This is a genomic window from Flindersiella endophytica (assembly GCF_054779015.1).
In genome coordinates this window covers 58107-115777 of record NZ_BAAGYY010000041.1, presented here as the reverse complement: position 1 = coordinate 115777, position 57671 = coordinate 58107, and the positions used below count along the sequence as shown (strand labels likewise).

Annotated in this window: 45 protein-coding genes and 2 pseudogenes (2 of these 47 cut by a window edge); 17 read left to right on the top strand and 30 right to left on the bottom strand. The window is 66.1% G+C overall.

Going from position 1 to position 57671, the window contains the following annotated elements:
- Positions 1-338: the final stretch of a sulfotransferase gene (locus ACYVF6_RS41415; RefSeq protein WP_460531337.1), read on the top strand. It extends 385 nt beyond the left edge of the window; 338 of the gene's 723 nt are visible here — the last part of the coding sequence; the start codon falls outside the window, past its left edge; it ends in the stop codon at positions 336-338.
- Here ACYVF6_RS41415 and ACYVF6_RS41410 read toward each other — a convergent pair.
- Positions 257-4087, bottom strand: coding sequence for an ABC transporter ATP-binding protein (locus ACYVF6_RS41410; RefSeq protein ID WP_460530815.1), 3831 nt, complete (start codon positions 4085-4087; stop codon positions 257-259). The genes ACYVF6_RS41415 and ACYVF6_RS41410 overlap by 82 nt on opposite strands.
- A gap of 131 nt (positions 4088-4218) precedes the next feature.
- Here ACYVF6_RS41410 and ACYVF6_RS41405 point away from each other — a divergent pair, with 131 nt between their 5' ends.
- Entirely contained in the window at positions 4219-4917 is a 699-nt protein-coding gene (locus tag ACYVF6_RS41405; RefSeq protein ID WP_460530812.1) for a sulfotransferase family protein, read from the top strand.
- A 12-nt stretch (positions 4918-4929) separates the two neighbouring features.
- Here the strand turns inward: ACYVF6_RS41405 and ACYVF6_RS41400 are convergent, their stop codons facing one another.
- From ACYVF6_RS41400 to ACYVF6_RS41370, 7 genes are all read right to left on the bottom strand, one after another.
- Positions 4930-5133 carry a phosphopantetheine-binding protein gene (locus ACYVF6_RS41400; RefSeq protein ID WP_460530809.1) on the bottom strand — a complete coding sequence of 68 codons (204 nt, stop codon included), beginning with the start codon at positions 5131-5133 and terminating at the stop codon, positions 4930-4932.
- 58 nt (positions 5134-5191) lie between these two features.
- Positions 5192-6838: a (2,3-dihydroxybenzoyl)adenylate synthase gene (locus tag ACYVF6_RS41395; RefSeq protein ID WP_460530806.1), complete on the bottom strand. Its 1647-nt coding sequence runs from the start codon at positions 6836-6838 to the stop codon at positions 5192-5194.
- Between the two features lie 43 nt (positions 6839-6881).
- The gene (locus tag ACYVF6_RS41390; protein WP_460530802.1) at positions 6882-8261 is read right to left on the bottom strand and encodes a salicylate synthase; all 1380 of its coding nucleotides are present in this window, start codon (positions 8259-8261) and stop codon (positions 6882-6884) included.
- A gap of 24 nt (positions 8262-8285) precedes the next feature.
- Complete coding sequence (locus ACYVF6_RS41385) at positions 8286-9902, bottom strand: MFS transporter (protein WP_460530799.1); 1617 nt, start codon at positions 9900-9902, stop codon at positions 8286-8288.
- A 122-nt stretch (positions 9903-10024) separates the two neighbouring features.
- Positions 10025-11344, bottom strand: coding sequence for an NAD(P)/FAD-dependent oxidoreductase (locus ACYVF6_RS41380; protein ID WP_460530796.1), 1320 nt, complete (start codon positions 11342-11344; stop codon positions 10025-10027).
- A 15-nt stretch (positions 11345-11359) separates the two neighbouring features.
- Positions 11360-12397, bottom strand: a complete 1038-nt coding sequence (locus ACYVF6_RS41375; protein ID WP_460530793.1) for a ketoacyl-ACP synthase III family protein — start codon at positions 12395-12397, stop codon at positions 11360-11362.
- Positions 12398-12601: 204 nt separating this feature from the next.
- Positions 12602-13684, bottom strand: a complete 1083-nt coding sequence (locus ACYVF6_RS41370; RefSeq protein WP_460530790.1) for a hypothetical protein — start codon at positions 13682-13684, stop codon at positions 12602-12604.
- Between the two features lie 343 nt (positions 13685-14027).
- On the opposite strand from ACYVF6_RS41370, the gene ACYVF6_RS41365 reads away from it, so the two are divergent.
- The 6 genes from ACYVF6_RS41365 (at position 14028) to ACYVF6_RS41340 (ending at position 18754) form a co-directional block, all read left to right on the top strand.
- Entirely contained in the window at positions 14028-14150 is a 123-nt protein-coding gene (locus ACYVF6_RS41365) for a hypothetical protein (RefSeq protein ID WP_460530787.1), read from the top strand.
- Between the two features lie 108 nt (positions 14151-14258).
- Complete coding sequence (locus ACYVF6_RS41360; RefSeq protein ID WP_460530784.1) at positions 14259-14660, top strand: DUF362 domain-containing protein; 402 nt, start codon at positions 14259-14261, stop codon at positions 14658-14660.
- Positions 14657-16573, top strand: coding sequence for a hypothetical protein (locus ACYVF6_RS41355; RefSeq protein WP_460530781.1), 1917 nt, complete (start codon positions 14657-14659; stop codon positions 16571-16573). The genes ACYVF6_RS41360 and ACYVF6_RS41355 overlap by 4 nt, the downstream gene beginning before the upstream one ends.
- Positions 16574-16576: 3 nt before the next feature.
- Positions 16577-17752: a 3-deoxy-7-phosphoheptulonate synthase class II gene (locus ACYVF6_RS41350; RefSeq protein ID WP_460530778.1), complete on the top strand. Its 1176-nt coding sequence runs from the start codon at positions 16577-16579 to the stop codon at positions 17750-17752.
- A gap of 119 nt (positions 17753-17871) precedes the next feature.
- A complete protein-coding gene (gene fdxA, locus ACYVF6_RS41345; RefSeq protein WP_460530775.1) occupies positions 17872-18198 on the top strand; it encodes a 4Fe-4S dicluster domain-containing protein in 327 nt (108 codons plus the stop codon).
- A gap of 169 nt (positions 18199-18367) precedes the next feature.
- Complete coding sequence (locus ACYVF6_RS41340) at positions 18368-18754, top strand: four-helix bundle copper-binding protein (protein ID WP_460530772.1); 387 nt, start codon at positions 18368-18370, stop codon at positions 18752-18754.
- A gap of 90 nt (positions 18755-18844) precedes the next feature.
- Here ACYVF6_RS41340 and ACYVF6_RS41335 read toward each other — a convergent pair whose 3' ends face one another.
- The 9 genes from ACYVF6_RS41335 to ACYVF6_RS41295 form a co-directional block, all read right to left on the bottom strand.
- Positions 18845-19063 (bottom strand): hypothetical protein, encoded by a 219-nt coding sequence (locus tag ACYVF6_RS41335; RefSeq protein ID WP_460530768.1) that lies wholly within the window; start codon positions 19061-19063, stop codon positions 18845-18847.
- Between the two features lie 69 nt (positions 19064-19132).
- Positions 19133-20419 (bottom strand): APC family permease, encoded by a 1287-nt coding sequence (locus ACYVF6_RS41330; protein WP_460530765.1) that lies wholly within the window; start codon positions 20417-20419, stop codon positions 19133-19135.
- 269 nt (positions 20420-20688) lie between these two features.
- Positions 20689-21054, bottom strand: a complete 366-nt coding sequence (locus ACYVF6_RS41325) for a nuclear transport factor 2 family protein (RefSeq protein ID WP_460530761.1) — start codon at positions 21052-21054, stop codon at positions 20689-20691.
- Positions 21041-21358, bottom strand: a complete 318-nt coding sequence (locus tag ACYVF6_RS41320; RefSeq protein WP_460530758.1) for a DUF3224 domain-containing protein — start codon at positions 21356-21358, stop codon at positions 21041-21043. The genes ACYVF6_RS41325 and ACYVF6_RS41320 overlap by 14 nt, the downstream gene beginning before the upstream one ends.
- On the bottom strand, positions 21355-22998 hold the full coding sequence (locus ACYVF6_RS41315; protein ID WP_460530755.1) for an MFS transporter: 1644 nt from the start codon (positions 22996-22998) through the stop codon (positions 21355-21357). The genes ACYVF6_RS41320 and ACYVF6_RS41315 overlap by 4 nt, the downstream gene beginning before the upstream one ends.
- The gene (locus tag ACYVF6_RS41310; RefSeq protein ID WP_460530752.1) at positions 22995-23744 is read right to left on the bottom strand and encodes a type 1 glutamine amidotransferase domain-containing protein; all 750 of its coding nucleotides are present in this window, start codon (positions 23742-23744) and stop codon (positions 22995-22997) included. Before ACYVF6_RS41310 ends, ACYVF6_RS41315 begins: the two co-directional genes overlap by 4 nt.
- Before the next feature lie 102 nt (positions 23745-23846).
- Entirely contained in the window at positions 23847-24713 is an 867-nt protein-coding gene (locus tag ACYVF6_RS41305; RefSeq protein WP_460530749.1) for a helix-turn-helix transcriptional regulator, read from the bottom strand.
- 268 nt (positions 24714-24981) lie between these two features.
- On the bottom strand, positions 24982-26169 hold the full coding sequence (locus ACYVF6_RS41300) for a M20 metallopeptidase family protein (RefSeq protein WP_460530746.1): 1188 nt from the start codon (positions 26167-26169) through the stop codon (positions 24982-24984).
- Between the two features lie 86 nt (positions 26170-26255).
- On the bottom strand, positions 26256-27299 hold the full coding sequence (locus tag ACYVF6_RS41295) for a hypothetical protein (RefSeq protein WP_460530743.1): 1044 nt from the start codon (positions 27297-27299) through the stop codon (positions 26256-26258).
- Between the two features lie 51 nt (positions 27300-27350).
- Here ACYVF6_RS41295 and ACYVF6_RS41290 point away from each other — a divergent pair, with 51 nt between their 5' ends.
- Positions 27351-28034: a TetR/AcrR family transcriptional regulator gene (locus ACYVF6_RS41290; RefSeq protein ID WP_460530740.1), complete on the top strand. Its 684-nt coding sequence runs from the start codon at positions 27351-27353 to the stop codon at positions 28032-28034.
- A gap of 394 nt (positions 28035-28428) precedes the next feature.
- Here the strand turns inward: ACYVF6_RS41290 and ACYVF6_RS41285 are convergent, their stop codons facing one another.
- The 3 genes and pseudogenes from ACYVF6_RS41285 to ACYVF6_RS41275 all read right to left on the bottom strand — a co-directional run bounded on the left by ACYVF6_RS41285 (position 28429) and on the right by ACYVF6_RS41275 (position 31294).
- On the bottom strand, positions 28429-28860 hold the full coding sequence (locus tag ACYVF6_RS41285; protein WP_460530737.1) for a hypothetical protein: 432 nt from the start codon (positions 28858-28860) through the stop codon (positions 28429-28431).
- 850 nt (positions 28861-29710) lie between these two features.
- A pseudogene (locus ACYVF6_RS41280) lies at positions 29711-30016 on the bottom strand (RICIN domain-containing protein); the annotation flags it as partial.
- Between the two features lie 426 nt (positions 30017-30442).
- Positions 30443-31294, bottom strand: coding sequence for an SDR family oxidoreductase (locus tag ACYVF6_RS41275; RefSeq protein WP_460530734.1), 852 nt, complete (start codon positions 31292-31294; stop codon positions 30443-30445).
- A gap of 423 nt (positions 31295-31717) precedes the next feature.
- Here ACYVF6_RS41275 and ACYVF6_RS41270 point away from each other — a divergent pair, with 423 nt between their 5' ends.
- A complete protein-coding gene (locus ACYVF6_RS41270) occupies positions 31718-32209 on the top strand; it encodes an anthrone oxygenase family protein (protein WP_460530731.1) in 492 nt (163 codons plus the stop codon).
- Positions 32210-32358: 149 nt separating this feature from the next.
- The gene (locus ACYVF6_RS41265) at positions 32359-35556 is read left to right on the top strand and encodes an AfsR/SARP family transcriptional regulator (RefSeq protein ID WP_460530728.1); all 3198 of its coding nucleotides are present in this window, start codon (positions 32359-32361) and stop codon (positions 35554-35556) included.
- A gap of 18 nt (positions 35557-35574) precedes the next feature.
- Here the strand turns inward: ACYVF6_RS41265 and ACYVF6_RS41260 are convergent, their stop codons facing one another.
- On the bottom strand, positions 35575-36801 hold the full coding sequence (locus ACYVF6_RS41260) for an MFS transporter (RefSeq protein ID WP_460530725.1): 1227 nt from the start codon (positions 36799-36801) through the stop codon (positions 35575-35577).
- Between the two features lie 304 nt (positions 36802-37105).
- On the opposite strand from ACYVF6_RS41260, the gene ACYVF6_RS41255 reads away from it, so the two are divergent.
- The 5 genes and pseudogenes from ACYVF6_RS41255 to ACYVF6_RS41235 all read left to right on the top strand — a co-directional run bounded on the left by ACYVF6_RS41255 (position 37106) and on the right by ACYVF6_RS41235 (position 39018).
- Complete coding sequence (locus tag ACYVF6_RS41255) at positions 37106-37627, top strand: hypothetical protein (RefSeq protein ID WP_460530722.1); 522 nt, start codon at positions 37106-37108, stop codon at positions 37625-37627.
- 175 nt (positions 37628-37802) lie between these two features.
- Positions 37803-37931: pseudogene (locus tag ACYVF6_RS41250) on the top strand (hypothetical protein); the annotation flags it as partial.
- A gap of 31 nt (positions 37932-37962) precedes the next feature.
- Entirely contained in the window at positions 37963-38139 is a 177-nt protein-coding gene (locus tag ACYVF6_RS41245) for a hypothetical protein (protein WP_460531349.1), read from the top strand.
- 134 nt (positions 38140-38273) lie between these two features.
- Positions 38274-38720 carry a hypothetical protein gene (locus tag ACYVF6_RS41240; protein WP_460530719.1) on the top strand — a complete coding sequence of 149 codons (447 nt, stop codon included), beginning with the start codon at positions 38274-38276 and terminating at the stop codon, positions 38718-38720.
- Between the two features lie 13 nt (positions 38721-38733).
- Positions 38734-39018: an anthrone oxygenase family protein gene (locus tag ACYVF6_RS41235; protein ID WP_460530715.1), complete on the top strand. Its 285-nt coding sequence runs from the start codon at positions 38734-38736 to the stop codon at positions 39016-39018.
- A gap of 32 nt (positions 39019-39050) precedes the next feature.
- On the opposite strand, the gene ACYVF6_RS41230 is transcribed toward ACYVF6_RS41235, so the two are convergent.
- From ACYVF6_RS41230 to ACYVF6_RS41205, 6 genes are all read right to left on the bottom strand, one after another.
- Entirely contained in the window at positions 39051-40211 is a 1161-nt protein-coding gene (locus tag ACYVF6_RS41230; RefSeq protein WP_460530712.1) for a glycosyltransferase, read from the bottom strand.
- 92 nt (positions 40212-40303) lie between these two features.
- Entirely contained in the window at positions 40304-41161 is an 858-nt protein-coding gene (locus tag ACYVF6_RS41225) for a hypothetical protein (protein ID WP_460530709.1), read from the bottom strand.
- A 16-nt stretch (positions 41162-41177) separates the two neighbouring features.
- Complete coding sequence (locus ACYVF6_RS41220; RefSeq protein ID WP_460530706.1) at positions 41178-41648, bottom strand: hypothetical protein; 471 nt, start codon at positions 41646-41648, stop codon at positions 41178-41180.
- Between the two features lie 79 nt (positions 41649-41727).
- Positions 41728-42495: a hypothetical protein gene (locus ACYVF6_RS41215; RefSeq protein ID WP_460530703.1), complete on the bottom strand. Its 768-nt coding sequence runs from the start codon at positions 42493-42495 to the stop codon at positions 41728-41730.
- Between the two features lie 699 nt (positions 42496-43194).
- Positions 43195-46758, bottom strand: a complete 3564-nt coding sequence (locus ACYVF6_RS41210; protein WP_460530700.1) for an AfsR/SARP family transcriptional regulator — start codon at positions 46756-46758, stop codon at positions 43195-43197.
- An 88-nt stretch (positions 46759-46846) separates the two neighbouring features.
- Positions 46847-46999, bottom strand: a complete 153-nt coding sequence (locus ACYVF6_RS41205; RefSeq protein WP_460530697.1) for a hypothetical protein — start codon at positions 46997-46999, stop codon at positions 46847-46849.
- Between the two features lie 668 nt (positions 47000-47667).
- Between ACYVF6_RS41205 and ACYVF6_RS41200 the strand changes: the two genes are divergently transcribed.
- A complete protein-coding gene (locus ACYVF6_RS41200) occupies positions 47668-49521 on the top strand; it encodes a beta-L-arabinofuranosidase domain-containing protein (protein WP_460530694.1) in 1854 nt (617 codons plus the stop codon).
- A gap of 309 nt (positions 49522-49830) precedes the next feature.
- On the opposite strand, the gene ACYVF6_RS41195 is transcribed toward ACYVF6_RS41200, so the two are convergent.
- The 3 genes from ACYVF6_RS41195 to ACYVF6_RS41185 all read right to left on the bottom strand — a co-directional run.
- Positions 49831-51450, bottom strand: coding sequence for an FG-GAP repeat protein (locus ACYVF6_RS41195; protein WP_460530690.1), 1620 nt, complete (start codon positions 51448-51450; stop codon positions 49831-49833).
- A 27-nt stretch (positions 51451-51477) separates the two neighbouring features.
- Positions 51478-57387, bottom strand: coding sequence for an RHS repeat-associated core domain-containing protein (locus ACYVF6_RS41190; RefSeq protein ID WP_460530687.1), 5910 nt, complete (start codon positions 57385-57387; stop codon positions 51478-51480).
- 278 nt (positions 57388-57665) lie between these two features.
- A protein-coding gene (locus tag ACYVF6_RS41185; protein WP_460530684.1) for a tetratricopeptide repeat protein crosses the window boundary here: on the bottom strand, positions 57666-57671 show its 3' end. It continues 2367 nt past the right edge of the window; 6 of the gene's 2373 nt are visible here — the last part of the coding sequence; its start codon lies beyond the right edge, outside the window — the gene reads right to left on this strand; its stop codon occupies positions 57666-57668.

Sequence of the window (57671 nt, the reverse complement as noted above, 5' to 3'; positions counted from 1 at the left end):
TGACATCGGACGCCGTCTGGGGTGGCATGTACGCCGTCCAGTTGGAAACCTGGGCCAAGGCCATTGGCAGCGAACGTATCCTTGTGCTGCAGTACGAAGCTGTGTGCGCCGATCCCCAGGCGCACGCCGATCTGGTGTGGCGACGGCTCGGCCTCGTCTCCGTGTCCCTCGAACGCACCGGCCAGGCATCGGGAACCACGTCCGGCAAGGCATCCTGGCAGTGGCCCGACGGCCTGCAGGACCTGCTGGTCCACGCCTACGAGGCTGACATCCGGAGGCTGCCGGCCTGGGGTGTCGACCTCTCCCGCTGGCCGTCGTTCGGGGGCCTTGCGGTATAGGCCGCCCACAGGTTCGCGTACTTGCCACCCGCTTCGACCAGTTCGGCGTGTGTACCGTCCTCGACGACCATGCCGTGCTCCAGTACAACCACCCGGTCGGCCCTGGCCGCAGTGGTGAGCCGGTGCGCGATCAGCAGCGTGGTCCGACGCCTGACCAGAGCTTCCGTCGCTCGCATCACCAGCGCCTCGGTTGCCGGGTCGAGTGCGGCGGTGGCTTCGTCGAGTAGCAGGATGTCCGGGTTGGTCAGGTACGCGCGCGCCAGCGCAAGCAGTTGCCGCTGCCCGGCTGAGAGGTTGCCACCGCGTTCGCCGACTCTGTGAAAGTACCCGTGCCGCATCCGCGCGACCATGTCGTGCGCGCCGACCGCACGGGCGGCGGCTTCCACGGCGGCGTCGCTCGCCTCCGGTCGGCCGTAGGCGATCGCGTCTCGTACGGTGCCGGGGAAGAGAAACGGCTCTTGTGGAACGTATCCAAGGCGGTGGCGGTAGCCGGCCAGGTCGACAGTGCGAAGGTCGAGCCCGTCCACCCGGACGACTCCACTGGTGGGATCGTAGAAACGCGCCGCCAGCTTGGCGAGGGTCGTCTTCCCGGCGCCGGTTTCGCCAACCAGGGCGACGGTTTCGCCGGGCCGCAGTTGCAGGGTGATGCCGCTGAGGGCATCGGTGACCGCTCCATCGTAGCGGAACCGGACGCCGTCGAAGCTGAGCTCTCCGGACAGTTCGCGGACCCGTGTCGGGCTCTTCGCCTGCGGTGTCGTGGTCGGCGTGCGTAGCAGATCACCGATCCGGTGGAGTCCTACCCTGGCCTGCTGATAGCCGTCGAATATCTGGGACAACTGCTGGACAGGTGAGAAGAGCAGGTCGAGGTAGAGCAGGTAGGCGATCAACGCACCAGGGCTCAGAGCTCCCGTCCGCACCAGCCCGGATCCGGCGCCGAACACGACCGCTACCGCGACCAGGTTGAGAAGTTGGATGAACGGGAAGTAGATCGCGATGTACCGTTGCGCCCGGAGCCGGCTGGCTCGGTAGGCGTCGCTCTTTTCGGCGAACCGGTTCGCGTTGTGTTCCTCGCGGCCGAACGCCTGAGCGACCCGCATGCCTGCGACGTTCTCCTGAAAGTCGGCATTGACCGCGCTGATCCGTTCCCGAGCGTCCTGATAGGCCACTGACGACTTCGCCCGGAAGACCAGCGTGGCTATCACAAGTACGGGCACGACCACGAGCACGGCGAAGGCGAGCTGCCAGTTGATCCAGAAGAGCACCACCAGGACACCGGCGAACTGGACAAGCGAGACCACTGCCGTGAGCAGTGAGGTCTGCAATAACGTCGACAACGCGTCGATGTCGGTGGTCATGCGGGTCATGATGCGGCCGGTCATCTCGCGCTCGTAGTAGTCGAGCCCGAGCCGTTGCAGGTGCGCGAACAGCTTTATCCGCAGGAGATACAGGACCCGCTCCCCCGCACGTCCGGCCACTCGGACCTGCGCGACGTTGGCCGACCAAACGCAGATCACGAGGCCGAGCGCGGCCAGCGTGCACAGCACGACGGCGGAATATGCTCGCTGTTGTACGCCCGCGTCAATGCCCTGCCGGACGAGCGACGGCAAGCTGAGCGTAGCCAGTGCGTCCAGCCCGACGAACAGCAACGCCAGCAGCAGCGGCGCCGCGAACGGCCGGAGCGTACGTACCAGACCGAACTCCGGATCCGGTTGCTCGGCCAACTCGGCGCTGACGTCCGGAACGTCCTTGGCCGGCGGAAGCATTTCCACCTGCGCGACCAGTTCCGGTGTCGGAGGCGCACCGCCGACACCGCCCCGGCCGCTGCCGACACCGCTCCGGCCGAAGCTGCCGCCGGCGCCGGTCGGTGTTCGCACCCGCGTCAGGTGGACGGGCACCTGGTCACTCGGTCGTCTCCACAGGTCCGGGGTAACGCCGTCGATCCGCCCGTTCGGCTCGCCGCCTGTCCCCGCGACTACGGAGTCCGGTGCGCCGGCGTCGATGCCTTCGACGTCATCGCCTGGCCCTCCGAGCAACAGCCGGTAGAGCGGACAACGATCGGACAGTTCTCTGTGCGTGCCGATATCGACGACCTGTCCTGCGTCGAGCACAGCGATCCGGTCCGCGAGCTGTAGCGTGGACTGCCGGTGAGCGACGATGAGTGTCGTCCTGCCTGCCATGACATGCCGAAGGGTGGCGTGGATTTCCGCCTCGGTGCGCGGATCCACCGCGGAAGTGGCGTCGTCCAGGACGAGCAGGCTGGGGTCGGTGAGCAGGGCACGCGCCAACGCGATCCGCTGGCGTTGGCCACCTGACAAGGTGAGACCACGTTCACCGACCACGGTGTCGTAGCCATCCGGCAACTCCAGGATGAAGCGGTCCGCCTCGGCCAGCCGCGCTGCTGCCCGGATCTGCTCCTCGGTGGCGTCCGGCCTGCCGTAGGCGATGTTGTGCCGGATCGACTCCGAGAACAGGAAACTGTCCTCGAACACCAATCCGATTCGCGACCGTAGCGAGTCGAGTCTGACGTCCCGGATGTCGTGCCCGTCCACCAGAATGGCACCCGAGCCGACATCGTAGAAGCGCGGCAGCAACTGCGAGATCGTGGACTTGCCCGAGCCGGCCCGGCCCACCAGAGCGAGGGTTTCACCTGCCAGGACGTCAAACGACACGTCGCGTAGCACCGGCTCCGACGCGAGATATCCAAACGACACCTCGCGAAACTCGACCGTGCCCGAAGCCGGAGGCAGTTCCCGCGCGTCCGGCGCCTCTTCTATCACAGGCATGGCGTCGATGACCTCGTACACCCGGAGCACGCTGGCCTTGGCCTGCTGTCCTGCAACGAGGAAGTTGGACAGCATCCTGACCGGAGCGATCAGCTGGACGAGATAGGCGGAGAAGGCCAGGAACGTGCCGAGCGAGATGGACCCGCGGATGACAAGCCACCCACCAAGCGCGAGGATGCCGACCTGACCGAGCAGCGGAACAGCCTGCAGAGCGGGGCTGTAGCGGCTGGCCAGCCGGATCGCACGCAGCCGTGCCGCGAACAGCTGCCGAGCCTGCGCCCCCAGCCGCTCGAGCTCACGCCGCTCCTGACCGAATCCCTTGACGATACGTACGCCGGTCACGGCTGCATCGACAATCCCGGCAACCTCGGCGGCCTGCTGCTGGGCGTCCCAGGTAGCCGGGAACAGCCGGCTGCGACTGCGGTAGCCGATGAGCAGCAGGGCGGGAGCAACCCCGAGCATGACGAGGGTGAGCAACGGCGACAGCGTCAGCATGAGACCGAGCGAGATAACGAACAAGAGCATGCTGCCGGCCACCGTCGGGAGCATCTGGAGCAACCCCTGCACCCGCATGATGTCACTGATGGAGCGGCTCACGACCTGGCCCGTGTGCAGCTCGTCCTGCCGCACTCCATCCAATCGGGACAGTGAGCCGAACAGATCGCGACGGATGGCGTGCTGGACGTCGAGTGCCAGCTTGGAGCCCAGATAACGGCGCAGGAGTCCGACGACGAAGCTGACCGTTCCGAGGGCGAGCAGGATGACAATCCACGGTGGCATCGGCACGCGCCCAGCGATGATCACCTGATCGACAATCTGCCGCTCCACCAAGGGTACGAGAGCGCCCGCGCCCATTCCAGCGACCGCGCCACCGAAGCTGGCGAACACCAGCGCTTTGGAACGCCAGCAGTACCTCGCCAACCGCCCGATCCAACGATCCGGGGACATTCGCGCAGTCGCGGTCATGTGGGATGTGTACCTCCGTGCTCAGAAGGCCAAGTATCCAACGGTGTCCGACCCGGCAGCAATTGTTGATGTCTTCTCCAGGATCGACATAGGCTGACGCTGTCGAGCTGGAGTACCGAAAGGTGGGCGAAATGCTGAAGGTCATCGGAGCGGGACTCCCGCGCACCGGAACCGCCTCGATCAAGGCGGCGCTGGACAGGCTGGGATTCGGGCCCTGCTACCACGGTGCCCACGACCTGCGGGCGCATCCAGAGCATATCGACCGCTGGCTGTACGCCGACACCGACGATGCCCCGGACTGGGATCGGGTGTTCGACGGCTACCAGTCCGCACAGGACTGGCCGGCCGGCCTGTTCTGGCGGGAGTTGGCGCGCTTCTACCCGGACGCGAAGGTTCTCCTCAGCGTTCGTGATCCGCACGCCTGGTACCAAAGCTTCCGAACACTGATGACGCGGCCACGCAAGGCACAGGGAGAGGCACTGCGTGCCGCCGGTATGACCATGCGACGCATCGCGCCGCTGATGACCAAGCGAGGCAGAGCCATTCTCGGGCCGGACTGGAAGTTCGGACCGGAGATGCCGGAGGATGAAGCCGGCCTGGTGGCGGCCTTTCATCGGCACACAGCCACGGTCAAGGCGGAGTTGCCCGCAGACCGGCTGCTGGTGTTCGACGTCCGCCAAGGTTGGGAGCCCTTGTGTGACTTCCTCGGCGTCGAGCCGCCAGCCGAACCCTTCCCACATCTCAACTCCGCCGAGTCGCAGCAACAGATCTGGGAGGCCAGGACCGAAGGCCGTCTCGTCTCTCCGTTCGACGCTGAGGTACGGAAATAGGCGACGGCTGTCTCACTCCGCCTTGGAGTCCAGGAACCGCTGCCAGGCGGCAAGTGTGGGATCAGCGGCCAGTTCGCGAAACGGCACTCGGATGCCGGCGCGCCGCCACCGGTTGGCCAGTCGCATCATTCCCAGCGAGTCCACGCCGAGATGAACGAGGTTCGCATCCATCGCGATGTCGCCCGGCTCAGCTCCGATCATCTCGGCGACAGCCATGCGCAGTTCATCGATAGTAGGCGGCATACCCGCGGAGTTGTTTGCCATTGGTTTCCCATCATCCTTGTGCGGGGACTTCGGCGGCCGCCTTCATGGCGGCGTCGTTCACCAAGACCTTCTTGTCGACCTTGCCAAGTCCGGTGAGCGGGAGCTCGGTGACGATCTCCAGCCGATCGGGCAACTTGTAGTCGGCGATGCCTCGGTCGTGCAGTGCCATCCGCAACTCGCGCAACGTCGGTGGTGGCCCTCCTGCCGGCCGGACATAAGCACAGATGCCCTCACCCAGGTACGGATCGGGAATCGGCACGATCGCTACCTGTTCCACGGCGGGATGAGTCAGCAGGTGACCCTCCACCTCCGCGGCCGAGATCTTGTTGCCACCTCGGATGATGACATCCTTGATGCGCCCCTCGACGACCAGCTCTCCGTTCGGGGTGAGCCGGGCGAGATCACCCGTGCGGTAGAAGCCGTCTCTGGTGAACGCTCGCGCGTTGTGCTCTGGTGCACGGTAGTAGCCCCGCAACGTGTAAGGGCCACGAGTGAGCAGCTCCCCCGTCTCTCCCTGCGAAAGATCCACCCCTGACTCGGAGACTATGCGGATCTCGTCGTGGACCGACAGGGGGTGCCCTTGCGTCGTGAGTATTGTGTCCGGCGGATCGGTGAGCCGGGTGAGGCTGAGCAGACCTTCGGCCATGCCGAACACCTGTTGCAGAACGCAGCCGAAGACCGGCCCGATCCGCTCGGCGACTCCGTGGTGCAAGGGCGCGCCGCCGATCTGCATCAGCCGCAGGCTCGAGAGATCGAACGGCGCGCTGTCGGTCGCTTCCAGCCACAGTTGGGCGATGGCCGGCACGACGGAGGTGAAGGTGACCTGTTCCCTTTCGATCGCCGCGAAGCAGTCGTCGGGATCCGGGTCCTCGGCGAGCACGACACTACCGCCCGAACACAAGGTGCCGACAACGCCGGGGCAACCCCACGCGAAGTTGAACTCCACCGGCAACGCGGCCAGGTAGACATCGGACTCTGACAAGCCGATCAGTTCCGCCGTCGCCCTGGCCTGGAAGGCGTAGTCGTTGTGTGTTCGTGGAATGAGCTTGGGCAAGGCCGTCGTACCGCCGGACAGCAAGAAGAAGGCTACGTCGGAAGGGTCGCCCTCCACCGGCGGACCAGGCTCTGCGTCCACCGCCGTGAGCGGGACGAACGCATCACGGTCGTATGCGCCGATCTCGCCATCCGCGACGAATACTCGTCGCAAGGAGGGCGACTCCGCCATCACCTCGGCAGCCAGCGCCGAGTGGTCGAACCCCCGGAACATGCCAGGCACTACGTAGCCGGCGGCTTCCGAAAGAGCGCACAGGTGCCGTATCTCGTTGCCTCGATGAGCGAGCAGCGAGAAGACCGGCTTGGCGTCGATGCGGAACAGAGCAAAGCACACGACGACGAACTCTGGGATGTTCGGCAGCTGCACGACGACCCGATCCCCAGGGTTGATTCCGTGCCGCCGCAGACCGGCGGCAGTGCGGCTGATCCGATGCTCGAGATCGGCATAGCTCACGCGATCCTTGGCGTGTACAAGCGCGGTGCGGGAGCCGTACTGACGGGCCCACGCTCGGGGCAGGTCCGCGAGGCTCTCACTCCGCCAGTACCCCAACTCGCGATAGCGGTCCGCGAACTCCGCCGGCCAGGTTGTGCATCCGTCGAGCATGTGACTTCTCCTCCGATCGGCTCAGGCCATACTCACAGGAAGCTCAAGCGAAGTAGGCGCGGCTGATGGCCTGGTGCGCGGCCGCGAGCGCTTCCTGGCTCGGCACCAGATAACGGGCAACGCTGTCGAGCTTTTCGCAGGTCTCCTCGAACTCCCGCTCCGGCCGGGACTGCCCGACGATCCCAGCACCGGCCTGCAACCACGTCGCGCCTCTCTGCCGATAGACCGACCGGAGCACAAGAGCTGCGTCCATGGCACCTGCCTGGTCGACGGTGAGCACCGCGCCGCTGTACAGCCCACGTGGCTTCCCTTCCTGCGTGCGGATGCTGTCGTAGACAGCGTTCTTGGGCACACCCGATGCGGTCACCGCTGGGAAGACCGCACGGAACGCGTCCCACGAGTGGCGGCCGGCGGCCAACTGGCCCGCAACCTGCGAGCCCAGGTGTTGGACGGAACCACGCTCCTTCACCGACATGAAGTCGTTGACGGTAAGCGAGCCGGGAACGCACACTTCCTTGAGTTCGTCATAGGCGACCTTGACGGAGATCGCGTGCTCGTAGATCTCCTTCGAGTCCGAAAGCAGATCGGTCCGCAGCCGCTCGTTCTCGGCGAAGTCCTTGGTAAGGACACGGGTCCCCGCCAACGGCTGACTCACGACGTGTCCCGAACCATCCACCTGTACGACAATCTCCGGGCTGAAACCGGCAGCCTCGATCCCACCCAGCCGGAGCAGGAACGAGCGGGCCGGGCTGTTGCCACGTCGCCCGGAGACGTAGGTTGCCACGAAGTCGATGTCATGCTCGACTGGAACGACCCGCGAGAAGATCACCTTCTGATATTTGCCCGTCTTGATATCCTGGACCGCGGCTTCCACGGCCCGCTGGTAGTCGACGGCGCCGGATCGGCGCACATCAAGGGGCTCCGACTCTCGGACGAGTCCCATGGTGCCTTCGGTAAGTGTGGCCGTGACCTCATCGAGCGTCTCCGCCTCAACCGAACGTAGCCGGGCCAGACCTCCACCGACCCGCACCTCGGTCCGCGGCACCAGCAGATGCAGCAATCGATCGCCGCCAACCTTGCTGACGTCACCGTCCTTGGCATAGGCCAGCTCGAACGTCGCCCACCCATAGGCCCGCCACTCTCGGATGGGGATGCTGTCCAACAGTCCCTGAACCTGCCGCAACGGCGACCCGTCCCACGGCAGCAAGGTCTCGTCACCGTTGTGCCGCAACCGGGCACCAGAGAGGTCCACAGAGAGCTCGGCGAGCGCGCCGCCGGCGTACGACCAGCGGCCACCATTCTCGTAGACGACATAGTCCTCATGGAGTCCGGACGCGGCAAGCCGCGAGACCACGGTCAGCGGGTCCTCTCCAGCGAGCGGGACTTCCCGCTCGACGTAACGCTGAGGAGCTCCTGCGGTCATTTCGCAATCCCTTCCCGCCAAGGCCTAGGCGGCTTCCGCCGACTCGCGGTGTAGCTCCTCGGCCGTGATTCGTTCGAGCTGTTTGCGCTGTGTCTCCGGTCCGAACACGACAATGGCGATGACCGCCAGAGCCATCGGGATGACGCCGAGAGCAGCGGTCATACGTACCGACGGCGCGGCCACGGCGGCCACGACCAGGGACAGGATGAGCACGCCTCCGGCTTTGGTCGCGCCGGCCGACAACCCGCTGCCACGAGCACGTACGACTGTCGGGTACACCTCCGCTGTGTAGGCGGCGAGGACTGAGTTCAGGATGCTGATTCCCCACGCCGGTATGACCAGAAGTACGTACAGCAGCGGGCGGTTGTCGGCCACCTGATCACCCAGCGCCGCGAATGCGATCAGGGAGACGCCCATCAGCGCGGTGATGGACAGGACAGTCTTCTTGCTGCTCCAGAAGCCATACAGCAATGCGACCGGGAGACTGAACGGGAAACCGATGATGGCGGCGTTACGGAGGATCTGGCTCGCGTTTACCTCGGAGAAGCCCAGCTTCTGCAAGTTGGACGGCATCCATTGCTGGAAGCCGTACTGCGTCATGCCGATGCTCAGGGCGAGCAGCACGATCGCCGCCGACAGGCCGAGGAACCGTCCAGTCAACAGCTGCCGGAAACCGCGAGTGAGACCCTGCTCGACCTGGAGCTCGGACTCCTTCTCCACGATCGCCGCGCCGTACCTGCGCATCACCGCTCTGGCCTCCTGATCGCGGCCCTGCTTGAGCAGGAACCGCGGCGACTCAGGTATCCATCGATTGAGCAGCAGCAGAAGAAGTCCGGTGGGCAGCCCGATCAGCCAGAGCATGCGCCAGCCGAACTGTCCTGGCGAAGCCAACGTGGAAGACAGCCAACTCACGATGATGTAGGCGCCGGCGATGTCACTGCCGATAAGGACGATCACCCATCCACGGTGCTTCCTCGGCACGGTCTCCGACAGCAGTGAGAACGTGATCGGCAGCATGCCGCCCACGCCAAGGCCCATGGTGAAGCACGTAACGAGGTTCATCCAGTACTGCGGCATCGTGCCGCATGTCGACGTCGCGATGAAGATGATCGCGGACAGCAGGATCGATGCCCGCCGCCCGATCCGGTCACCCAGCCAACCCCAGATGAACGAGCCGATCATCGTGCCGGTGATCCCGGCCAGCGGATACAGCCCAATTGGCAGTGCGTCGGCCTGCGGGTTCAGCGGTCCCCGCAACCCATACTCTGCGGCGGCACCGGGAGCGATGAACGCTAGTGACACAGTCTTCATCACATCGATCGTGATCGCCGCGGCCATCACCAGCAGCAGCCCGACGTGCGCCGGTCGGATCCGTACGTCGTCCAACGGCGCGATACTGACCCGGCTCAGCTCCGGCCGCTCCATCGTCGTCGTGGGAAACAGGCTGTAGACGGTGATGCCGACGCCGATGAACATGAGCGCCATACCGACTGTCATCTCGGGGGTGACCGGCATGCCCGCGAGGTGATAGCGCATGTCGTGAGCCGCGAAGTAGCTCGGCCACTGCAGCAGCACGCCAACTGTCGTGCTCGAGACCCCGAGCCAGAACGCCAGCGGGTGTTCGTAGGAGATACCGTTCAAGCGTTTACGGAGCACCGGCCGGCGACCGGCTCCGCCGGGTCCAGGAGCGGCTTGGTCAGATCTCAAGAGAAGGCTTCCTTTCAGCGAGCGGCCGTAGGCCCGGCGGTTCGGACATCTCGAGATCAGGTGCCGCTCGCGGAAACGACGCGAGTGGGTCCTTCCTTCCCATAGACAGGACAGCCGTACATGGGCTCGAAGTCCTCGAAGAGGCGGTACTCCTCTTCCTTTCTCAGCCGAAGAACGAAGGGGTTACTGTCGGTCCACAGGTCGCCGTTGAGTGCGAGCACTCGCTCCCGCTCTCCAACGCCTTCGCCCATCAGAAGCTTCTGGACATACGTCCCCATCGGGCCAATGCGGCGGTCGTAAACCGCCCGGATCAGCCGATAGTACGTCTCGTAACCGGTCTTGTAGAAGGCCTGATAGCGTTCGATCATCTCGGCCTCGGACAGCTCCCCGTCGGCGTATCTGATGGTCTCCTCGGCGGCCCTTCTGCCGGTCGCGAGCGCGAGATACACCCCAGCCGAGAAGATCGGGTCCGAGAAGCAGCCCGCATCCCCCACCAGAAAGTAGCCAGGCCCGGCAACCGTGTCGGCGTGATACTCGAAGTTGTTCTCGCCGCGGAGGCCTCGCCACACCTTCGTCCCCTTGATGCGCTGGACGATCCGGGGGACCCGACGAAGGTGTTCTTCGAATATCTGGTCAGGATTCGAGGCACGCAAGATCTCGGCCGGGGCCATCGCACCGATGCTGATGATGTCGTCGCGGATCGGTATCGCCCAGATCCAGCCGTCCTGGTGGACCCCGATCTGGGTGTCGCCGTAGCGTCCCGGGTTGTTGCTCTCATCTACTCCGCTGAAGTGCTTGAAGACAGCGGCCATCCTGAGTTGACGATCCGTCCTCCGCAACTTCAGCCCGCGAGCGACAACGCCCGCCCGGCCACTCGCATCCACGACGAACCTTGCCGTGGCGCTGTGTTGCCGGTCGCCATGGGTGTATCGGACTCCGGTGATCCGATCGCCAGAGCAGACCAACTCGGTGACGCGGGCGTCCTCCAGGACGGTGACACCGGCCTCCTCTGACGTGGCGCCGAGCAGGATCTTGTCGAATCGGGACCGTTCGACCTGGTAGGCCCAGTTTCGATAGCCCTCGTCCGCGGTCACATCGAGATCAACCAGCCGGAACCCCCCGTCGGGACGGATGATCTCCAGGCCCTTCTTGACGACGAATCCCTCGCCACTGAACCGTTGCAGGATGCCGAGCTGCTCCAGAACGTCTTGAACGTACGGCAGGAACGCCTCGCCAATGTGGAATCTCGGGAACCTCTCCCGCTCCAGAACAAGGACCGAGCGCCTGCTCCGAGCCAGCGTGATGCCATAGGCGCAGCCACTGGGACCACCGCCAATGACGACAGCGTCGTAGGCGTTGTCGAGTGCCTCAGCCATCGGACGTACGCTCCCTTACCTGGTCTCTGCCGGGGTCTCGGTGATCTCGACTACGGCTGCGGCCGCTTCCATCCCTGGCGCTCCGCTGAACAGCAGCACCTTGTCTCCAACCTCGACCTGGCCGCTCCGCCAGAGGTGTTCCAGGCCACGGATCTGATCGAGCGGACCGGCGTGGCCGAGCCGGCGGGTGAACTCCCAGATCCCGCGTTCTTCCTCGACGCCGATCGGGTCCAGGAAGAGATCGTGCAGCGCCCAGTGCGTAAAGCCGTCGTGAACGACCTTCACGATGTCGTCCAGCGAGACACCCGCCTCCTTCAAGGTGGTCTCCACAGCTTCGATCATGACCGATCCGAAGTCGCTCTCAGGCGTGAGCGTCCCTTCTTCCACCTCCCGCTGGAAGCGGCCCATGCGTTCCTCGAAGTTGAGCGTGCCACCCACGGTGAGACTCGGCGGGAACAGGCTTTCACCGGCGCGATGCCGCTCCTCCAGCTCCGGCGCCGAAACCGACCCGATGGCCAGCACGCGCGCGAGTCCACCGTTCCTGGACAGCACGACAGCTCCTCCACCGTCCGCGAGTACGAACAGGCTGGACGCTTGCCAGCGGTTGACCGCGGGGGTGCCGAAATTGTCGGCACACGTCAACAACGCCGCCGGCCTTTCCGGCATCGCGTTCAAATAGCAGGCGGCGAGCTGCAGGTTCGAGAAGAAGCCGATACACCCATTGCGAATCTCGACCGACGTTACCGGCTGATTGACCGTCCTACGGTTGATGTAATGCTGTGCCGACCAGCCGTCGGGACCCTGGGGATGCACACTGGTGTGGAACAGTGCGCCGATATCCTCAGCGCCGTGCTCTGCCTGCTCCAGCGCACGTTCGCACGCCTCGACGGCAAGATCCGGTGCAGGGGTGGCGCCGGCGATCGAGATGGACAGCAGTCCGCTCCGTTCACGTTGTTCGGCGTCATACCATCCCTGCTTCACGGCCTCCGCTGTATCCATGCACTCGGGAGTAGAAGTGCCGATACCGGCGATATAGATCTCGTTGACCTTCATTTGACCTCGCTCAGGTCGCGCGCTACTGAAATTCCTTTGGACACGAACGGATACGTAGCCTTCGATCCGAAAGCCGCTGAAGTAGTTCGGCCAAGCCGATCACTACCAGGGGAACGATACGTGATTCTCCCGGGCTTGTCGCCGAGCCTGGACGCCCCCATTGAACAAGACGCCCAGTCCGATCCGGCCTACCTCACGCCCTTGCTAGTCGGCTCTGCGCGACCTGGAATCGCCGTAGTCGTCAGCCTGCTGCTCAAGTTGTTCGGCCAGCTTCATCCAGACGTCGGCACAGGTTCGAGCCAGGTCCGCGACGACCGGGGCACAGTGCTCGGGCAGGTTGAGGCCGACGTCTTCCCAGCCGTCGCAACCATCCAGCTGCACAGCGTGCTGATGCAGCCAGCGCAAGGTTCTCCGGCCGGCATCGTTGAACCTCAAGGCGGGGTCGTTCCTCAACTTCTCCAGCAGCTTCTGCGGGCTGTCATGGCCACCGAACCGGGGCGGCTGGCCGCCTGTCCTGCGTGGCAGCCGCGACACCGGCGGCGGGTCAGCCTTCGCAACCGGCCGGTACCTCGGAGGCACCGGATCCTCATGCCGTTCAACGCGTTGCCGTACATCTCGTACCGTCGCCACGGAGAGGCCCGTCGCTCGAGAGATCTCACGCAGCCCAGCGTCTGGCTTCTCACTGATCAGCGCGGCGGCATGGCGTCGCTGCAACTCGCTGTTGATCGGGCGACGCCGTCCGTCTCGGCCGAGCCGGGTGTTCGACTGCGACGTTTCCGGTATCAAACTGTCGCGGATCCTCGCCACCGTCTTGTCGGACAGACCGGTTGACGCGGCCACCGCCCGATCCGACCAGTTCGGGTGAACCGCGATGAAGCGAGCCGCCGCCGCCCTCCGATCGGCCTGCGAAAGCGGAAGGCCGTGAGTGATATTGGCCGTCACAGCAAGGACGAACGCAACTTCCTCATCGCAATCGAGTAGACGGGCCTGGATCACGCTTTTGCCGTTCAACAGAGCGGCACGAACTCGATGCATTCCGTCAATCACCCGCATAGTCGGCCGATGAACCGTGATCGGCGGAAGCTCATCGTCCGATTCGGCGAGGAGGAGGCTGTGCTTGGGATCCTCTCCGGACAGCCTCGGCGAATGCCCAAAAACCAGCGAGCTGATTTGTACTGTGGTCACTTCACCACGTTCGGTCGAAGCAACCGGTAGCGGGTCCTCATCTGGACCGGTGGGGTTGGCGTGCGAGTAGACGTCGATCGGCAGGTTGGCCCGATTTAGCATGAAGCATCCCCCTCTGCATGCTTGGTAGGTCACCTCTTCCAGAGGGGTGGCTCCCCTCTGGCGGGAACAGCCTGTACCTGAACAAACAGCGCCTTCACGTTACAGGGATCCAGCCGGATCACGCGAGCAAAAAATGGTTAGGCCCCGCGCCCAATCTTCGGCCGAACGATAGCCTTAACTACTAGGTTGATTAGTAATCCTAAGACACTTAGTAATTCAGGCGCTCCGCCGCCACGGCACGTCGCCAGGATCTCAAGCTGCTGGGCCAGTAGACGTTCTCCGGAAGCAACACTAAGAATTGGGCTAGCTCTCAGTTGCGACCTAAAGGGAAAGCGGGAAGTGGATGCTCGATCCATTTGTGTACGTCGACAAACTACCCCGCCGAGTCCTGGTGGTTGGCGTCACCGCGGCCATCCTCACGTTACTTGCCGTCGGCGCGGTCTTCCTCTTTGGCATGGGCGACTAGGGCTGCCAGGCCAGGTGTTCAACTGCGGTAGCGCCGCGGTTATGACCCTTCCAACCGCGGCTGTCATTGTTCGGCTGCTTCGCCTGTGCAATTCTGGCGGACGCCGCCATGAATTCGTCCGTTCCCAACCGACCACGAGTCGTCGAGATCAGCAGCCAAGGGTGGGGAGTAAGCATGCCCTGGGGCAAGAACGCTCGGTCCGGAGCCACGGCCGTGCGTGCCGAGCGAATCGCAACACGGTCGCGCGACGAGATCTGGAAGCGGCCACCGCGCCGAATCGAGGCGTCGGAATGCATCACCTGTGACACGTGTGTCCGCAACTGCCCACCGGAGTTCGGTGCGATCGTGGATCGCGGACTCGATGTCTTCATCATTCCGGAGCTGTGCTCGGGTTGCCCGGTTTGCGTGATGGTATGTCCGGTCGACTGCATCTACGTCGACGAGGAGTGGTCACCGACCAACACCGATGTGTGGACCGACCTCGAACTTGCCGCAGGAGGTGCCTCATGACCATGCCTCTGGATCGAAACACCACGTCACGCCGAGCCGCCCTGGACAAGGCGCGACAAAGCCGGAGGCCGAGCCGCTTGGGGACGCCGGCCGGCGAGGCCGTCAAGCCGGACTACATCGTCGCGGAGGACGCCGGCTTTCCGGGACTGCTCGAACGCATCTGGCGGGAGGCCGTCGCCGCACCAGATCCGTCGTCGGCGGTGAGCACTCTCCTTACACTCGGCGGCCACGTTCCCGCTGACGTCCAGCTCCGTGCTTTGCGCCTCACCGAAGAGGCGGCGATGAAAGCCTTGTTCGGAATGACCTGGCGAGAGGAAGACCGGCCAAGCCAGCCAGTTGACGCTCCCGGTGTGCGGCCTGCCTTCCTCGGAGAACTTGGGCTCACGACGAGCGGCCGGATCGCTGTTCGCGTGCCGTCCCAGGGCCCGCTGGTGAGCGACCACAAGCTCGTAGACGGGGTCATTCGCCTGCCGTGGACGCCCCGCGCCTTGTCAGCCTATCGGGACGAGGTAAGCCACGCCTCAACACGTTTTTGGCGCTCGGTTGCCGAGTGCCGTCGATGGTTGGACGCGGCCGGACAATCTGGCCGCGATGGTCTGCTCGACCAGCTGAAGGAGGCCGCCCTACGCACCGCTCCGTTTGTCATCTACCAAGAAGGCAAGCAGTACACCAACTTCCGCGACCGGAACACGCTGACCGGCAAGACCCTCTGGCCGGGCCACCCGGACTGTGCCCTGAGCAGTCTGCAGGGCATCCCGTTGGAGCTGTGGTCGGACAATGATGCCGTCCTGGTTGTGTGCCTCGGGCTGCTGGTGCGGTCCGCGGGGTACGCCCGGATCGAGGAAGCCAACGGGACACAGTTGACGCTCGACCACGTGGCGCATTTGCTCGAGCGGACGCGACGAACGTACAACAGCGTCCCCGCTGGGCAAGACGTTCCACCGGCGACCTCCACGTCTGTGGAGGCGTTGAGCGACCTCGCTGGGGCACTTAGAGCACGCAGGCAAATGATCGGAAGCTCGGTCCGGCTCTACCGAGAAATCCACGGACCGCTGATGCACAAGATCGAGCGGCTCGCCGCACCGCACGGAGAACAGGCCCGCCGCAGGGAACAGTCGGTGTGCGCGCACTTGCGCAGGCAGCTACCGGTGGCGGGTGCCACTCTCACAGAACTCGCGGACAGCATCGCGGAGTCGCCTTCCTGGCTGTCCCGACCGCATGGTGGTTTCACGACAGGGCTGGAGTCCGCGGTGTACGAAACCGTCGCGGCCGCCACGAAGGCGTTCGACGCCGACTTCGCCATGAGCCGCGGTATCCGTTCGCTTCCCCAACTGATCCGGGCGCTGCGCGCGAACGACTGGGAGCAGATCACGCGGTGGGAGCTCCCTGACTACTTCTGCTGTGTGGTGCCGGCCGCCGGGGCGCGGAGGTACTTCGGTGACTCACCAGAGCAACTCGCCGATGTGACGTGGGCCATCTCCTCACGGATGCAGTACAACTCCTGGCACTTCATAGCCGGCAGCCTGCCCAAGGTGCCGGTCGTGTCCGCACGCGACTACTTCGTACCGCCCACTATTCCCGATCTCGCGTACTACTCAGACCAGCATCACCACGGGCATGTCGCCGCGAGAGTTCGGTTCAGCATCCGTAGCCCGCAGGCGGTCGACGTCCTGGACCGGACCTTCAACGGGTTCGTCGATCTCCGGCTGCTTCGATGCGAAGGACCACCCTTCGACGAGCAGGACCTCCTTGCCGCCGATCGTTGTTCGTCCTTCATCGCCAGGGCAACCACACTCGCGGCCGACCTGATCGCATGTGGCGAGACCATCGAGGTCGCGGCGTTCGACTCGCAATGGCACTGGACGACGATTGCCGCCTCAGAGACTGCTGGCACTCCAGGCCGAGGGGAATAAACTGTGCAACTGCTCGACGTCCGCGGATCCGTTCGCTTTCAGGGTCTGAACCACGTGCCCGCGGCACAGCAGCCGGCTTGGGACTACCACACGGAGCTGGGACCTGTGCGCGCGGAGCTGGCAGAGGTCCCCGCCCTGGTGGACGAACAGGAGATCTGGACCCTGCGGCAACTCCTGGCGGAGGTGGAATCGGGTAACGCGCATGTCCTCCACGTCGGCGAGTGCGCCGAACTGTTCACCATGGCCAACCCTCAACAGGTCGAGCGGCGAGTCGCCTTGTATGTCGAACTGGCTGACCACCTCGCATCGCGCACCGGGAGAAACGTCGTCCTGGTCGCACGCATGGCCGGACAGCACGCCAAACCCCGCAGCCAGTCGGTGGAAAGACTGATTGATGGAACGGTGCTGCCGGCCTATCGTGGCGATGCGGTCAACAGCCTCGATGTGTCCGCCGCGGGACGCCACGCCAACCCTCGACGGCTCCTCACGAGCTACCAGCGTTCGTACGACACCCTGCGATGCCTTCAGGATCGGCGCCACCAGAGTCATCCCGTCTTCGTCTCGCACGAGGCTCTGCTCAGAGACTATGAGGAGCCCTTGACGAGGGGCGGCCACCTGGCGTACGCCGGTAGCGCCCATCTGGTCTGGATTGGAGACCGCACACGCAGGCTCTGGAACTGGCACGTCCAGTGGGCGAGGTTGGTCAGCAACCCGGTCGGAGTAAAGATCGGGCCGACGACATCGCCAAGCGATCTCACCGATCTCATCCATGCGCTCAACCCACGCCGTGAACCAGGCCGACTCAGCCTGATCACCCGGATGGGCGCCACCGCGGCCGGCGAACGGGTCCGTGAGCTGATCCGGGCGGCAGCCAGCTGTCGCTCGCCGATTGTCTGGCAATGCGATCCGATGCACGGAAACACCCACAAGCTGGGCAACGCGAAGCTGCGCCTCCTGCCCGACCTGCGCGCCGAGGTCACCGCGTTCGTAGGAGCGATGCGTGCTGCCCGGTCTCATCCGGCGGGTCTCCATCTCGAAGTGACACCCGAAGCCGTGAACGAGTGCCGCGAGGACCTGCCAGCGGACGGTAAGCACCATGAGAGCCCACCGTGCGATCCACGACTGAATCCCCAGCAGGCACTGGAGATCGTCGACCACTTCGCCAACGAGTTGGGCTAGTTTCCCTCAATGTGATGCGGCCAAACGGCTAACCAACACTCCGCGATGTACGTTCACTGCGAGTTCGTTGCCCGCCAATGCGGAGCGCTCACGGACACCGCGACCGCCTGGAGAACATCATGACCTACGTTGTCGCCCTTCCCTGTATCGACGTGCTCGACAAGTCCTGCATCGACGAGTGTCCCGTGGACTGCATCTACGAAGGCGAGCGGATGGTGTACATCCATCCAGATGAGTGCGTGGACTGCGGCGCCTGCGAACCCGCGTGCCCAGTACAGGCCATCTACTACGAAGCCGACCTTCCCGAAGGATGGTTGTCCTACGCTGCGGCCAATGGCGGGTTCTTCCAGCAGCTTGGGTCTCCAGGGGGCGCGGCCAAGGTCGGCAGAACGAGTAACGACCCCCAGTGGATCAAGGATCTTGGTCCACAAAACCCACAAAACTGAAGTCAGCTAGGTTGCCCCGTCGCTCGTTCAATGGTGCTTTCAACTTGACGTAACCGCCCACTAGCTGACTGCGATACACTAGATATCGTTGCACTCACCTACTTGGTTTGACGTGATCGACAGGGCACCCATCAATCAGGATCCAGGCAGGATCAGGAGATATCCAGCCATGACCGATCAGTTACCAGATGAGCAGCTATGGGTCGGCATTCAACGGGTCTTCGAGTGCTACTGCAGTTGCTCAGAGACGATCACCTACTGCCTGGAACAGTCCGGCCCGCAGATGGCGGGCCACGCTCTACGATTGCTGATCGACTGCGCCGAGATCTGTCAAGTCGCGGCGGGACTCCTGCTTCGGCGCTCCTCCCTGCACCGGCTGGTGAGCATCAGTTGCGCCGAAGCGTGCGAGCGCTGTGCCCAATGTTGCGAACAGATCGACGATGAAGTGCTGCGGCAATGCGCTGAGCTGTGCCGCCGGTGCGCCGACGCGTGCCGCGAACTCACCTGGGAGCACACGGCGTGCCTGCCTCCGGTCGTCGCCGGTGGTCTCACCTAAGCAGCCAGCCAGTTCGAGCGTGAGCGCCGCGGCCCTGTGACGGGAACCAACGGTCATCTACGTGCGCGACAAGCGACGAAGCTCCCCAAATCACGTACGTCTCCGGATCCAGCGGATCGGTCGTTCCGGGTCGGGTGTGTAGCGGCAGGTGGATCCCGTGGTGATGGTTGCGGCGAGGAGTCGCCCGATCGCCGGCTCAGCCGCGGTGATCTCGTCGATGGCTCGCTTGATGGCTCGCTTGATGGCCTTGCGTACGGCGGTACGGGCGCGCTCCCCGGGGTCGGGGAAGCCTCTCGAGCGGCCGGCCATGCCGGTGGCGCGGCGCCAGGATCCCAGGCCGACAGTCCGACCGGCGTGACGCCTACCTCGGCCAACAGCTCACTGCGGCAGCGAATCCGCCCGACGCGCGTACAGCAGCGCTCCGGCCGAGATGCCGAGCGCCCACAGCATGTACCAGCCCGTCGTCGCGAACAGGGAGAGGACGCTGACGAAGGCCACGGCGGCGGCTCGCCGGGCCCAGCCGCCGGCCGGAAGTAGGCGGATCGCCGCGGCTGTGCTCAGCACGTAGACCAGGACGAACGAGCCCGTGGTCAGCAGCACCAGCTTCGTGAGATCCAGCCGGACAACGGTCGTGACGACCAGCGAGCCGAAGGCCAGGCCCGCGATCACGAACAGGCTGCGGCGTGGCACCTGCCCGGCGGCGCTGCCGTGCGCGAACCACGCTGGTAGCGCGCGGTCGCGGCCCAGTGCGGCGCCGAGCTTGGCGGCGCCGGCGAAGTAGGCGTTCATGGTGCCGAGGGTGAGAACGAGGGCGACAACCGCGGTGAGTGCCCGGGCCGGGTCGCCGAGTCCGACGGCGAGCAGATCGGCCAGCGGTGCGGGCGTCTGCCCGGCAGCCGGTCCCAGGACGAGGACGCTCGTGGCCGCCACCCCCAGGTAGAGCACGCCGATCACCACGACCGCGATCCCCGTCGCGAGCGGCAGGTCCCGGACCGGCCGACGGTACTCCCCGGCCAGCGATGTCACCGCCTCCCAGCCGGCGAAACCCCAGACCAGCAGTGCGGCAGCGGATACGACCGCGAACCAGCCGTGCGGGGCGAACGGCCGCAGATTCGCCAGCTGCGCGTGCGGCAACGCGGTCAGCGTCGCGGCGAGCAGTAGGGCACCGAGCAGGCCCGCCAGGACGAGCTGGACCCGGCCCGAGAGCCGGACCCCGCCGGCGTTCATCGCGGTCACGACCACGATCTCGGCGACGGCCGTGAGCACCGTGGTCCGCCGGCCGCCACCGAACGCGGCGGCAACGTAGGCCCCACCGAACATCGCCGCCGGTGGCGCCCCCACCGCGACCGCGAAGTAGAAGCACCACCCGACCACCGTGGCAGGACCCGCACCGAAAGCCGTACGGACATAGGTCGAGACACCGCCGGAGTCGGGGTAGCGCGCACCCAACGCGGCGAACGTGACGGCCAGCGGCACCGAGAGAGCCACCAGGATCGCCCACGCCAGCAGGGACGCGGGACCCGCGACCCGGGCGCCGAGAGCGGGCAGCGCTATCACCCCGGTGCCCAGGACAGCACCGATGGACAGCGCGGCGCCCTGCGCGACACCCAGCCCGTGGCTGGTTCCGCCCTCGGCCGGGCGGGTGAGTGGCTCGGGCACGGTCATCGGAACGAACCTACGATCGGCCGAAGCGCCGGAACAGGGCCAGACCGGAGCGAATCGACCGGGCCAGAGCGATCCGATCCATGCCCATCACGCCGTACTCGCTCGCCACGAGAACGTGGTCACACAAACGGATCGTGAAGTTCAGGAGGGTAGGCCCCATCGGCTCAGGCAGAACGGGTGACCGGCCGGATCGAGCAGGATCCGGAACAGGTCTGGATCCGGCTGCCAGTCGGCCACCCACAGCCGGCATCCGGCGTCCTGCACACCCACTACAGGGCTGTCTGCTGGTGGAAGACGATGCGCCAGCCGTCGCCCTCACGCGTGTAGACGCTCGTGGCGTACGACGGGAGCTCGACCTCCTTGCCCTGAACCTCCGCCACCACGTGTGCGTGATAGGTGAGGACGGCATTGTTCGCGTCCAGTTCGATCACACGATGCTCCGACAAGTCAGTCTTGACGTATGGGTTCCGGTTGGCCTGGATGACCGGAACGATCTGATCCTTGCCCATCACGCCGTACTTGCTCACCACGAGCGCATCGTCGCGCAAAGCCGTGGCGTAGAACGCGCCGTCACCTTCACGGTTCGCCCGCCACATGTCGTTCTCGAGCTCGATCAGAGTCTCAGCCAGCTTCATACGAATCCCCGCTCACGACCTCACCCTCCACAGTGCCCGAGTCCTGCAGCACGAACGTGCCCTGCCTGCCGCCCAGCCTTCCGGTCATTCGCTCGAGGCCGACGAAGCTGGCGGAGCCATCGGCCCGTGCGGCCTGCAGGAACGTTGCCACACCCTCACCTTCGATGTCTCCGCTGAAAGTCTCCTCGACGTGTACCTTCACGAGATTCATCCCACCGTCGCAGGAGTCGAGGTCCTCCGGCTCGTACAAGTGCACGGTAATGACGCCGCTTGCGTGCGCGGGCTGGTTCGCTGTAACGCTCAACGGGGTTGCCTTTCGCCTTGTGTCTTGTCTTGTGTGGAAGGGAACAGATGGAAGTGATGTCCGAGAAAGCGTGAACGGCGGGGCGGCTCATCGCCGGTGTGGAGCTCCTCGACTCGGGCGAGGATCGGGCCATCGGAGGCAATGCCTCGGCCGGCAAGGCGTTCGTACTCCGCCCAGGACGACAGCAGGTAGCTCTCGATATGCGTCCCCGGGTCGCTGAGGCTCTGGAAGATCCCCCAGTGCATCGCTCCGTCGCGCTCGCGGATCCGCCGCACCGCACGCATGGCGCCGCGGAACGCGGTCAGATCCCCCTCCGGTAGGAGGTACTCGACGGTGACGAAGACCGGACCATCGTCGGGGTCGATCCGCAGGTCGACGTACGGCGTCTCCGAGTGCAGCGGACCGGTGTCTACCGCGTCGGCGACTGACAGTCGCAGCCGGCGGGCGAGCACGATGTTGGCGAGCATGCCGACCGCGGCCGCGACCAGCGTCGTCCGCAGGCCGAACTTGCCGGCAAGGTATCCCCAGCCGGCGGCGCCCGCGGCCATGGCAACAGCGAACACCAGTTGGTAGATCGCCAGTCCGCGGCCACGAACCCAGTTCGGCAGTACGCCCTGGGCCGCGATGTTGAGCGTCGACATGGTTGTCATTCCGGCAAAGCCGGCGATCGCCAGCACGGGAAAGGCCGCCGCGAGTATGTGGAGTTGGGACAGCGCCAGCAGGACAAGGGCGTAGAGCCCCAGCGCGAGCATCACCAGGTGCTCGTGGTCGAAACGCTCCCGCAACCGCGGCAGCAGCAGTGAGCCTGCCAGGCCACCCACACCCAGGCTGCCCAGCAGCAGACCGTACTGCGCGGCATCGGCACCCAGCTGGTCCCGGCTGACCACCGCCAGCAGAGCCGGCACGACGGTAAAACACAAGCCATAGCTCGCGGTTCGGGCCAGTACGACGCCCAGTGCCGGCGCGTGCCGGACGTAGCGGATCCCGGCACGCATCGCTCCGAGGACGTGCTCGGCGGGCAGTTGCGCCAGTGGACGAGGGCGGCGCCAGGCCAGCGCGACCACCACGACACCCAGGAACGAGCACGCGTTGAACGCGAACGCCGCGCCCGGGCCAACGAACGCGACGAGCAGACCGCCCAGCGCCGGGCCGACGGCCTGGGACAGCGTGAACGACGTGGAGTTCAGCGCGACGGCCGGGGACAGGCTCGCCCGGTCGACCAGCTCGGGCGTCACCGCCAGGAGCACCGGCGAGCCCAGCGAGGCACCGACCGACAGCAGCAACGTGAGCAGGAGCAGCCATGAAGGTTTCGCGGATCCGGCCAAAGCGAGCCCTGCCAGCACGGCCGCAACCAGCGCTTGCATTGTTTGGGTTACGACGATCAGTCGCCGCCGGTCCACCACATCGGCCAGCGCTCCGGCAGGTAGTGCCAGCAGGAACGTCGGCACCGAGGCCGCCGTCAGCAGCAAGGCCACAGGAGCCGCCGATGTGGTCAGCGAGGTCATCAGCCACGCGGCGGCCACCAGATGGATCCACGAGCCCAGGTTCGAGAAGAGACCGGCGATCCAGAAGGCGCGGAACACCGGCGTACGAAGCGGTGAGGGTCCGCGCTGATCGGCCGCGGTTCGAACTCGTGTCACCGGCCGAGCGCCTCGATGACCAACCGCGCGGCGGCGGCTCCGGAGTACTGCTGCTGGCCGGTCACCAGCAGCCCGTCGCGTACCGCATGCGGGCGGAACGCGCCCTGCACGATGAAGTTGGTGCCAGGAAGGGCGCGCGCCTCGTCCTCGATACGGAACGGCTGGATCCGTTGCCCGACGAAGGCGTCGGCGTAATCCTCCTCCGAGTTGGCGAAGCCGGTCCAGGTCTTGCCGGTGACCAGCAACTCTCCAGTCGACAACCGGGTCTTCAACAGCACACAGGTGGCGTGGCAGACGATCGCAGTCATCTTCCCCGCCTCATAGAACGCGACGACCAGCTCGTGCAGTCGTTTGTCGTGGTAGAAGGTGTACATCGGCGCCTGGCCTCCGACGAGAAAGATCCCGTCATAGGCCTCCACCGACATGGCCGCCTCATCTGTCGTCGCGGCCTTGGTGTCTTCGATCAAACCGAGGTGTTCAGGAGAGTTGACGAACCCGAGCGTGATGAGGTCCTCCGCCGAGTATCCCGACGCATCGCGCGGGTCGCTCCACGAGTCGGCCGCCAGCCGCCCGCCGTCGGGGCTCACAATCTCCACTTCGTAGCCGTGCTGGGTGAACTCCCAATAGGCGTGGGTGAGCTCGGCCCACCAGAACCCAATCGGCCAGCCGGTTTGCCCCGACCCGGCCGGGTTGGAGCAGACCAGCAGAATCTTCTTGCTGGTAACGAGATCGATGTCAACAGGCATGCGGTTGTCTTTCGCTCATAGATCGTGGAGTCGCCGTTCATGACGGTGGCGTCAACGCACGATAGGAGGCCTCGATGAGCGCTGTAATGTACGTTCTTGCGCTCAGGGCACGTAACGGCCCGGCGCTACGCCGAGATGGCGCTTGAAGTGCCTCGTGAAATGGCTCAGATCGAAGAACCCCGTCTCGTTGGCGACCGCGCTCACCGGCAGCCCGCGCAGAAGCAGTCGCTTGGCGTGGTTCAGCCGAACCTGCAGCTGGTAGGCGTGCGGCGGCATCCCCACTTCCTGCCGGAACAGCCTCGCCAAATGGAAAGGACTCAACTCCGCCAGCCGTCCCAGCTCCTCCAGGGAGACACTGGCGGCGTAGTTGTCTTCCAGATACGTACGGACGATCGGTACCGCGCTGCACGGCCCCGCCACAGGCTGGGCTTCTGTCCGGTGGCCGGTGTGCCTGGCGATCAGGGCCGCCAACAGCGACAGCAGGCCCGTATCCAGAGCGAGCCGCGCGGACGGATCACCGAAGCTGGCGTGCAACCGTCGAAACCTCGCGACGAGTTGGCGATCCTCGAGCACGACGTCGGCAAAGTATGGCAAACCAGTACGGGCGGCTCCGATCTCTGCCGCCAACTCCCGGACCCGTCCCTCGCCTGCGTAGAGCACTTGGTAACCGCCCGTCGTCGTCCGCTGCTCGGTTTCGACGGCCATGTGCACCTCGCCCGGCATCAGGACCGACAGCCGCCGTGGCGGGACCACGTGCCAGCCGCCCCGATAGCGATATCTGTTCGGCGGATCGTCGCCGACGCAGATTTGGTACTCCTCGTGAGCATGGCTTGGTGTAGTGCCGGGCGGCCCGGGCGGATAACGGTAGGACTCCAGAAGACAGCCCTCGAGAAGCCCGCCCTGAGCCTGGAGCTCAGCATCCGTTTCTGAGGCTCGCTGCTCGGACCGCTTCCCCGTACGGTCGGTCATGCGGCGATGCTACCGCCGGCCAGCAAAAGATCGGCGCCCGCAGACCCCACCGCGACTTGACGGCAGATCTGCGGGAAACCGTTGTGCCGCCCAGGCACGGCGACCTCTAGACGATCTGTTCCAGGGGGTCGCCGGTCAAGCGCGCGGCGCATGGCGCCGCGCTGACAAGGCGGAGGAGGAGCCAGGAGGGGCCTCCGGCGATCGACGACAACGCAGCCAGCGTGGATGCCAGGCGTCGCGCGTCAGGCGACCCCTTGGAACAGATCGTCTAGGCAAGTGCACGGAGACGGTCCAAGAGGAACCCCGCCATAGCTCGAACCCCAAGCCCGATCGCCCGCTCGTCCGCAGCGAAGTCTGGTGCATGAGTGATCCCGTTGAGTCCTGCTTCAGGATTTGCGACCCCGAGATAGAACATCGCGCCTGGGATCTGCTCCAGAAAGTAGGCGAAGTCATCACCGTTGAAGGGGAATGCGGCATGCGTCACCAGGACGGAGTCCGCTCCAACGACACTGCGCAGGTGTCTAGCCGCCTGCTCGTTGAGCTCCGGCGAGCACACCATCGCCGGGAACGGTCGCGCGGAGCACTCGACTCTCGCGTGAGGGAGCGCCTCGACCCAGCCCTGCACCTCACCGCGGATCGTGACGTATTGGCTGCTCGGCCACGCTCGCAGCCACGCATCAACACGGGCGCCCTTGTCGTGTGAGCTGGTTTGGATGTCGGCGAAAACGAAGCGCGCCAGTGGACCGTCTGGCGTCAGCAGGTTGCGCAGCAATTGCTCGAACTGCTGAGGTGTCTGTGGGCGGTGAACAGTCGACAACTCTCCGATCATGGTAGCGAGCCGCTCAGCGTCGGCGACGACGTTCTGCCCAGTAAGTTCGATCCGGATATGGTCCTGCCCGGGTTGTCCTGGCCCGACCGCGAAGCTGCCAAACTCGAGCGGCCCGCAGTGCAGTGCGTAGATCTCCTGCGGGGAAGTCAGTCCCAAGGCTCCTTCCTCGACCATGGCTCGGGCACCGGTGATCGTCTCCTCCGCCGGCTGGAAGATGAACACGATCCGCCCCGCCCATCGCGTCCGTAGCTGAGACAGGACCTTCGCGACTCCAACCCCGATCGCCGTATGCAGGTCGTGGCCACACAAGTGCGCTGCGCCAGGGATTTGAGAGGCAAAGTCACTGACAAACAACTCCTCATCTTCGACTGCGTCCAGATCGGCTCGATAGGCGATAGTCGGGCCCTCGTCCACGCCGTCGAGAACTGCTATCACGCCATGGCCGGCGATGCCCGTAGTCACAGCCAGATCCGTTGCACGAAGCTGATCGGCGACCAAGGTCGAGGTGCGCACCTCCTCGCCGGCGAGTTCGGGATGACGATGGATGGAGCGACGCAACTCGATCAGCCCATGGTCGATTCTGGCTGTGGCCGCATCGATATTCTTCTGGTCCGGCGGCAAATACATGGACGTAGAGTACTGGTGTCTTGATCTGACGTAGATGTCAGCGATACGTTGCGAATGCGCTCGCGCTGGGTTCGGCTCAGCTCGGTCTACGTCGCATCTGCTTTACCAGCAGGGCGAGGTTGGCTACGCGCGCCGAATCGGGCCGCGATGGCATGGAAGACCTCTTTCGGTTCCCACGCCAGGTCGGGATACGCGGTGCCGTTGTTTCCTTTGAGAACCCTCACGGCACCGTAGCTGGCCAGGTCGAGATCGTGCCGCGGCTCGGGGTCGAAGGGAGCTTCGTAGCCGGCGAAGGTGAACCAGAACGCTCCATGCACGCCCTCGACCTCGAAGACGTCCATCAGCTCGGTGAAGTACGCCGCCTGACCGGCTTCGTCGCGAACGTAGTCGCCGTTCAGCGCACGCGGGTTGGCCGCGAGGTCGACGATCGCCCAGCCCATGCCGCCCGCGTCCGCCGCACCTCGGTAGGTGCAGCAGCCGAACTCGGTGATCACCAACGGTTTGCCGTGCCCCGCGTGGGTTCGCACCTCCTGGGCGAACTCGGCGGCGTTGTCCGCCGACCGGTACAGGTCGACCGCGGCGAAGTCGAATCCCGACCAGTCGATCTCCTCCCACTCCCCCGCGGCGTAGGTGACCTTGCCACCGAAGTGCTGCCGCGCGACCTCGACGACGCCGCGCAGCACCGCGGCGAAGTCCCGTTCGGGCGAGAAATCGGCCCAGGCTTCGGGATTCGTCGCGTTCTGGATCCGTTCCATCAGGTGCGCGCCTGGCACGAACCCGGCGCAGAACAGCGACATCTCACAACCCAGCACGAGCACGGTCTCCGGGTCTCGCGCCCGGATCTCCTCCGCCCGCTTGGCGCAGTCGGCGAAGTAGGGCGGAAGCTGCGCCGGCGTCAGGTCGATCGGGAACGGCGCGAACCACACCCGCAGACCCACGTCGACCGCAGCGTTCGCGGCCAGCGTGAGGCGGTCGGGCATGTCCCCGCTGATCCGGACCGCGTCGCAGTGCAGGTCCGTCGCGATGATCTCCAGCTCCCGCCGCACCACCGCGGGATCGAAGTCGACCCGCGACCGGTCGCCGACCGCGCCGCCGAAACCTGTGTCGTAGTTGATTCCTCGCAGCATCATCGCCTCCAGAATGTACGTTGTACACGGCACAGTACGTTGTACACTCCACAAATGCCAAGTGCTCACGTCGAACGGCTGGTCTGGCACCACCCCGAGCCGCCAGGGCGCAAGCACGCCCTGACTCGCGCAACCGTGGTACGCGCGGCGATCGGCATCGCAGACGCCGGCGGCGTCGCCGCGCTGACCATGCGCGCCGTGGCAGACGCGCTCGGCGTCTCGACCCCGATGTCCCTCTACCGCTACGTGCTCAACAAGGACGGCCTGGTCGACCTGATGCTGGACGAGGTGTCGGCAGAGGTCGAGGTGCCGGCCGAACCGGGCGGCGACTGGCGCGCCGACCTGCGCGGGGTAGCGACCAGCCTCTGGCTGATGATCGGCAGACACCGCTGGTACGCCGAGCTCGTGGACAGCCGCCCGCCGTTCGGGCCCCGGACCATGCGGCGGGCGGCCTTCCTGATGACCGTCCTCGACGGTGCGGGGCTTACACCCGCCGTCGCTTACGCCTCGCTGCTGGACAACTACGTGACCGGCACTGCGATGAGCGTCAGCCGGGAGATCACGATGCTCGAGCGGTTCGGCATCGGCACGACTGACGACCTGCGGGCGTACACGGGCGAGATGGCCAACGACTCGCTCGGCACCTGGCTCCACGACATGCCAGACCTGAGCGCGGACTCACGCTTCGAGCTCGGCCTCGATTGCCTACTCGACGGGATTGCCGCCCGGCGACCCTGAGCTACCCCGCTCCATCCGAAGTGGCTCACCGGTCCCGCTTCGGCGAAGTCAAGCGTTCCCCCACAACTGAGCCGGACTTCAGGCAGCCCGGGCCGAGGGGGTCCGGCTCAATCGAATGTGACTCGCATCCTTTGACGGCTGCTGTGGCTGATCGCACAAGCCTGAGCCAACAAGCCCTGTTACGGAACCAGCAGCGAGCCACGTCACAGTAGGCCGTGTTGTTGAGAATAGGGAAGGAATGGAGCGACTCGGAACCTCTTCGCCACGGCGAAGGGTGCCGGCCAGCACGGCGTGTTCGCGAGCTCCCTAAGAGCCTGTCTCGTGCCAAACATACGAGGGTGATCAACAACCGGCAATTGTCGCCGAACCGGCTCACGCCCCTATCGTCGCAGGTTCATGCGAACGGTGCGTCGGTTGAGACTGCCGCCGTCCGCTCGGAGACCTGCCTCAACATGGCGATGACTAACCTCGCATTAGCGATCGGCTCGCCGGTCGCGTTGGGAAGCTCCTGGAATGTGGGTTCGTAATTCTCCGGAAAGTACGCCGTTCGGTCTTTGAGCCCCACGTCCAGACGACGACCAAGCCACCGGGAAAACCGACTTTCGGAACGCTCCTCGCGTTCTCGCTTCTGGTCCAGCTCCTCCTGGGGCATCGGTTCGGCGTACCAACGCGAGTAGACGCCGCCAGCGCTTCGCCAGCCCAGGTGCAACCATGGATAACGCTTCGCATGAGCGTCCGAAAGCCTGGAACCGTCCGGATTCAGCAAACGGCAAACAGCCTTCTGGCCGGAATCCCTGCTCCACTCGACAACATCGATACCTTCCACACCAACGAGTTTGTGGCGCTTGGCCACAACACCTGCGCGTCGAGGAAAACACGTTCCACCTCGCCCAACACCGAGGCGTCCGAGCCCGGCTCCAGCTCGGTATCCAGCAGGGTCTCCTCGTCTGCGAGCCTGACCACAGCCAGTCGCCGGGGCAACCCCGAGCCGTCCACAGCGGCCATACACACGACGCCGTTTGGCCAGCCTAGCGAGGAAGGACTATTGAAGCACGGCGATGGCCAGTTCGGCGGCCGACCCAGCCGCAACTCAGCCGCAACTTCACCGAAGCCTGCGTACACCCTGTGGTTGAGCCGAGGTGGGATGAGGGCGCTCGAACTCACTGCCGACGGGGCTATGCCTTACTGGTCGGTGGAGCGCACGGTTCACTCCTTTCCCAAGCGGCGACCGCAGCTTGCTCGCAGCTTCGCAGCTGGACGCCTGACGAACCCAGCCACAGCGCCGCCGTCTCCTTGTGCTGTAGCGGTGAATGACGAACCGGGAAAGGCGCCGGACGGCGACGCGTCGATGCCATGGCGTGCCGTCGTGCGACAGCACGGTCACCACCGAACGGACACGACTGATCGGCGACGCAACAGTGGTGTTGGATGGTCCGGCCGTATATGCACAGCAGTCCGACGGCAGAAGGACCCACGAGCGCGGGGAAGCGGGACAACAGCCGACATTGGCCTGCCTGAGCGCAGTATCGAGCTGACGGAGTACCTCGGCCTCGAGTAGGGCCGGCAGGCCGAGTCTGATCAGTGCCTACGAAAGCGGTCGTTGCGCCCGACTAGGGGTGAGGATCGCATCCAGCGCCCGGCGGACAAGTGGGCACTGACCAATGTGCGACAGGCACCTATCGACCGACCGATCCACCCCAGTAGTACCACTTGTGGTCGGCGAAGTTGCCACATGGCCATTGGATGGCCTTCGCGCCCTGGTTCAGGCTACCCCCTTCAATCGCCAGGCATAACTCGCTGTTGTAATTCAAGATGTTGTAGAGGCCTTCGGGTGTACTGAACACCCCCCACTTGTGGTCGGCGAAGTCTCCACATCCCCATTGGATCACTTGTACTCCCCATCCCCTGCTGCCACCCGGCACGGCCAGACACTGCCCACTGTTGCCGTTGATGATCTGGTACCAGCCGTCACCGTCCGGGTCCGAGAAGCTCCATTAGTGGTCGCTCCAACTCCCGCACCCCCACTGGATCAGACCGACCCCTTGTGTCCTGCTGCCACCGGGGACGGCCAGGCACTGGTCGCTGTGGTCGGGGGAAAGGTGATACCACACGTCATCCACCTCATCCGGTCTCTGCTTGACGCGCGATCCGGCGCTGGCACTCGACTTCGGCGGCGCAACCGGCACAACATTCCGTGCCGAGGTCTCACTCGATACCGGAGCGGCCCCGGCCGTAGGCGCGCCCGAAAGCATCAACGCCACCAGCACCACCGCCCCAAGGGCGAGTGAAAACCGTCGCGCAGCTCGGCTCACCATGCTGCTTCTCATGCGATTCCTCCTCTTCGATGTCAATCGGCCAACCCGAGGGGTGGCATCCGACTACTGTTTCGACCTGCCAGCGGCAACCTTCTATTCGCCCGACCGGAGTCTCGTTGGTTCGAGGACTTCGCCGGATCTCAGCTCGCGGTCGGTGATGCCCCGCACGATGACCGAGGCGAACTCCGCGACGAAGGAACGCCGCCAGCCCGCGGCCGCCCGGCGGCGAGCCAGCATGCCGAGGTTGGCCCACTCCGGCAGACGCGTGGTTGGGTGGTCGTCAAGGCCATCCGACGTGGCGACGACCAACTGGACGCCCATCGCGCGCAAACCGGGGATCAGGTTGCGCAACTCCTGCTCGCCGGCATGCTTGCTGGCCGCGACCGGCTCGTATCCGGGTTCGAGTTCGAGTTCGGGATATTGGTGTGCCTGGTTGCTGGTAACGAACACGATCCGGCCCGCCGGAGAGCGGGCCAGATGCGGAGCCGCCCGCCGGACCAGAGCGACCTGCGCATCGCAGTTGAGCCGCATCAGGTAGTCGGGTGGCGAGCCCTTCTCCAGGCCACCGCTCGCGTTGAGCACGAGGCCGTCGAGCCTGCCGCTCTCTTTCAGTGCGTTGTCCAGCAGTTGCTGCCTGCCCTCCGGTGTGCTGATGTCTCCGGGTAGCAGGACCGCCCGCGCGCCAAGGTTTTCGACGCGGGTAGCGACCTTCCTGGCCCGGCGTTCCTCCTCGCGGTAGTTGACGCCTACGTCGTAACCCGCCTCCGCCAGCGCGATCGCGGTGGCGGCGCCGAGTCCACGCGAGGCGCCGGTGACGACGACAAAGCCTTTCCGCTTTGCGCTCACCCGCGTGACGGGGAGGTCGAAGGGCCTGGCGAACAACTCGTGGGAACGCAACCAGAACATGCCGCGGATGGTGGCCAGCACGACCAGCTCGTCATGCATCGGTGCGGCACAGCTCGCCACCACTTGCCTTCTGTACCTGCTGCGGCCAGTCGATGCGGACGCGGCGACGACGCCCTGCGTTCCCGAACCTGCCAGGCAGCCAACCGTCACCGTCCCAGCGACACAGGGCTCCACAAATCTGCGCATCTACTTCGCACCTTCCAGATCAGCTTGATCACGGACGTGACCTTGCCATCAGGTGCCGTCGTCCCCCTGTCGTCGTGCTGGCGCGCACCCAGCCCGGATCCTGCAGGCGAAAGTCCCTCGTCGGTTGACTCGCGAGCAGGTCAGGAAACCAGAGCCGACCCAGGGACACAGCGGCCTCCCGCGACACAGCGACGACAGGCTCACGAAAGTCGAAAGACAGCGCGGGCTGTCACCCTCGACTGTCCACATCGGAGCCAGCTCGCTAGGAGAACCGCGTTGGAGAGACTGAGGGTTGTCACCCTGCTTGCCGCCACGATCACAATGGGCCTGGTGACCGGAGCGTTCGCGTTGTACGCGCACACGATCATGCCGGGCCTGGCACGGACCGACGATCGCACGTTTGTTGGCGCGTTCCAAGCGACCGACCGGGCGATCCTCAACCCGTGGTTTCTCGGAGTCTGCTTTTTCGGCGCTCTGATCCTCACCGTGCTCGCCACGGTCACGCACATCGGGCACCGCGCCCTGCCATGGATCGCGGCCGCACTGGTCCTGTACGTGATCGCAGTCGTCATCACGTTCGCCGTGAACGTGCCGCTGAACGACGCGATCGAAGCGGCGGGCGATCCCGGAAAGATCGATGTGGCTGCGGTCCGCGAGCAGTTCGACGAGGCGAAGTGGGCGGCCTGGAACCTCGTCCGGACGGTTGCCTCTGTCATCGCGTTCGGCCTGCTTGCCTGGGCGCTGACCCTGCCCAGCCGCCAGAGTTGACGCCGCGGACATGCCGATTCCCTGATCGTACGGCAGAATCCGGTTAGTTGAGCTCGACAGACACAATGAGGAGGGAGTGGGTATTGACCCGCGGTGAGCCGCCACGCGTCGAGGGTGGTCCGGAGATCTGGATCGGGATCCTTGGACCGATGGAGGCAGTTCGCGCGGGTCGGCACATACACATCCCTGCGGCCAAGCAACGGGTTGCACTGGCGACGCTGCTTCTGAACGCCAATCAGTACGTTTCGGCGGACACGCTGATCCAGCATCTGTGGCAGCGGGACACGCCACACGACGTACGGGCCGCCATGCAGACGCACATCACCCGATTGCGGCAGGTTCTGCGCGACGGCGTCGGGGGCCGTTCGCTGATACTGACCAAGGAGCACGGCTACCTCATCCAGGTTGCTGTAGATGAGGTCGACGTGTTGCGGTTCCGCGAGCTGGTACGGCGGGCGGAGCAGGCGGCGCGAGTCGATCAGGCCGCCGAAGCGGCGCTGCTGAAAGAGGCGCTGGATCTGTGGCGCGGGTCGGCGCTGGTCGACGTTCCGTCGGAGTCGCTGCATCACGACCATGCGGATCGACTCGGTGAAGAACGCGCGCGGGCGTTGGAACGCTGGCTCGAGCTCGGCCTGCTGGCCGGCCGGCACGAGCAGATCGTTCCCGACCTCATGGATGCCACAGCCGCGCATCCCTTGCGGGAAGGGCTGTGGCGGCTGCTGATACTGGCACTGCAACGTTGCGGGCGCCACGCCGAGGCGCTGCAGGCCTACCACACGGTTGCCGAGCTGTTGAGGGAAGAACTTGGTGTCGATCCCGGTGCGGAGCTGAGCCAGTTGCATCAGTCCCTCCTGGTCGCCGACCCTGCGCCGCCGCCAGTCGGACCCACCGCCTGGCGACAGCATCTGCCAGGTGTCCGGCCTCAGCAGCTGCCGTCGGACATCGTGTCGTTCACCGGCCGCGCCGATCACCTGCGCGCGCTGGATCGTCTGCTGGAACGTACCGACAGCGCGAGCCTGCCCGAGCCGACCGGGATTGCCTCGATCACCGGCACGGCGGGCGCGGGCAAGACCGCCTTGGCTGTTCACTGGAGCCATCGCGTACGTGATGCCTTTCCCGACGGGCAGCTGTATGTGGACCTGCGCGGCTTTGGGCCCGGTAACCCGATGAGTCCCGCCACCGCCCTGGAGCTCCTCCTCCAGGGCACAGGTGTCCCGACAGAACGTGTCCCTGCCGATCTCGATGCCCGTTCAGCGTTGCTGCGCAGTGTGCTGGCAGGGCGTCGCGTGCTGGTGGTGCTGGACAACGCACGCGACGCCGGCCAGGTCCGCGCGCTCTTGCCCGGCTCGGGAGGCATGGTGCTGATCACGAGCCGCGATCAGTTGCGCGGACTGTCCGTCCGCGGTGACACTACGCACGTGAGGGTGGATGTCTTCACACCTCAGGAGTCCATCGTCCTGCTCACGACGATTCTCGGTGAGCAGGCACGTGCTGAACCAGACGCGGCCAGTCAACTCGCAGCCCAGTGTGCGCACCTCCCGTTGGCGCTTCGGATCGCCACCGCCAACTTCCTCTTCAGCCCGTACGAGCACCTTGCCGACTACGTTGCCGAGCTACGCGGTGACCGGCTCGGCTCCCTGCTGATCGACGGTGACCAGCACAACGCCATCCGCGGCACCCTCGACCTCTCCTACGCCGCGTTGCCGTCGACAACCCAGGCCACCTTCCGCCTGCTCGGCCTCGTACCAGGTGCCGACTTCACGCTCGAGGCCGCCGCCGCCCTTGGTGGCGTCACGATCGAGCAGGCCAGGCGGGAGCTTGGTCGGCTGGCTGCCGCGCACCTGGTCGACCCGTATCAGCCGGGACGCTTCCGGTTCCATGACCTGCTGCGCCTTTACGCCGCCCAACGCGCCCAGGAGGACGACGCTCCGGATCACCTGGAGGCGGCCGGCCAACGGCTTTACGACTGGTACCTGTGGGCCGCGCGGGCCGCCGCCGACCGGATGCATCCGAATGAGGCCAGGCTGCCGCTGCCGGCGAGCCGAACCACCTTGCCCGCAATGGATTTCTCCGATCCCGCTGCCGCTGTGGCGTGGATGACCGCCGAGCACGGCAACCTGGTGGACGCGATCCACCAGGCGGCCGCGACCAAGCCGGGGCCTGTGGTGTGGCTGCTGGCCGACGCGATGCGCAGCCACTTCTGGGCGGGCGGGCGTAAAGGGGACTGGCTGTCGTGTGCGCAAACGGCCCTGGCCATCGCGGAGGGGGAAGCCGACCCGGCCGGAACGGCCGCTGCTCTGCTGGCCCTGGCCGACGCGCATGCCAACCAGGGGCGGCGCGAAGCGAACGGTCTCTACGCCAGAGCCCTCGCGCTCGCCGACCAGGCAGGCTGGACGAAGGGAGCGTCGGACATCCGGGGTAACCTCGCCGACGATCACCTGCGTCGCGGTCAGTTGAAGGAGGCCGCGCGTTGCCTGCAAGAAGGCATGCGACACGACGAACAGGTCGGCGACGCGGCTGGACTGAGTGTCAAACGCGGCAGCCTGGGGGTGCTGTACGGTCTGCTGGGTCGCCTGAATGACGCTGTCGACCACCTGACTCTGGCTCTGAACCACCCCGCCGGCCGCAACGGCAACACACTAACCAGTCTCAGCAGAGTGTGCGTTCTGCTTGGCAGGTACGACGAGGCGCAGCGTCAACTCGATCAGGTGGCAGCGGGCATCGCCCAGGTGCACGTACGCAGCCTCGAACCCTACATACGGTGCATACGGGCCGACATCCGCTTCTGTCTCGGCCGCTACGAGGAGGCGATGCACGACGCCACCCGGGCCCTGACCGACAGCCGCGAGCTCGAAGATCACTTCGCCGAAGCAGCGGCACTGCACACCATCGGCCTGATCTACGACGCCACCGGGCATCCTGACCGTGCCATCGACCTCTTCCGCCACGCGGCTCGGATCAGCGGCGAAGACGCCAGCCCGTATGTGAAGGTCAGTTGCCTGATCGGGCTGGCGAACGCCGCGGCGCGGCTTGGCTGTGACGAGGCCGCATCGTATGCGCGGCAGGCTTTGCTCATCTCTGGCGAGCATTCGTTCCGGCTGCTCGAAGGACAGGCGTTGACCGCGCTGGCGAACCTCGCGCTGGCCGCCGGCGAGCACGACGAGGTGCGCCGGCAAGCGGAGCTTGCCTTGGAGGTTCACCGCGAAACCGGGCATCGCATCGGAGAAGCCCACACCTTGCGCACCCTCAGCCGCGCCATCCACGCATTGCAGGGCGTCGACGCCGCCGCGCCCTACCAGGAACGGGCTGCGGCGCTGCTCCGTGAGCTCGGCGTCCCTCTGGAGTAACCCCGGGGACGGATCCAGTCAGATGACGCCCGTCCGCACAGCGTCCGACCGGTTCCATCCAACGGCGAGCGGGACAGCGATGAGCACGCCAACGGCTCCGGCCAGAGTAATAGCGAGGCCGGGTCCGGTGAACTCCGCGGCCACGCCAGCTGCGAAGCCGCCCAGGCCTTGGGCGGTGACGAGACCGGTGGACATCACGCCGAGACCCTGTGCCCGGCGGGCGTTCGGCAACCGTTGGGCGAACGTCGCACCCAGCTGGACGTGGTAGGCCATCGCGCACACGCCGGACATCGCGAACAGCAGCATCGACAGCGCAAGCGATGGATAGACCATGCCAAGAAGCATCGGCACTGCTGCCGCGACGGCGAGCGGACCGATCAGCCGGACTCGCTTCGCTTCGGAAAACCAACGCGTGAAGACGAAGGCGCCGATCACGCTTCCCGCCGGGTCACTGGCCATCAGGAGCCCGACGGCGACGGCCTGCCCGTGAAGTCGGTCGGCGTACGGAGCGGCCAACGCCTCCGGCACGATATGGAAGCCGGGCAGTAGTGACAGCAGGAACAGTGTGCGCAGCCCGCGATCCCGCCAGATTACGTGGATGCCGCCGCTGGCGGCAGCGCGCATCCTGGCCCGTAGGGACTGGTCGGCACCGTCGAGGTCGGGTGCGGCAGCTGGTCGCTGGCGTACGCCCACACCTACCAGCGCAGCCGACACCAAAAACGTCGTCGCGTCCAGGCCGAGCGCAAGCTGCGGACCGATCAGTGCGACCAGGACACCACCGCCCGCGAACCCTGCGAGCTGGGCCGTCTGGATGGTGATGTGCCGGATGGCCAGACCGGTGGCGTACCTGTCGCCGGTCAGGATATCGGCGAGCAACGCCAGCTGGGCGGCCTTGAACGGACCGTGCAATGTCACGACAACCGTCAGCAGGACACACAACAACGCCAGCGGAACGCCTGGAAGAGCCATCGGGATAACGAGTATCGCTCGAGCGAGGTCGGTCACGACCATGACGGAGCGGCGCGGATATCGATCGGCGAGCCTGGACAGCAGAACTCCACCAACCATCGAGGGCAGAAACGTCAACGCATACGTGAGCGCGGTCAGTCCGGTCGAGGCCGTTCGCTGGTACACCAGTAGAGAAAGGGCCACCCGCGCCAGCTGATCGCCGGCGATCGAAGCCGCTTCCGCCAGCCAGATGGACCGGAACTCCCTGACCGCAAGGACCGTCGAGAACGTGCCCACCCAACCTCCAAAGGTCGCCGTGTTACCGCCGGGCAGGCTACGACCCCACTCTCACTGATCGCCGCCGTCCGGCTGTCCTATACACAGCTGGCACGCGCCACGAGCGACAGGCGCAAGACACCAAGGAGAAATGGCCATCGGGCAGATTTCTGCTGACCGTTCCGAGACGGTCTGTTGGTCAGAAACAGGCTTGCAGCCATGACACGGTATGGAGCACAACTTGACGTACTCGACTCCGCTCGGCACCGCGCCCACCGGCAGGCGGGCCCGTCCGTCAACCGTAACCGTAGCGGCGGCGCTGCAATTGCTGATCGCCGCCGGCTATCTGATCGCCCCAACGCTCGGGCTCCTCTACGGCGACGACATCCGGGCGGCTGCCGGAGCCGAGCTCGCGCGGCAGGGCTTGCCCGCAACGGTCCTGACCGCGGTTGGCATATCGTTCGACGAGAGCGGATACGCGACCGTCGTCCCGGTGCTGGTCGCTTTGGTGACCGCCACGTTGGGAGTGCTCAATCTGGCTGGCAGGCGACCGGGCTGGATCCTGTCATTGGTCTGCCAGCCGCTTGTTCTGGTCGGCGATCTTCTGATCCTGCTCACCCAGGTCAACCGGACTCGGCTCCTGCAGTCGGCCATCCAGCAGTCCGGTGATCCGACCGTTCGCAAACTCGACGTGCCAGCTCTCCTGCAGGCGGTCGAGTCGGTCTATCCCAGCTGGGAACCGGTTGCCACCGGCGTGCGCTACGCCGTCGTCTCCCTGGGCTCGATTCTCGTCATCACCCTACTTGCCCGGCGCCCGGCCAGAGACTTCTTCCGCAAAGCCTCCTAGCCAACCCGAAAGGAACACAACACGTGCACCACCTCGTAGAGACCTGCGTCGCCGTTGCCGTTGCCGCGGCGGGGCTCGCCGGCCCAGGCACACTGGGAACGAGACGGGCGCGCCGAAGACTGATGTTGCCGTCGCCACACCACTCTGCGCCCGTCCCGAATCCCCGTCAGAACCTGTGGCCACCACGAAGGTACCTCTGGTGGAGCTGAGCACCCACCGGGGACAGGGATTCTTCTACACCGCCAGTGCGAGCGAAGCCGACGTCGCTGTGCGGGTGCACAAGTTCACCCGAACCGGCGTCGCGTTCGGCGAGGTGTCGACCAAGCCGCGCGACGGTGGCGTTCCGTTGTACCGGCTACCTGAACAAGACCGGCCCACTGTCCAAGCGCCTCCATCGCCTTCATTTCGACGGCCAGTCGAGGTGGCGAGTCGCCACCACCGCACAGGCCGACGTCATCGACGACGAGCCCGGCTGGACCCGCGACAGCTACTGGATCGGCTACCTGCTCTGAGACCAGATCAGACGAAGGTGTGGCCATAAGAGTCTCAGTGCTCAACGCTCGGACGTGCGGAACCAGAGCCAGTGCACGGACGGCCCCACCAGGACGATCTGCAAAGGGTTTGGACAGTAGAACGGAAATGAGACATGACAACAGCCAAAACGAAAATCGATGGCGGCACACGCTGGCAGTGGTACATCGAACCCGATCCGGAGCAGGAATACCTCGCGGTGGCCACGGTCATCCAGTTGGGTTCGATCTGGGATCTGCCCCGGTTCCAGTGGCACGCCCAGGCGATCCACCGCCAGCTGAGCCACACCGCGGGTCTGGTCGGCTTCTCCTTCGAGGCCAAGTTCCCGACGCGATACTGGACGCTCTCGGCATGGGCAAACGGTAAGGCGTTGCAGGGATTCATACGCAACGGTAGCCATCGCACCGCGATGCCCGTCATGGGCAGAACCATGCGGGACTTCGCGCACGTGCACTGGAAGGTGCCCGGCTCCGGCCTTCCGTTGCTGTGGGCCGACGGCCTGCGCCGCCTCGACCTCCAAATCGCCAACCGCCGTTCGACCGGGCCGGTCGAAGGATCCTGAGAGGATCCGTGCTGTGTTCACCGATCTCGTACTGATCGTTGCGACGGTCCTGACCGGACTGGCCGCCGGCGTCATCACCCTGTTCTCCCACACGATCATGGCCGTCGTGGTCATCACGATGACGGTCAACGTGCCACTCAACGACGCCCTCAAAGCCGCCGGCGATCCCGATCGGATCAATCTTGCCCAGGCGCGGACCGCGTTCAAAGAACCTACCTGGACGACCTGGAACCACGTCCGAGTCGTCGCTTCCATTGGCGCCTTCGTAATTCTTGTGACCTTCCTAGCCGCGACATAAAGCGCAGTTGACGCGCGGATCCACCGTGAGGTTCAGCTGTCAGATGCAATGCCCGCGAGAACCTCTGCCGCCGTCGGCATTGTGGCGATCTCGGTCTGGACGCGCTGGGCCGCGGCGGTGAATTCCGGCTCGGTGAGCAACCGGCTGGCCGCCGCCGCGATCGCCGCTGCGGAGACCTCTCCCGGAGGGAGGCTGAGGGCTGCCCCAGCGCGCTGAGCTGCCTCGGCGTTGAGGAAGTTGTCGGCGCCCTGTGGCAGCATGAGCTGCGGCAGCCCGTGGCCGAAGGCACCCAGCATCGTGCCGCTCCCGCCATGAGAGACCACCAGCCGGCTGCCAGGCAGCACCAGCTCCTGCGGAATGAACCGCGCCACGAGAACATTGGACGGCAGTGGAGCGAGCTCGGACGGGTCCGCGTCCGGGCCGATGGTGACGACGACGTTGACGTCCAGTTCGCTCAGGCCCGCCAGCGCCGCGGCCCGCACCGCCGGCGCTTTGTTGAAGAACGTCCCCAGCGTCAGGTAGACCGTGCCGCTCCAGTCGAACCCGTCGGCGCTCGGCAGACCCTCACCGGGGCCGACGCCTATCGGATGTGGGCGCAGCGGGGTCGCCTGTGGCCACGACCGGTTTCCCTCTGGCTGCAGCGCCGGTGGGCAAATGTCCAAGTATGCGGCGCCAAACATGCGCTCACCCAGGTCGGCAATGCCCCAGGCGCTGCCGACCTGGTTTGCGGCTGCCGCGAACGGTTCCCGTACCGACGGCGGTGACAGCGCCGTCGTAGCGTGCACGACGTCCCGGACGCCGGAGCAGAGCATCGCGGCGGCCGCGCCGGCGAACTCGCAGGGATCGCGTACGATCACGTCCGGCTGCCACGCCCGCGCGTGTGGCACGATGTCCACCGCGCGCTGCGCCGACGACTCACCCAACACGACGGCGATTGCGGCGGCCCGAGCTTCCGTGGGCGGCAGGGCTGCCAATTCAGCCTTGGTGTACCGGGCATGGAAGACGGCCCACGAGTCGGCCAGGCTCGGACCGGCCGGCCACACCTGAAACCCCCGTTGTTTCAAAGGGCCGGCCAGGTCGGGCCCGGTGGCGAACGCGACCTCGTGACCGGCGGCCCGCGCGGCCGATGCCAGTGGCAGCATCGGAAACACGTGCCCGTAGGCGGGCAGACTGGTGAACAGAATCTTCTTCATGTACACATCCTTCAGCTTTGACCATGGCGTGGCCAAGACGGCGCGCGACAACGGTCGGAGACAACCAGCAGAGCCCACGAAGGAACCAGAGTTCAGCAGGCCATCGGCGCGTCCTCGAACCTGCGCCCGCTGGGCACGAGACGTTCCAGCGGGGCGAACGCCAGCCAGCAGATCGCGGTCGGCAGGAAGTGGATGCCGAGGAACAGCCAGGTCGTCAGGTGGAAGCCGAGCCAGAACAGCGCCCCGCACATCAGTGCCCTGCGGCGGAGGAACAGCACCGCCGGTGACAGGAGCTCGCCGAGGAACGCGATCCACTGCAGGACGTGCAACAACCACGGCGTTTGCAGCAACGGCTCGGAGATCGGCGTCGGGCGGCGGGTGATCGCCCAGGTGAGCACCGCACCCGACGCCCACCCAAACGTCCAGCCATGGTTGCGCGCCTTGGTGACAGCGGACAGAAAGTACGTCGCGACGGTGGCGACCTGGAGGCAACGTACCGCCCAGCCGGCGGCCTGGCTCGGCGTCCGGTCGCCGAACCTCGCCCGGCCGACCGTCGGCAGCACGAGCATCGCGACGATGATCGCCATGTGGTCGTGGTCAACCTTTCCGTAGCTCATGCTGATCGTGAGCCACCACAGGTACCCCAACCCGACCGCCAAACCCGCCAGTCGCGGCAACCGTCCGCTGGCCGCAACCAGCGCCGCCAGCGGTATGCCCCATTGCAGGATCTCCACCAGCAGCGGCGTCGGCGTCGGCAGGTGCAGGAGCCGACCGATCAGCAGCGGCCGGTACAACTCGGGCACGAACCCGGCTGCGGGTACGTCGTTGACGAACAGCCGTATGTCGACGATGACGAACAGGTAGAGCGCGAGACGCAGGACAGCAACCCTGGCCAGCGGGAGCGGAGCGAACCACCAGCGCGTGCCGGCCGACAGGACGGCGGTCACCACGGCGGTTCCGGGGTGGTCACGGCCGCACCGTCCACGTGACCAGTTCGCGCTTGTGTGGCTGGCCGACCGGTCTTCCGTGTCGCAGCTGGGTGGTCTCCTGCATCAGGTGAATCCTGGCGAGCTTGGGCTTTTCCGGCTGCAGCTGTGCGCGGGCCTCTGCCAGCGATTGCAGCAACGCGGGATTGCCTATGATCGCGGGCAGCTGGCCTTCCACGTCGGACCGGCCGACCCCCACCTCGCGGGACGTCAGCGGGAGCTCGATCCGCTCACCGTCGACTGTGGTGGCCTCGGCATAGGTCGACACCACCTCGCTATCCAGCCGAAACGGGCCCGCGTACTGCGACAGCGGACCAAACGGGAACAGGTCGTCGTCGCCGGCGACGCTGCCGTACAGCAACGCGCTGATACCCAGACCAGTGAGGACCAGCCGCCATCCTTTGGCCACCCGTGCCAGCGAGCCGGCCTGGACAGGCAACGGCACGGTCATGGCAGCTCTCCTTGAACCTCTGCATCCGACTCACCACCCACTTCACGACCCGTCCGACACCTCGATACGGGAATGGATCTCAAGCGGTATTCATTGTCCGGGTGAGAACTGACTGCGGCGCCGGCCCGAGCACTATTGTCTCCTCGATCAGGCCCCGGCCTCGGATCAGGTGGTGTTCGTGGCAGGACCATTCGGCTTGATGGCCTGGGTACGTCTCGTGGAGTGCGGTCACCAGTAGGTCCATGGCGGGCAGCGGCCGTCCGACGTTCACCGCGACCCGGCCGCGCAGGTCGCCGAGGTAGGTGTTGTAGCCACTCCAGGACACACCGCTGACGAACTCCAGCTCGATGGCCTCTCCCTCGGGCAGGTCGACCAGCGTGCTGGTCTGCTGCCGTGCCTCGTCGATGACCGCCATTGTCAGGCGCTCTATCCGCTCCGGCGGCACGATCGTCGTTTCGCGCCAGCGCTCGAATCGCTCCGCCAACGAGCCGTTGCCTGGCAGGAGATCGTCGAGGCGTTGGTGTGCCTGGGCGAAGACCAACTCGTCGGTGTGTTCTGGGCGGACGCCATAACAGCCTTCGACCTCGTCGGTATACGACCGTTGTTCGCCGGCGAGCCCTCCCGCGAAGACCCTCAGCGCGGCGACCTGGTCGCGCAGCCAGCCGTCGGGCAGCTCGCTCAGCAACGCGCCCGCCTCCTCTGCCAGTGCTCGGGGATCGGTGGGATCCTCGGCTTGGATCTCGGAAGCCAGCTCGGCCGGGCCGAAGTACGCATCGACGACGTCCTCGTCGTGGCGGCCGAGTCGCAGCCCCAGGCGCAAGTAGCGATACGCGAATCCATCGTCCATTGCGCGAACCTATCCAGCCTTGACGATCAACGCACCCGCCCAGCAGATCTGTCACGTGCGAGGACCTGGCGACCCGTGGAGCCGCCACCATTCGCCAGAAACGGTGCAGCGTTGCGAGGGTGTACGTCAACCCTTGCTCCAGAGGGGCAGACATCGCTTCTGTCGAGGCGATGTCTGCCAGGACCACGCCGCCGCCGTCGCCCCTTTGGTACTGGCGTGGCCGCACGGCCCGCCGCCGTAGGGCCGCCACATCTCCAGGCCTCGACCGACCGCATGCGCATGTCCTTCCCTTTCACGAAACCGGTTTCGCAGGACACCAGCTACTGGTCTCTGGACTTCATCCCTGTGACCTCCCTCGGACTCCGGCGCTTGGTTGTAGCCTGCCTACCAGTTCTGCCCCGGGTCGCGTCGCATGCTCACCGGACTCACCTCCTTCGCGTAGCAGATGGCACAGCCACCGGCGAGCGGGAACAGAATCGCGGACACCGCCGCACTCAGGACGTGTCCAGTCTTTCGTTCAGCTTCCCCCATCGCCCTTTCGCCTTGCTGTCATTCGCCTGGCGTCTCGATGACGCGGTGCACCGGGTGCCGGCGCCGCACCGGCCGTCGTCGCGAGCAGAAACACCAGGAATGAACGTCGAACGGCCGCAACTCACCAGCAGAACACCTGCGAACGCGACCGGTTCGGCGAAAGTCGGATCAGTTCGCGAGCCTGCGCCGAACTTCGGAGGCATCGGCCAGCCCGATCTCGATACACAACGACAGACCGTCTTGCCAGTGCCGGGCGGCGGTGTCGCGGTCGTCTGCCGCGTTGGAGATGTCGCCGAGCAAGATGAGACTACGGGCCTCACCGACGCGGTGACCCATCCACCGCTGCATCTCCAACGTCCGCTGTGTCTCCGCAGTCGCGGCGGCGAGCTCGGCCAGGTCGTTGTCTCGCCGAAAGAGTGCCAGCCGGACCTCGGCCCGCACGCTCGAGGCCTCGGTCTCCAGCAGCCTGCGCCCAGCGGCCTCTGCGAGCTTGATCGACTGGTCGGCGTTGCTCAGCGCGAGGTCGAGTTCGCCGAGGTGCCGCTGGGCCTCCGCGAGGCTGGCGAGCGCGCTGCATCGGATCGACAGGTAGCCCTCGTCGCTGACCTCGCTCAGCAGCCCTTCCAGCCGGTCCACCGCGGATCGTGGCCGACCGAGCCGGATGTCAAGGTACGCCCGCATGTCGAGCGTCCAGAAGCCGTTCACGCGGTCACCGGACTGGCTCGCGATGGCTTCGGCCGCCGCCACATGTGCTTCGGCCTCGTCCGGCCGGCCTCGATCCAGGCACAGTTCGGCCAGTTTGACGAGGCAGAACGCACGCTGGGTGTCGGTTTCGGCGTATGCGGCGACAGCGCGGTACAGCGTGTCCTCGGCCGCTGCGAGGTCGCCGGTGTGATGCAGAAGATGTCCGAGGTTGCTCAGCGTGAGGTCGGCGTGAACGTGCCTACCGTGGAGGTCGGCGGCCTGCCGCAGGTAGTCCAGCGCAGTGCGTAGCCGCCCTGCGTTCTGCGTGGCGACTCCGAGGTTCATCAGGCGCTTGGCTTCGCCGGCCCGGTCACCGAGCCGGCGGTCGAGTTCCAGCGCCGCCTGGAGAAGCTCGACGCAGGTGTCAAGGTCGCCGGACTCGGCGCGCAGGATGGCGAGATGGTTGAGTGCGCGCGCTTCACCCGCGTCCCAACCCGCCTCGCGGGCCAGCCTCAACGCGTTCGTCACGTGATCCAGTGTCGTGTCGAAGTCGCCGCCGGAATGGTGTACCTGAGCCAGACTCGATGCTGCTGCCGAACGTGCGGCAGCATCGCCTTTAGCCGATGCGGCGGCCATTCCAGCCTCCGCCACAGTGATCCAGTCGACCCGGTTGCCGGTGGCTTCGAAATAGCCGCGAAGGGCGTCGGCGAGAAGCCAGGCTGGTTCCTCACGGCCACTGGTGGCGGCTTCGGTGACAGCAGCGACGAGATTACGTCGCTCCGCGGCGAGCCAGGCGCCGGCTTCAGCGACGTCTCGGGGACCTATGATCGGCAGCCCTTCCGCCGGCGAAAGGGCTGGCAGGTACAGGGACGTCGGGGCCAGCAGCTTGCCCGCGGCAACCGTGTTGTGCAGGTACCACTCGAGCAGCCGGTCGATCGCCGACTCACGCTCGGGTTCGGTTTCAACGGCCTGCGCCCGCTCGGCGGCGTAAGCTCGCAGCAGGTCGTGCAGGGCGTACCGCTGTGGTCCGGATCGATCGACCAGGTGTGCGTTCGCGAGTGAACGAAGCCACCAGCGGGTCTGTTCCGGGTCAGCGGCGGTGAGCGCCGCGGCGGATTCGGGTGTCACGTCATGGCCGGGCACGAGGCCGAGCCGGCGGAACAGCCGCTGGACCGGTGGTGTGAGCCGTTCGTAGGACCAGTCGAACGCGGCGCGTACCGAGGCCGTCGGGTCGTCGCCAACGGCCAGCGAGCTGAGCCGATCACCGGCTCGCAGCTCCGCGACGTATCCGCTGATGTCCAGGTGATCGTCCACCCGCACGTTGGCGGCAGCGATCCGCAGTGCCAGCGGTAATCCCGAGCACTCCAAGACCAGCGCGATGGCAGCATCCGGCTCGGCAGCGATCCGCTCCGCGCCCACGATCCGTGTTACCAGCTCGATCGCCTCGCTCGCCGGCAGCGGTGCCAACGTCTGTTGCCGGGCCCCGTTGCTGGCCACCAAGCCGCTGAGCACGTGCCGGCTCGTGACCAGCACCAGGCTGCCGGTGCCGCTGGGCAGCAACGGCCGAACCTGCTCGGCATCGAGTGCGTTGTCCAACACGACCAGGACGCGCCGGTCCGCCAGCTTCGATCGATACAAAGCAGCGGCAGCGCCCGGCTTCGGAGGTATCTGTCCGGACGGCACACCGAGCGCGCCCAGGAACTCGGCCAGAACTTCTACCGGAGCCGCGGGTTGACCGGGTGCGAAGCCACGCAGGTTCACATACAGCTGCCCGTCCGGAAACTGTGTCGCGACTCGATGTGCCCACCTGATCGCGAGCGCGGTCTTGCCCACACCGGCGGCGCCGGTGAGCACCACGATGGCGGTCCCGACGCCGAGCGGAAGGAACGTGACCAGTGCGGACAGCTCGCTCGTCCGGCCGGTGAAGTCACCGATGTCAGGTGGCAGCTGCGCCGGCACCATCGGCTCCGAGTGCCCCGCCGGGCCGGGCGACTCAGCCTGTTCGGATGCGGATCTGGCCGAGGGCTTGGCAGCTCGCAGGAATCGCTCCAGCTCCGTACCGTCCAACCCCAGGGCCGCCCCTAGCAACCGTGCGGTGGACGGACGTGGCCGGGTCCGGCCGGACTCCAAGCCGTGCACGGTGCGCTCGCTGACTCCGGCTTCGTCCGCCAACTCGGCCTGCGTCCAGCTCAGCCTGATGCGGTGGGCCCGCAGCAACTCCGCCAAGTCCGCGGCATCGACGACGTCCATGGGCTCGTCGACGGGTGCTACCTGGCGACTGGGCGTGCCGGCCTGATCGCCTTTCGGTAGCAGCGAATCGAGGATCTCGCGGTTCAACTGGAAGAGCTGCTCCCCAGGTCCCACGTCCAGCTCTTCGGCGAGGACGGCGTTGGCCTTCCGGTACGCGGCCAGTGCGTCCGCGCGGCGGCCGGCACGTTGGAGGGCCAGCATCAACCGATACCACAGTGACTCCCTTGTCGGATGTGCACTCGTGAGCTCCTGAAGTTCGGCCACGACCATGCCAGGGGTCTCCGTGGCCAGGTCCAGGTCGATGCGGCGTTCCGTCGCCGTCAGCCATTCCTCGTTCAGCCGGGGTACGACGTCGCGGTCCAGCCAGGCCGATTCCACGTCTCCGAACGGGGTACCGCGCCACAGTTCCAGTGCGTCTCTGAGGATCTCGCGTTCTCGATCCGCGGAGGCGGCGTCACGGGACTGGCTCACCAAAGCACGGAACCGGTACAGGTCGATGTGCCCGGCCTCGACGCGAAGCCGGTACCCGCCACCAGAGCCGGTCTCGATCACGTTACGCCCGAGCAGCTTACGCAGCCGGGTCACATAGAGGTGCAGGGTCTCGCGGGAGCGGACCGGCGGGTGATCGGGCCACAGCCGACCGGTGAGCGTGTCGACGGACTGGGGCTCGTTGATCGAGAGCACGAGGGACGCAAGAAGGACGGTGAGCCGGCCGTGCGGGATCGCCACGACACTCCCGTCGACACGTACCTCCCAGGGCCCGAGCACGTTGAAGGTGACCGCGTTGCCGGTCGTCATCAATGCTGACCGTCCCCTCGTCCAACTGATTGGCCGAGGCCCATTGAAGCAATCCGCTGGCCGCTTCGGCGACCGGAACGGCCGCAATTCACCCGCAACTCGGTGCGGGTGGGACGGCGAGGACGATCGTGCGGTCGCCGATCCAGCTCAGCGCTAGGCCGCCGAGCACGGACGGCAGATACGTCAGTGCGTACGCCAGCCCGGTCAGCGCGACGGACAAGGTCTGCCGGTACACCAGCACCGCCAACGCGACCCTGAGGCGGCCCGTCGGCGACGGTCGAAAGCGCCACGGGCAAGCGGTCCGCGGGACTCAGTACTCCACGCCACACCGCATCCGTGCCGACCTTCCCGCACGACCAGACCGCGGGCTGTGACGCATCGTCCGTCGACCAGGCGCCGGTTGCCGTCCAGTCGCAAGGGTCGATGAAGGGCTCGATATCTATGCACACGTGTGGCCACTATCGGCCTGGCGCCGTGCCTGCACACGGGGACACGGCCTGAGCCCAGTACGTTTGTGGAGACGCGTAGGCAGTGACAACGTGGTGTACATGCTGGCTCTATTCGGAATGCCCGGACAGGACGCTCCGGGCTCCGGCTCCTTCTCGGACCCTGGGCTACCGCACGGGCCGCCGCGCAACCCGTCACGCTGGCGTCAGCGGGCCACGCGCTGAGCGACAAGTTCATCAGCGTCCTTCGATCCCCCGGCGGAACCTCCCCATCGATTGCTCCGCGATCACGACATCCGCTTTCACAGCCGGCCTGCTGATGCAACTGTGCGGAAGCCGTCAGGATCGCGATCCCTGGTGCGGAAGCTGACGAAGTGAGGAGAAGATGACGGTATCGAATGGTGCTACGGGCCCTACGGCAAGTCGCGACCTGGGGGTGCTGGAAACTCCCCCGATTGCCGAGGTGACGCTGCTCGAGGGCATGCTGCGGGAGCGTTTTGCTCTCAATCTCGATTACATGCAGAGCCTCCGGCCGGACAACCTGCTACGGCCGTACCTGTTCGAGGCGGGCCTGTGGAGTTGGTCAGGATCACTTGAGACAACGCCCGGACCGGCTGCGTCTGAGGACCCCAAGACCTGGCACTGGGGGTGGGAGGCACCGACATCGCAGCTTCGCGGTCATATTGTGGGGCATTGGCTGTCGGCAGCGGCTCGGGTACGTCGCCAGCACTCCCGGCTTGACGCCACGGCCGACCTGATCGTGGCTGAGCTGGCCCGGTGCCAGCGGTCCAACGGCCGCGGGTGGCTCGCTCCGTTCCCCGAAAAGTATCTGGACCGGATCGCAGCCGGGCATCGAGTGTGGGCACCGCAGTACGTCCTCCACAAGTTGCTTGCCGGGCTGCTGGACATGGCCACCGCCGGTGGCAACGAAACCGCGTTCGACGTCGTATGCGAAGCGGCGAACTGGTTCCACACCTGGACCGGCCGTTTCAGCCGTGAGCAGCTCGACGACATCTTGGACTGGGAGACCGGCGGGATGCTGGAGGTCTGGGCAGGCCTCTACGCGCTGACCGGCGACCAGCGTCATCTGGAGCTGATCGAACGCTACCGACGCCGCCGATTCTTCGATCCGCTCCTGGCCGGCGAAGACGTCCTCACCAACAAACACGCCAACACCCAGATCGCCGAAATCCTTGGTTGCGCGCGGGCGTATGAGGTCACCGGTGACATCCGGTGGCGTCGCATCGTAGAGGCGTTCTGGGATCAGGCAGTCACCCGCCGCGGTACCTATGTCACAGGTGGCAGCAGCAGCGCCGAGATCTGGCAGCCCGCCTTCCAGCAGGCAGCGCGGCTCCACGACGTGCAGGAGCACTGCACGGTCTTCACCATGATGCGGGTCTCCGACTATCTGTACCGCTGGACCGGCCAGCCCACATACGCCGCGTACTGGGAACGAAACCTGATCAACGGCATCCTTGCGCAGCAGAACAAGCAGACCGGAATGGTGGCCTACTTCCTCCCCCTCAACGCCGGCAGCAAGAAGAAATGGGGGCATCCAACTCACAACTTCTGGTGCTGCCACGGCACCTTGCTGCAAGCACATGCCAGCTACCTCGGCGCAGGAATCCACCTCGACGGACGAGACCTACGACTCAGCCAATACGTGCCGGCAACCACAACCCTGGCCACCCCCGGCGGGCGGATCGAGATCACAATCTCCCCCGACCCAAGGAGAGGCCTGGTCTTCGGGCAGCGACATTCCGACGAGGGTTACCTCGGCATCCAGCACCTGAACCTTCCCCCAGCACCCGCCCAGCGCCCGTCCACCACACTGATCCGCATCACCGTGCGCCCCGAGCACCCTTCCACATTCGCCGTCAAGCTCAGAGTGCCGGACTGGGCGGTCACCACACCAACCATCACCGTCGACGGACACCCCGCCCCTTCCGACCAGGACGGCGATCTCCTCGTACTCCGCCGGCAATGGTCCGGCGAAACCATCGAGGTCAGCTTCACCGCAGAACTCAAATCCCACCCGCTTCCCGACCAACCCGACTGCGTCGCCTTCACAGACGGCCCCGTCGTTCTCGCAGGCCTTGTGGACAGCGAACGAACCCTCGTCACAGACACGCGCAACCCCGAGGCCGCCCTACGACCCGACCGCGAACGTGGACACAGCTGGTGGAGCGCCAGCACCTACCGGACACAAGGACAGAACCCAGGTTTTCGCTTCATGCCGCTCAACGAGATCACTACCGAAACCTATTCAGTCTATTTCCCATGCACCCCGACCCCAGATCGCGAGCCGACGGACTGAACCCTGAGAAAATCGCCCGCGACGCCAGAGCTGCCGGCTGGTAGAAGTCACCTGCACACCACGGGACAGGCCCGCGCCAGATCCTGGGCTCCTCGACCGCCGCGGCGCCCGCGCGCTCCCACCAGACAAGGCGCTCGATAGCGGTACATGACGCCGGTCACCAGCAGACCGAGCGTCATACGGTCGGTCTTGCCGGCCAGATAGCCCAACGTGGTATAGCCCTCGAGCATCGGCTCGGTGGCCTCGCCACGGCGTCGGCTCGATCAACGCTTGGCAAGGGTGTACGACGGTGAGCCGACGATCTCGCCGTCAGGTCGCGTTGGGCAGTTGGTCCGGCGGGACGATGCTGCCGCCGATGGGTGCGCCGAAGCCGAACCCGGAGACGTTGCCGAGCGAGCCTCGAGTGAGCGTGGTGCAGGTGACAACGCTGGTACTTGTGCTGCCAGCCTGCAGCCCGAGCACGAACATCGTTCCCGTGCTGTAGGAGAAGTCCTCGAACGGTGCCGTAACCACCAGTTCGGGCCGCGTGTCGTTGTTCAGGTCGAGGAAGCGCACCGCGCTGCCGAACGCCTCGCTGAACTGGCTCACGGCATTGATCAGCGGGTGGTTCTCGGTCACGAACAGGTCCAGTCCCGAGGTCAGGCCGGAAGCTCCGCCAACGAACACGTGCAGTGCACCAGCATTGGAGTTCTCGCCTGGAACGCCGACCGCGAGGTCGTCCGCCCCGTCGCCGTTGGCGTCTCCGACCGACAGCGCCGCACCGAACAGGTCGTCCTGCTCGGAGGAGTCGGACACCGAAGGCGTGTTCTGCGTAACGGTTGCGACGTTACCGCTGCTGATGCCGGCGCTGGAACCTCGCAACACGACCAACGCGCCGGAGAACGTCGGCGCACCCTTCGCCTGGTCGGCGTACACCAGCACGTCGGCGTTGCTGCCGCCATGGAAGCGACCCACCGCCACGGCGTTGACCGTGCCGCCGATCGGGAGCGAAGGCACGCATACGTAGGTGTTTCCGGTGAGCGTCACGCCCGAGGCCGAGCCCTTGAACAACTGGACGCAGCCTTCCGCGCCGGTCGTCCCGGTGACGTTCTCGCCTTCGATCGCCATCGCCAGGTCGTCGCGGCCGTCTCCGGTGACATCCCCGGCCGCGAGCGCAGCGCCGAAGTGGTCGTTCTTCTCCGGATCGCCGCTGAGCCCACTGGTGCTCTGGTCGTAGGCGATCGCGTTGTCGGTGCGAACGCCGAACGAGCTGCCGTAGAGCACCCAGATCGCACCGGCGGACTTGACCGAACCGATCGCCTCACCGGGTGCGCCGATGGCCAGGTCGGCATAGCCGTCGCCGTTGAAGTCGCCCGTCGTCAGGGCGGCGCCGAAGTAGTCGCCGGCCTCGATCGAGCCCGGCAGGTCGCCCACGTTCTGGTCGATGAAGCTGGCGCCGTTGGGAACCAGCCCGAGATAGGGAGACGCCGGTTGACCGTAGAGAACGGTCACCGCGCCGGCGTTGGCCGTACTGCCGATCGACTCGGTCGGGTTGCCGATCGCGACGTCGGCTCGCCGGTCGCCGTTGAAGTCACCGGTGACCAGTTGCGTGCCCCAGTTGTCGCTGGTCTCCGAGCCGCCGTACACCACCTCATCGTCCTGGTCGACGACGGCGACCGGCGCGCCAGGAAGCGTGCTGCCACCCGGAATCACGTAGATCGAGCCGCCGGTCTCGTCCGGGTACGACGGATCACCGCCGAACGTCTTGCGCGCCCCCGACGCCACGATGATGTCCGCGATCCCGTCGCCGGTCACATCCGTACGCTCCGCCGAGCCCGCGGCGGTGACTACCGGCCCGGCAATGGCGACTTGGTCGACCGGTTCGATGGCCACCAGGCAAAGCGCCGCACCCAACGCTCCTGCCGCGAACGCGATCTGCCTTCTTTTCATGAGTTCTCTCCCTCGCAATCCGCGGCATCAGTCGCTGAGAGCTTTGCCCGCCACTGCCCCTACACAGCCGAGTCCCAGGCCGAGGAAGCCGGCTCGCCCGGCCTCGCCCCAGCTCGGCGCCTTGTAGCCCTCGGGAAGGTTCCTTCGTCCCTTGACCCAGGGCTCTGCCTTCTTGTTTGCGAGACCCCCTGTGTAGCCGATCACTCCATACAGCACGCAGACCTTGATCCACTTGGCCGCCGCCCGGACGAGCTTCGGGTTTCCGATCCCTGGGCAGTTGCCAGCGGGGTAGGTGGCGCCTGACGGAGTACAGCCTCGCCCAGCCACAACGGCCGTGGCCGATTTCCCTGTGCTGTAAGCGCATGCCGGATAGCCGCCGGTGGACCGGCAGACCTTCGTCGGTTTCGGCTTCGCTGGTGCCCGTTTGGACTGCCCCCGCTTTTGCCCCGTGCTCTTGCCGCACCCCCAGCACCTCGGCTTGGGTGCGGGCGCGTACCAGTTGGGATGGCACTTCTTCGAGCTGCAGCCCGCCGACTTCTTGCGGTTTTTCGGGTTGTAGGTGGGACGAATGTAGCAGTGCGGGCTGTCGCCCCTGGCGCTGTCGCAGATCAGGCCGGTCGGGTCGGCGTAGGTCACCGGGTTGTCCCGGGCATACGCATAGGAGTTCTGCGTCCCCGGATCGTCGACCTCCACGATCGGGTCGGGGCTGGTGAGCTTGCCGATCGCGGGATCGTGCTGGCGATTGTCCAGCGCGACCAGCTTGGTGGTCGAGTCCTCGACCTTGCCCAGGTAGCCGTGATCGGTCGTGGTGATCTCGTCGCGGCCGCCGCGGCGGGCGCCGTACGGCAGGTATCGCTGCCTGGACACAGCATCGACGTCAACCGCGAGTTGCACCGAACCCTGCTGGTCGGTGAGCAGCCAGGTGACGCCGGCCGGGTTGCGCTGACCGACCAGATCGCCGTCGCCAACCGTGTAGTACCGCGTCGCGGTCTTCGCGCCGTCCGCGGCCCGTATTTCCATGCCCTCCAGGTACAACGTGCTGGCTCCGGGCTCGTGGCGCACCAGCCGCGTGCCGTCGGCGTCGTAGCCGAACGACGTGGTGACACCGCTGCTCTCGGCCTTGACCAGCATGCCGAACTGGTCGTAGTCGTAGGTCGATGCGACGCCACCGACGGTACGGGATGCCATCGCGCCGTTGGCGTCATAGCCGTAGCGGTCGGATCCGATGCCGGAAACCGCATGTGGACGCACAGAGTCCGGTCCAGGCTCCGGATAGGTGTACGTCCGGCTCGTGCCGCCCACGGTGACCGTCTCGAGGTTGCCCGTCGCGTCGTAGGTGTACTGCTCCTTGAACGGATCCGGTCCGCCGTTGTCGGCCGAGCCGACGCCACCGCCGCAGGAGGATGCGACGGTGGTCCAGGACGCGGACAACCGCAGCATCGGGTCGTAGGTCGAGCACTGCGACTGTCCGGTCACGGCGTCCAGCACCCGCCGCACGTTCCCGGCCGCGTCGTAGCTGTAGGCGTCGTTCTGCACCGTCGTCGGGGTGGCGGTGTCCGCGTTCGTCCTGGTGACCAGAGACGCCAGCCGTTGTGCGCCGTTGGGTTCGTAGGCCGAGGTACGCCGGACCCCGCCGCCGGCGCCGAGGTTGCGGGTGTCCACCTGCCCGGCACCGGTGTAGCTCGTCGCGTCGACGTACGTACCGAGCTCACTGGTCAGCCGACTGGACAGTCCGGTGGCGCCGAACGTCTGGTGCACGGTCTCCCCTGCCAGGCCGCCGACCGCCGGGTAGGTGGTGTCGACGACGTGGTCGGCCCGGTCGTATCCATAGGTGATGTCGTAGGTTCCGGCCAGACCGGTCTCGGTGTCAGGGATCGTCCAGCGCCGCCCTGTCACACGGCCGCGCTGGTCGTAGCCACTGATCGCCGTGACGTACGAGCTACCACCGGCGTAGCGGACGGCCGACGCCGGCTCGCCCTTGCCTCGTGGGACAGTGTCGTACGTCCACTCGGCGAGCTTGGTGCCCGACTGCGCCTCGCCCGACCAGACCGTCCGGTCACGGCCGAGCGCGTCGTAGGTGTAGCTCAGTTTCCCGCCCTTGGCATCGGTGACGGTCTTCACGCGGCCCATGGCGTCGTACGTCGAGACCGACGAGCCGGCATCGGGGTCGTCGGCGGTCAGTCGCTTGCCGAGCCAGTCGTAGGTGTAGGTCGTGACGTTGCCCGCCGGGTCTGTGATCGTCGTGACGTCCTCGCTGCTTGGGCGATAGGCATAGCCGGTCGTCGGCACGCCGGTCACCGGGCCGGTCGCGCCGGCGGGCACGTCCTGCTGGATCGTGGCATCGCGGTCGTGCCCGTCAAGCCAGGTGGCGGTCCGCCCGCCCACGGGCGGTGTGACGATCCGCCCGTTGCCGAAGTTCGTCGTGGTCGTCTGCGAGGCCACGGTCCCCACGCCGTACAGGGTCGAGGTCGCTTCGCGTTCCAGCGCGTCGTACTGCATCTCCGTCCACGACGGGATCGCCGACGTGGCGGGGTTGAGCAGCAGGCTCGCGTTGTCGCCGGCCGCCGTGGAGTTCCACATCGGTGCCGATGTGCCCTTGGTCAGGCCACGGTCGTCGTACTGTGTCACGGTGACGGTCCGCCCGCCGTTCGGCCCCGGAGACGGCGCCTGCACCTCACGCGTACGCCCGAACCCGTCCAGGTAGGCGTATCCGGGAAGCCAGGTCGCGGTCGTTCCGGACAGTGCCTGCAGCTGCTTGGTGGTGACGACCGTCGGCTTCGTCGGCTGCCCGGTGCCGGTGAACGTCAGCCGGTAGGTGAACTCGTACGAGGCTGGGCCCGAGCTCGGCTCGGTGGGCAGCCACACCTTGCGCAGCCGGCCCAGTCCGTCATAGTCGAACTCCGTCGTGTTGTTGTTGTCGACGTCGACGATCCTGTCCGGGGCGTCCTCGAACTCCCGCATCGGGTACGTGGTCTCGGTGAATCCGGCTGGATCCTTGACCGCCACCCCGCCGGTGGGGAATCCACTGGCCGGGGTGTACGTGGTGGTTGTGACGCCGTCGGCGGTCGTTTCGCTCTTCTCGCGACCGTAGTTGTCGTAGGCGTGCTTGACCACGTTGTAGACGGACTCGGCGGTGTAGGAGCGCTCCTCGGTGACGTTGCCGTCGGTGGGTGTGTTGGCGGCGCCGGTGGCGGTGGCACCGTCGTACAGGTTGACGGTGCGGCCGATGACGGGTCCCGGACACTGCGTGCCACTGTCCGGGTCACCGGCGTGGGTCTCCTGTTGTTCGATGGGGTCGAGGATCCAGTTTCCACTCGAGGTGTTGCGGGCGTAGCTGAGCTCGGTGCACGTGGAGTCGTTGACACCGGTCTCGCCGAAGTCGACCTTCCTGGTGGGCTGGCCGCTCCCTGCGACGGTGTATCCGTCTTCCAGCGTGGAGGTTTCGCGCCAGGAGTTGTCACCGCGCCGGTCACGGGAGTACGTGGAGGCCTTCCGCACCATCCGCACGTCGTGTGGTCCGGGGCCGTCGGCGATGATGCCCGAATCCCAGTAGGTGTTGCGGGACGACTCCAGCTCGAACAGCGACCCGTCGGCGTTCTTGCGCCAGCTCTGTGTCTGCAGGATCTCTCCGGCCAACTGCGGGTCGTCCGGCCAGGACTTGACTCCGGTGTAGTCCTGCAGCGACGCCGGCTTCGGCGTGCCGGACGCGAGCAGGTCGCCGTTCATACCGCGGAAGAACCGTGTGTCGGTGATCGTCTGCCGGTCGGCGCCACCGGCACCCTCGGTGGCCCGGACGGTCTCGTAGCCACGCCAGTCGGTCCAGTCCAGGTCCGCGGCCGGCACGCCGAGCTCGTCGTCACGATGCCAAGCGGGGTAGGGCTGCAGCTGGTTCACGCCGTAGGCATAGGCGGTGGTCATCGTGGGTGAACCACCTACGACGTCGACCTCATCGACCTTGGTCACCACGTACTTGTTGAACACGCCCTTGGTCGGACTGCTGGCACCTTCCGGCTTGAACCGAACGCGGAAGCACTCGTAGCGGTTCTGATCCCACATCACCCCGGCTTCCCACCCGTCGTTCTGTCCGTTCGGGCACGTCGTGGCCGCGTTGGCGTGGCCGTAGGTAGCTCGGGTCTCACCGCCCAGACCGTTGCGTACGACGGTCAGCCGCCGCATCTGCAACTGCTGCTCCGTGCTCGACCAGTCCTGCCGGTTGATCAGGAACTGCCCGTCGAACGCCACCGGCGGCAACGTCACCTGCTCTGTACCACGCAGGCCGGCCCGCTGGATCGAGTTCAGCCACAGCACCGGCGAAGACCCGTCCGGCGTCGGTGGGAACGCGAACGTCGGCGTCCACTTCGACACGTCCAGCCACTTGTTCGTGGACACGTCCCACACTCTCGAGACGAGCGACTCGAGCCTCGAAGTCTGGAAGAACGACGGCGACAACTTCGAGCATGACGCGCCGTCCGCGCAGACCAGATCCGTTGGTACGTCCGGGTAGGAAGACGCGTTCACCGCTGACACCGCCGGGCACGCCGTCGCCGGATTCGCCACCCGCTGGGTGCACCGCGGCGTGGTGGTGAAGTCCACTTGGGCGGCAGGGTGTTCGCCGTCGAGGCCGCCGTACTCGACCCGGTCCAGCGAGCCGGCCCGGTCGTACTTGTAGGTCGCGCTGCCGTTGGCCTGCTTGTAGTTGTTGGTCTCCTTGGCCCAGTAGACACTGGTGACGTTCTCGTTGGCGTCCACGATCTTGTCCAGACCCCAACGCCAGCTCTGCCGGCACGGCACCGGCGCGGTGGAGTGGCACGGCTCACCGCTGTCGTCACCGACCACCGGCACCGTGAAGTTGGAGTCCTTGCGATAGCCCAGCGTGTGCTTGTCACCGTCCGGGGTCGACACCACCCAGTACTCGCCGGTGTTGTCGTCGTTGGGGCCGTCGTACTTGTGCTCGATCTTCCAGCCCTGGTCGTCCCGCATCCGGTAGCTGCCGTCGGACGTGCGGATCAGCTCGGTCGAAACGCCGTCCAGCGAGATGGCGTACGCCGCCCCGTCCTCGTCGGAGGAATACGGCGAGGACCAGCACAGGTCGGCGTGATAGGGATCGCCGTCGTCGACGCACGACTTGTACCGGCGCTCGATGAAGCCCAGGCCGAGCTCCCAGCCGAGCCCCGCCCAGGACGCCTGGTTGTTCGTCGCGGACGTACGGCCGTCCACGGAGCTGGAGTCGTAACCCAACGCGAGATCTGGGGCCTCACCACCGACTGCCGGCGGCAGGTCCAACGGGTAGGAGTCGGTGAAACTTCCCGCCTGCAAGCCCGCTTGCCACTTGCCCGACGGCCGCAGATCCGTCGCGCGATAGTCACCGGTGTTGGGACCGGACGCGGTCGAGGTCAGTAGGTATGTCGTGCTCCCGGGCGTCACCTTCGCCGAGATTCGCCGGCCCGGCAGATCGTTGCGCGCGGGCACCGCAGTGCGCCTCCCGTCGCTCGCGACGGCGAACAGGCGCAGCCGGTCGGCGAAGTTGCCGCCGTATGCGTACTGAAAACTCGCGTAGCTCAAGCTCACGGTGACCGGTCCAGAGCCGCCAGACCCGCTGAACCGGGGCGACAGCCGGAATCCGGCGCCCACGCCACCCAAGCGCTCCGTCGTCGCGCGATCCAGGAACTGGACGTCCACCGCCGCCGACGACGGCGATACCTCCACCGATGCGGCTGACGGCCAGGACGCGGCCGGCAACGCCCTGGCCGTTCCACCCTCCGGATCGGACGCCTGCGGACGAACGGGCACCGGCCGGCCCGGGACCGAACGTTCCCGGCTCGCCGGACCCCTTTGCCACACCGCGGCGGAAGCCGCCGGCACGACCGCGAACATCCCGCCGACGACCAGAGACAGGGACACCGCACTTGCGGAAAGCGAGCGAGCCGGAGTACGCACCGATACCTCCCCAGACCGGATGCATGCCCGGCGAACGATGATCCCGGGCGAGGAAAGCATGACGAGCAGTCCGCACATCTTCCGCACACGAGCGCCGGACACTCGACTCCAGCGGGATCTCTCGTGTGCGCGGACTGTGCAATCAACCTGGCATCGTGCCGTTTGTCTGCTGGTGCGCTCACTCCACCAGCAGGCCTCCGAAGTGGAGCCAGGAGTGCTACCCCTGGGAGGGCCGCCTTCCGAACACTTCTGGCTCCCATTTCGCAGGCCGGCCAGACCTACGT

Coding starts and splice junctions, on each gene's coding strand:
- ACYVF6_RS41230 (WP_460530712.1), bottom strand. CDS start 40,211: ATGAAGAAGATTCTGTTCACCAGTCTGCCCGCCTACGGGCACGTGTTT.
- ACYVF6_RS41310 (WP_460530752.1), bottom strand. CDS start 23,744: ATGCCTGTTGACATCGATCTCGTTACCAGCAAGAAGATTCTGCTGGTC.
- ACYVF6_RS41275 (WP_460530734.1), bottom strand. CDS start 31,294: ATGCATGACGAGCTGGTCGTGCTGGCCACCATCCGCGGCATGTTCTGG.
- ACYVF6_RS41290 (WP_460530740.1), top strand. CDS start 27,351: ATGCCAAGTGCTCACGTCGAACGGCTGGTCTGGCACCACCCCGAGCCG.
- ACYVF6_RS41355 (WP_460530781.1), top strand. CDS start 14,657: ATGACCATGCCTCTGGATCGAAACACCACGTCACGCCGAGCCGCCCTG.
- ACYVF6_RS41375 (WP_460530793.1), bottom strand. CDS start 12,397: ATGAAGGTCAACGAGATCTATATCGCCGGTATCGGCACTTCTACTCCC.
- ACYVF6_RS41240 (WP_460530719.1), top strand. CDS start 38,274: ATGACAACAGCCAAAACGAAAATCGATGGCGGCACACGCTGGCAGTGG.
- ACYVF6_RS41325 (WP_460530761.1), bottom strand. CDS start 21,054: ATGAAGCTGGCTGAGACTCTGATCGAGCTCGAGAACGACATGTGGCGG.
- ACYVF6_RS41215 (WP_460530703.1), bottom strand. CDS start 42,495: ATGGACGATGGATTCGCGTATCGCTACTTGCGCCTGGGGCTGCGACTC.
- ACYVF6_RS41370 (WP_460530790.1), bottom strand. CDS start 13,684: ATGCTAAATCGGGCCAACCTGCCGATCGACGTCTACTCGCACGCCAAC.
- ACYVF6_RS41265 (WP_460530728.1), top strand. CDS start 32,359: ATGGAGGCAGTTCGCGCGGGTCGGCACATACACATCCCTGCGGCCAAG.
- ACYVF6_RS41220 (WP_460530706.1), bottom strand. CDS start 41,648: ATGACCGTGCCGTTGCCTGTCCAGGCCGGCTCGCTGGCACGGGTGGCC.
- ACYVF6_RS41380 (WP_460530796.1), bottom strand. CDS start 11,344: ATGGCTGAGGCACTCGACAACGCCTACGACGCTGTCGTCATTGGCGGT.
- ACYVF6_RS41390 (WP_460530802.1), bottom strand. CDS start 8,261: ATGACCGCAGGAGCTCCTCAGCGTTACGTCGAGCGGGAAGTCCCGCTC.
- ACYVF6_RS41335 (WP_460530768.1), bottom strand. CDS start 19,063: ATGGCCGGCCGCTCGAGAGGCTTCCCCGACCCCGGGGAGCGCGCCCGT.
- ACYVF6_RS41405 (WP_460530812.1), top strand. CDS start 4,219: ATGCTGAAGGTCATCGGAGCGGGACTCCCGCGCACCGGAACCGCCTCG.
- ACYVF6_RS41360 (WP_460530784.1), top strand. CDS start 14,259: ATGAATTCGTCCGTTCCCAACCGACCACGAGTCGTCGAGATCAGCAGC.
- ACYVF6_RS41330 (WP_460530765.1), bottom strand. CDS start 20,419: ATGACCGTGCCCGAGCCACTCACCCGCCCGGCCGAGGGCGGAACCAGC.
- ACYVF6_RS41400 (WP_460530809.1), bottom strand. CDS start 5,133: ATGGCTGTCGCCGAGATGATCGGAGCTGAGCCGGGCGACATCGCGATG.
- fdxA (WP_460530775.1), top strand. CDS start 17,872: ATGACCTACGTTGTCGCCCTTCCCTGTATCGACGTGCTCGACAAGTCC.
- ACYVF6_RS41365 (WP_460530787.1), top strand. CDS start 14,028: ATGCTCGATCCATTTGTGTACGTCGACAAACTACCCCGCCGAGTCCTG.
- ACYVF6_RS41305 (WP_460530749.1), bottom strand. CDS start 24,713: ATGACCGACCGTACGGGGAAGCGGTCCGAGCAGCGAGCCTCAGAAACG.
- ACYVF6_RS41195 (WP_460530690.1), bottom strand. CDS start 51,450: ATGAAAAGAAGGCAGATCGCGTTCGCGGCAGGAGCGTTGGGTGCGGCG.
- ACYVF6_RS41395 (WP_460530806.1), bottom strand. CDS start 6,838: ATGCTCGACGGATGCACAACCTGGCCGGCGGAGTTCGCGGACCGCTAT.
- ACYVF6_RS41340 (WP_460530772.1), top strand. CDS start 18,368: ATGACCGATCAGTTACCAGATGAGCAGCTATGGGTCGGCATTCAACGG.
- ACYVF6_RS41410 (WP_460530815.1), bottom strand. CDS start 4,087: ATGACCGCGACTGCGCGAATGTCCCCGGATCGTTGGATCGGGCGGTTG.
- ACYVF6_RS41300 (WP_460530746.1), bottom strand. CDS start 26,169: ATGTATTTGCCGCCGGACCAGAAGAATATCGATGCGGCCACAGCCAGA.
- ACYVF6_RS41210 (WP_460530700.1), bottom strand. CDS start 46,758: ATGACGACCGGCAACGCGGTCACCTTCAACGTGCTCGGGCCCTGGGAG.
- ACYVF6_RS41295 (WP_460530743.1), bottom strand. CDS start 27,299: ATGATGCTGCGAGGAATCAACTACGACACAGGTTTCGGCGGCGCGGTC.